40 protein-coding genes and 1 pseudogene (1 of these 41 only partly in view) are annotated in these 57,671 nt (G+C 73.6%); 14 read left to right on the top strand and 27 right to left on the bottom strand.

Annotated features, from left to right (window positions below; genetic code table 11):
• Window positions 1–153: 153 nt before the first annotated feature.
• The 6 genes and pseudogenes from ACH47X_RS03015 (at window position 154) to ACH47X_RS02990 (ending at window position 8,505) form a co-directional block, all read left to right on the top strand.
• Window positions 154–1,080: a carbohydrate ABC transporter permease gene (locus tag ACH47X_RS03015; RefSeq protein ID WP_397401245.1), complete on the top strand. Its 927-nt coding sequence runs from the start codon at window positions 154–156 to the stop codon at window positions 1,078–1,080.
• On the top strand, window positions 1,077–2,003 hold the full coding sequence (locus ACH47X_RS03010) for a carbohydrate ABC transporter permease (protein ID WP_397401243.1): 927 nt from the start codon (window positions 1,077–1,079) through the stop codon (window positions 2,001–2,003). The genes ACH47X_RS03015 and ACH47X_RS03010 overlap by 4 nt, the downstream gene beginning before the upstream one ends.
• A gap of 80 nt (window positions 2,004–2,083) precedes the next feature.
• Window positions 2,084–3,400 carry an extracellular solute-binding protein gene (locus ACH47X_RS03005; protein WP_397401241.1) on the top strand — a complete coding sequence of 439 codons (1,317 nt, stop codon included), beginning with the start codon at window positions 2,084–2,086 and terminating at the stop codon, window positions 3,398–3,400.
• Window positions 3,400–5,247: a BNR-4 repeat-containing protein gene (locus ACH47X_RS03000; protein WP_397401239.1), complete on the top strand. Its 1,848-nt coding sequence runs from the start codon at window positions 3,400–3,402 to the stop codon at window positions 5,245–5,247. The genes ACH47X_RS03005 and ACH47X_RS03000 overlap by 1 nt, the downstream gene beginning before the upstream one ends.
• Before the next feature lie 52 nt (window positions 5,248–5,299).
• Window positions 5,300–7,591, top strand: a pseudogene (locus tag ACH47X_RS02995) (FAD-dependent oxidoreductase); the annotation flags it as partial.
• 59 nt (window positions 7,592–7,650) lie between these two features.
• Window positions 7,651–8,505, top strand: coding sequence for a LacI family DNA-binding transcriptional regulator (locus tag ACH47X_RS02990; protein ID WP_397401237.1), 855 nt, complete (start codon window positions 7,651–7,653; stop codon window positions 8,503–8,505).
• Between the two features lie 14 nt (window positions 8,506–8,519).
• Here ACH47X_RS02990 and ACH47X_RS02985 read toward each other — a convergent pair whose 3' ends face one another.
• The gene (locus ACH47X_RS02985) at window positions 8,520–9,311 is read right to left on the bottom strand and encodes a DeoR/GlpR family DNA-binding transcription regulator (RefSeq protein ID WP_397401235.1); all 792 of its coding nucleotides are present in this window, start codon (window positions 9,309–9,311) and stop codon (window positions 8,520–8,522) included.
• A gap of 83 nt (window positions 9,312–9,394) precedes the next feature.
• On the opposite strand from ACH47X_RS02985, the gene ACH47X_RS02980 reads away from it, so the two are divergent.
• Window positions 9,395–10,459: an acetylesterase gene (locus tag ACH47X_RS02980; RefSeq protein WP_397401233.1), complete on the top strand. Its 1,065-nt coding sequence runs from the start codon at window positions 9,395–9,397 to the stop codon at window positions 10,457–10,459.
• Here ACH47X_RS02980 and map read toward each other — a convergent pair.
• A complete protein-coding gene (gene map, locus ACH47X_RS02975) occupies window positions 10,443–11,219 on the bottom strand; it encodes a type I methionyl aminopeptidase (RefSeq protein WP_397401231.1) in 777 nt (258 codons plus the stop codon). The genes ACH47X_RS02980 and map overlap by 17 nt on opposite strands.
• A 67-nt stretch (window positions 11,220–11,286) precedes the next feature.
• Between map and ACH47X_RS02970 the strand changes: the two genes are divergently transcribed.
• On the top strand, window positions 11,287–11,559 hold the full coding sequence (locus ACH47X_RS02970; protein WP_020016723.1) for a helix-turn-helix domain-containing protein: 273 nt from the start codon (window positions 11,287–11,289) through the stop codon (window positions 11,557–11,559).
• A gap of 24 nt (window positions 11,560–11,583) precedes the next feature.
• Here ACH47X_RS02970 and ACH47X_RS02965 read toward each other — a convergent pair whose 3' ends face one another.
• From ACH47X_RS02965 to ACH47X_RS02940, 6 genes are all read right to left on the bottom strand, one after another.
• A complete protein-coding gene (locus ACH47X_RS02965) occupies window positions 11,584–13,395 on the bottom strand; it encodes an HNH endonuclease (protein ID WP_397401509.1) in 1,812 nt (603 codons plus the stop codon).
• A 425-nt stretch (window positions 13,396–13,820) separates the two neighbouring features.
• Window positions 13,821–14,921, bottom strand: a complete 1,101-nt coding sequence (locus tag ACH47X_RS02960) for a WxL protein peptidoglycan domain-containing protein (RefSeq protein WP_397401229.1) — start codon at window positions 14,919–14,921, stop codon at window positions 13,821–13,823.
• 90 nt (window positions 14,922–15,011) lie between these two features.
• Window positions 15,012–15,647 (bottom strand): hypothetical protein, encoded by a 636-nt coding sequence (locus tag ACH47X_RS02955; protein WP_397401227.1) that lies wholly within the window; start codon window positions 15,645–15,647, stop codon window positions 15,012–15,014.
• Between the two features lie 36 nt (window positions 15,648–15,683).
• A complete protein-coding gene (locus ACH47X_RS02950; RefSeq protein WP_397401225.1) occupies window positions 15,684–17,615 on the bottom strand; it encodes an Ig-like domain-containing protein in 1,932 nt (643 codons plus the stop codon).
• Window positions 17,612–19,891 (bottom strand): glycoside hydrolase family 127 protein, encoded by a 2,280-nt coding sequence (locus tag ACH47X_RS02945; RefSeq protein WP_397401223.1) that lies wholly within the window; start codon window positions 19,889–19,891, stop codon window positions 17,612–17,614. The genes ACH47X_RS02950 and ACH47X_RS02945 overlap by 4 nt, the downstream gene beginning before the upstream one ends.
• Before the next feature lie 14 nt (window positions 19,892–19,905).
• A complete protein-coding gene (locus tag ACH47X_RS02940) occupies window positions 19,906–24,648 on the bottom strand; it encodes an Ig-like domain-containing protein (RefSeq protein ID WP_397401221.1) in 4,743 nt (1,580 codons plus the stop codon).
• A 336-nt stretch (window positions 24,649–24,984) separates the two neighbouring features.
• On the opposite strand from ACH47X_RS02940, the gene ACH47X_RS02935 reads away from it, so the two are divergent.
• Window positions 24,985–28,140 (top strand): family 43 glycosylhydrolase, encoded by a 3,156-nt coding sequence (locus ACH47X_RS02935; protein WP_397401219.1) that lies wholly within the window; start codon window positions 24,985–24,987, stop codon window positions 28,138–28,140.
• 329 nt (window positions 28,141–28,469) lie between these two features.
• On the opposite strand, the gene ACH47X_RS02930 is transcribed toward ACH47X_RS02935, so the two are convergent.
• The 4 genes from ACH47X_RS02930 to ACH47X_RS02915 form a co-directional block, all read right to left on the bottom strand.
• Window positions 28,470–30,452 carry a glycoside hydrolase family 127 protein gene (locus tag ACH47X_RS02930; protein WP_397401217.1) on the bottom strand — a complete coding sequence of 661 codons (1,983 nt, stop codon included), beginning with the start codon at window positions 30,450–30,452 and terminating at the stop codon, window positions 28,470–28,472.
• Window positions 30,453–30,501: 49 nt separating this feature from the next.
• A complete protein-coding gene (locus tag ACH47X_RS02925) occupies window positions 30,502–31,395 on the bottom strand; it encodes a carbohydrate ABC transporter permease (protein ID WP_220454686.1) in 894 nt (297 codons plus the stop codon).
• A 1-nt stretch (window position 31,396) separates the two neighbouring features.
• Window positions 31,397–32,326: a carbohydrate ABC transporter permease gene (locus ACH47X_RS02920; protein WP_397401214.1), complete on the bottom strand. Its 930-nt coding sequence runs from the start codon at window positions 32,324–32,326 to the stop codon at window positions 31,397–31,399.
• Window positions 32,327–32,421: 95 nt separating this feature from the next.
• Entirely contained in the window at window positions 32,422–33,729 is a 1,308-nt protein-coding gene (locus ACH47X_RS02915) for an ABC transporter substrate-binding protein (RefSeq protein ID WP_397401212.1), read from the bottom strand.
• A 186-nt stretch (window positions 33,730–33,915) separates the two neighbouring features.
• Between ACH47X_RS02915 and ACH47X_RS02910 the strand changes: the two genes are divergently transcribed.
• Together ACH47X_RS02910 and ACH47X_RS02905 are read left to right on the top strand one after the other, a co-directional pair.
• Entirely contained in the window at window positions 33,916–34,938 is a 1,023-nt protein-coding gene (locus tag ACH47X_RS02910) for a LacI family DNA-binding transcriptional regulator (RefSeq protein WP_142033793.1), read from the top strand.
• A 27-nt stretch (window positions 34,939–34,965) separates the two neighbouring features.
• Window positions 34,966–35,604, top strand: a complete 639-nt coding sequence (locus tag ACH47X_RS02905; protein ID WP_397401210.1) for a trimeric intracellular cation channel family protein — start codon at window positions 34,966–34,968, stop codon at window positions 35,602–35,604.
• Window positions 35,605–35,621: 17 nt separating this feature from the next.
• Here ACH47X_RS02905 and ACH47X_RS02900 read toward each other — a convergent pair whose 3' ends face one another.
• Window positions 35,622–36,770 (bottom strand): serine hydrolase domain-containing protein, encoded by a 1,149-nt coding sequence (locus ACH47X_RS02900; protein ID WP_397401208.1) that lies wholly within the window; start codon window positions 36,768–36,770, stop codon window positions 35,622–35,624.
• 142 nt (window positions 36,771–36,912) lie between these two features.
• Here ACH47X_RS02900 and ACH47X_RS02895 point away from each other — a divergent pair, with 142 nt between their 5' ends.
• Window positions 36,913–37,968, top strand: a complete 1,056-nt coding sequence (locus ACH47X_RS02895) for a hypothetical protein (RefSeq protein ID WP_397401206.1) — start codon at window positions 36,913–36,915, stop codon at window positions 37,966–37,968.
• An 18-nt stretch (window positions 37,969–37,986) separates the two neighbouring features.
• Here ACH47X_RS02895 and ggt read toward each other — a convergent pair whose 3' ends face one another.
• Both ggt and ACH47X_RS02885 read right to left on the bottom strand, forming a co-directional pair.
• Window positions 37,987–39,810: a gamma-glutamyltransferase gene (gene ggt, locus ACH47X_RS02890; protein ID WP_397401204.1), complete on the bottom strand. Its 1,824-nt coding sequence runs from the start codon at window positions 39,808–39,810 to the stop codon at window positions 37,987–37,989.
• 107 nt (window positions 39,811–39,917) lie between these two features.
• Window positions 39,918–40,784 (bottom strand): HAD family hydrolase, encoded by an 867-nt coding sequence (locus tag ACH47X_RS02885; RefSeq protein ID WP_397401202.1) that lies wholly within the window; start codon window positions 40,782–40,784, stop codon window positions 39,918–39,920.
• Between the two features lie 69 nt (window positions 40,785–40,853).
• Here ACH47X_RS02885 and ACH47X_RS02880 point away from each other — a divergent pair, with 69 nt between their 5' ends.
• Together ACH47X_RS02880 and ACH47X_RS02875 are read left to right on the top strand one after the other, a co-directional pair.
• Window positions 40,854–41,267, top strand: a complete 414-nt coding sequence (locus tag ACH47X_RS02880) for a hypothetical protein (RefSeq protein WP_397401200.1) — start codon at window positions 40,854–40,856, stop codon at window positions 41,265–41,267.
• Window positions 41,268–41,518: 251 nt separating this feature from the next.
• Window positions 41,519–42,169, top strand: coding sequence for a PAS and ANTAR domain-containing protein (locus tag ACH47X_RS02875; protein ID WP_397401198.1), 651 nt, complete (start codon window positions 41,519–41,521; stop codon window positions 42,167–42,169).
• A 21-nt stretch (window positions 42,170–42,190) separates the two neighbouring features.
• Here the strand turns inward: ACH47X_RS02875 and ACH47X_RS02870 are convergent, their stop codons facing one another.
• From ACH47X_RS02870 to ACH47X_RS02815, 12 genes are all read right to left on the bottom strand, one after another.
• A complete protein-coding gene (locus ACH47X_RS02870; RefSeq protein WP_397401196.1) occupies window positions 42,191–42,844 on the bottom strand; it encodes a PAS and ANTAR domain-containing protein in 654 nt (217 codons plus the stop codon).
• Between the two features lie 125 nt (window positions 42,845–42,969).
• Window positions 42,970–44,160, bottom strand: a complete 1,191-nt coding sequence (locus tag ACH47X_RS02865; RefSeq protein WP_397401194.1) for an MFS transporter — start codon at window positions 44,158–44,160, stop codon at window positions 42,970–42,972.
• Complete coding sequence (locus tag ACH47X_RS02860; protein ID WP_397401192.1) at window positions 44,157–45,137, bottom strand: acetylxylan esterase; 981 nt, start codon at window positions 45,135–45,137, stop codon at window positions 44,157–44,159. The genes ACH47X_RS02865 and ACH47X_RS02860 overlap by 4 nt, the downstream gene beginning before the upstream one ends.
• Window positions 45,138–45,227: 90 nt before the next feature.
• Window positions 45,228–46,754, bottom strand: coding sequence for a polysaccharide lyase 6 family protein (locus ACH47X_RS02855; RefSeq protein ID WP_397401190.1), 1,527 nt, complete (start codon window positions 46,752–46,754; stop codon window positions 45,228–45,230).
• A gap of 39 nt (window positions 46,755–46,793) precedes the next feature.
• Window positions 46,794–49,262: a polysaccharide lyase 8 family protein gene (locus ACH47X_RS02850; RefSeq protein WP_397401188.1), complete on the bottom strand. Its 2,469-nt coding sequence runs from the start codon at window positions 49,260–49,262 to the stop codon at window positions 46,794–46,796.
• A 65-nt stretch (window positions 49,263–49,327) separates the two neighbouring features.
• Entirely contained in the window at window positions 49,328–50,656 is a 1,329-nt protein-coding gene (locus ACH47X_RS02845) for a GDSL-type esterase/lipase family protein (RefSeq protein WP_397401186.1), read from the bottom strand.
• Window positions 50,653–51,315, bottom strand: a complete 663-nt coding sequence (locus ACH47X_RS02840) for a hypothetical protein (RefSeq protein WP_397401184.1) — start codon at window positions 51,313–51,315, stop codon at window positions 50,653–50,655. The genes ACH47X_RS02845 and ACH47X_RS02840 overlap by 4 nt, the downstream gene beginning before the upstream one ends.
• The gene (locus tag ACH47X_RS02835) at window positions 51,312–53,420 is read right to left on the bottom strand and encodes a DUF4962 domain-containing protein (RefSeq protein WP_397401182.1); all 2,109 of its coding nucleotides are present in this window, start codon (window positions 53,418–53,420) and stop codon (window positions 51,312–51,314) included. Before ACH47X_RS02835 ends, ACH47X_RS02840 begins: the two co-directional genes overlap by 4 nt.
• Complete coding sequence (locus ACH47X_RS02830; RefSeq protein WP_397401180.1) at window positions 53,413–55,326, bottom strand: heparinase II/III domain-containing protein; 1,914 nt, start codon at window positions 55,324–55,326, stop codon at window positions 53,413–53,415. The genes ACH47X_RS02835 and ACH47X_RS02830 overlap by 8 nt, the downstream gene beginning before the upstream one ends.
• Window positions 55,323–56,087, bottom strand: a complete 765-nt coding sequence (locus ACH47X_RS02825) for an SDR family NAD(P)-dependent oxidoreductase (protein WP_397401178.1) — start codon at window positions 56,085–56,087, stop codon at window positions 55,323–55,325. The genes ACH47X_RS02830 and ACH47X_RS02825 overlap by 4 nt, the downstream gene beginning before the upstream one ends.
• A 58-nt stretch (window positions 56,088–56,145) precedes the next feature.
• A complete protein-coding gene (locus tag ACH47X_RS02820) occupies window positions 56,146–57,072 on the bottom strand; it encodes a carbohydrate ABC transporter permease (RefSeq protein WP_397401176.1) in 927 nt (308 codons plus the stop codon).
• Window positions 57,059–57,671: the 3' portion of a carbohydrate ABC transporter permease gene (locus ACH47X_RS02815; protein WP_397401174.1), read on the bottom strand. It continues 338 nt past the right edge of the window; only the last 613 of its 951 coding nucleotides appear in the window; the start codon falls outside the window, past its right edge — the gene reads right to left on this strand; it ends in the stop codon at window positions 57,059–57,061. The genes ACH47X_RS02820 and ACH47X_RS02815 overlap by 14 nt, the downstream gene beginning before the upstream one ends.

The following is a 57,671-nucleotide window of genomic DNA, read 5'->3' as shown; positions in this document are numbered from 1 at the left end:
GCGCTCATTTCATGATTCATTGTGTGATCTTCTGTTAACCCTGCCCGCTCGACACGTGACACACTCCGGACCCCTGATTGACAGAACCGCACAGCATCGGCCATTGTTGCGGTCGCACCAGCCGCCCGCCCTCGACGACGAGGAACATCAGCGATGTCAGCTTCACATTTTGAAACTCTTCAGCACACTAATTCACATTCGCCACCGCGGCGGCTCACCGACGGTCAGTTCGCCCTGCTCCTGCTCCTGCCCGGTGGCGCCCTGCTGCTCGGCGTGGTGCTCTACCCGCTCGTCGCGGCGCTCGTGACGGCGTTCTTCGAGCAGAGCCTGGTCGTCCCGGGCCGCACGTTCGTGGGCCTGGCGAACATCGTCGACGTCCTGACCGGCGACTTCCCCCGGCTGCTGGGGCAGACCCTGGTCTTCACGGTCGGCACGACGGTCTTCCCGTTCGTCATCGGCTTCGCCCTGGCCCTCGCCCTGAACACCCGCATCCGCGGCGCCAAGGTGCTGCGCGGCCTCATGCTCATCCCCTGGCTCGTGCCCGGCGTCGTCGTCTCGTTCCTGTGGATGTGGATCTTCAACGCCAACTACGGCGTGCTGAACGCGCTCCTGGAGACGCTCGGCCTGATCGACGGGCCCGTGGCCTGGCTCGCGCAGCCCGGCACCGCCATGACGGCGGTCGTGGTGGCCAAGACCTGGCAGTCCTTCCCCTGGATGATGGTCATGCTCCTGGCCGGCCTGCAGACGGTGCCCCGCGAGCTGCACGAGGCCGCGGAGATGGACGGCGCCGGCACGGTCCGCCGTTTCTTCTCGATCACGCTGCCCCAGGTCAAGGGCATCGTCGGCCTGGTGCTGCTGCTGGAGCTCATCTGGAACTTCCAGCACTTCGACATCATCTACGTCCTCACCGGGGGCGGCCCGGCCGGCGCCACGCAGACGTTCGCGACCGCCGTCTACGAGACCGCCTTCCACGGGTTCGACCTCGGGCGCGCCGGTGCGCTCGGCCTGCTCTGGATGGTCCTCCTGATGGGCCTCGTCGTCGTGTACATCCGCTTCTCCGAGAAGGGAGAGGGCAAGTGAGCGCACTGACGCCGACCCGCACGCCCGCCCACCGTCCGCCGGCCTTGCCGGACTCCCCCGCCCCGGTCCGCAGGGTGCGCCGTGGCGCGCTGCGCTCCGAGCGCCGCGGGGTGCGGATCTCCGCCTGGGCCGCCGTGGTGGTCTGCGGCGGGTTCGCCCTGCTGCCGGTCTACTGGCTGCTCGCCACCGCGCTCACGCCGCGCGAGCAGGTCTTCGCCTACCCGCCCCGGCTGTTCCCCGCCGCGCCGACGCTCGACGCGTTCGCCGCCCTGGCCGGCAACGAGCAGCTGTTCGTCTACCTGCGCAACAGCCTGCTGGTCTCGGTGCTCACCGCCGTGCTGTCCGTGCTGGTCTCGGCGTACATGGGCTACTCGTTCTCCAAGTTCCGCTACCGCGGGCGCCGGTCGCTCATGTACTTCGTGCTGGCCTCGCAGATGTTCCCGCAGGCGCTCCTGCTGGTGACGCTGTACTCGCTGTTCAGCGCGTACGGCCTGCTGAACACCTACACCGCGCTGGTGCTGAGCTTCACCACGTTCACGCTGCCGCTGTGCGTGTGGATGCTCAAGGGGTTCTTCGACACTATCCCCGACGAGCTCATCGAGGCGGCTCGCGTGGACGGTGCCTCGCGGCTGCGGATCATCCACGCGATCGTGCTGCCGCTGTCGGCCCCGGGCCTCATCGCCGCCGGGCTGTTCGCCTTCGTGCGCGGCTGGAACGACTTCATCTTCGCCCTCACGCTCGCCGGCCCCGAGAAGCAGACCCTGCCGCCCGGCCTCGTGAACACGTTCGTGGGCGAGGCGTCCACCGCCTGGCCCGAGCTCATGGCCGCCTCGCTGGTGGTCTCGCTCCCGGTGGCCATCGCCTTCATCGCCCTGCAGAAGTACCTGGTCGGCGGCCTCACCGCCGGCGCCGTCAAGGGCTGACGGCGCGGGGCGGCCACCCGCCGCCACCCGCCGCACCCCCGCAGTCCCCGTAAGCCCGACCCTCATCGTGGAGGATTCCCATGCCTGCCTTCCCCGCCCTCGACACCACCCCCCTGTCCCGCCGTCGCCTGCTGCAGCTGCTCGGCCTCGGCGCCGGCACGCTCACGCTGGCTGCCTGTGTGCCCGAGGCCGGCCCCGCCGCGCCGCAGGCCGCGAGCACCGCGGCCGCCGGGGCCAGGACCGACTTCAGCTTCGCGTCCTGGTCGCTGACCGAGGAGACGGCCGCCCCGGCGATCCGTGAGTTGCTCGGCCAGTACGCGGACGCCAACGACGTCAAGGTCCGGGAGGTGTCCTACCCGTACAACGAGTACATCAGCCAGCTCACGCTGCAGGTCAAGGGCGGCCAGGTCACGGGCGCCGTGCACGTGGACGTCGCGTGGCTCGGCTCGCTGGCCGCGCTGGGCAAGCTGCAGGACCTCGGCCCGCTCGCGCAGGGCGCGGACTACACGCAGGCGGGGCTCACGGCGTCGCAGTTCGACGGCGTGCAGTACGGGCTGCCGTGGAACATCGGCGCGATCGGCCTCATCGCCAACTCGGGCCTGCTGGAGCAGGCCGGGATCGGCGACGCGCCCGCGACGATCGACGAGTTCGAGGCCGCGCTCAAGGACCTCAAAAAGCTCGGCGGCGGCGTGGTGCCGTACGCGGCGTCCACCAAGGCGGCGCAGCTCAAGGACGTGCTGATCTGGATGGAGACCTTCGGCAGCCCGCTGCTCGACGGCGGCAAGGTCACCATCGGCGACGACGCGAGCGTCGAGGCCGTCACCTGGTACAAGTCGCTCTACGACCAGGGCCTCATCGCGGCCGACGTCGACCGGTTCGACGCGCGGTCGCTGTTCGCGCAGGGCCGCGCCGCGATCTACGACGACGCGATCGTCGGCCGCGACGCCGTCGTGAGCGAGTCGCCCGACAAGAAGCTGGCGGACAAGCTCACGGCGTGGTCCCGCCCCGTGCTCGCGGCCGGCGACATGCCCCGCGCCCTGGTCTGGGGCGGCGCCCTCGCGGTCGTCCAGGGGGACGGCGCGGAGACAGCCGCCGACTTCGCGAAGTGGATGACGTCGGACGTCGAGGTCGCCAAGCAGTACTTCGCGGCGCGCGGCCTGCCGCCGGCCACCGAGTCGGCGCTGGCGCTGCCGGAGGTGGCGGACGACGCGTTCGGCGCACAGTTCGCCGAGCGGATCACCGCCACGGCCACCACCAACCCGTTCTGGGTCTACCCGCAGTACGCCCAGATCGAGACCGTCATCGCCGAGCAGGTCCAGGCGGTGCTGGTGGGCAGCGCGGAGCCGAAGGCCGCCATGGAGAAGGCCGGCGCGGCAGCACAGAAGCTGGTCGACTGATGCGCCGGCCCCACAACCCCGGCTCCCGCGCCGTCACGGCCGCCCTCGCGGCGGCAGTGACCATCGGCGCCGCCCTGCCCGTGTCGGCCGCCGCGGCGCCCGCGGCCCGGAACGCCGCGCAGGTCGACCAGCTGCCCTTCACCGTCGACTCGTCCAACCAGGCGGGCTGGTGGAAGCCGCTCGACGTCGTCGGCGGCGTCACCTATGTCGCCTACAACGCGCCCGGCCCCACGGCCGCGACGCACGAGGTGCACGTGGCCGCACGCGGGGCGGACGGCGACTGGACCGACGGCTGCCTGCGGTTCGCCGACGGCTCGTGCGCCACGTTCGCGGACGACAACGGCCACAACCAGCCCTCGATCGTGGTGGACGGCGCCGGCCACGTGCACGCCTTCGTCTCCATGCACCACGAGCAGTGGAACTACTTCCGCACCACCACGCCGGGCGACGTCACCTCGCTCGTGGACGTCTCGGCGCAGATGCCCGACCAGGACCTCGCCATCACCTACCCCGTGACCGCCCGCGGCACGGACGGCGACGTCTACGTCATGGCCCGCGCCGGCGCGGACCAGCGCCAGGCCCGGACGGGCAACCTGTACCGCTTCGACACCTCGGCCGGCAGGTGGTCGCGCGTCGCGGTGGTCGCCGACGCGCCTGCGCACTCCTTCTACCCGGACGACCTCAAGGTCGGCACGGACGGGCGCGTGCACGTGCTGTGGGAGTGGGGGCCCTGGCCCGCCGACCCGTCGCGGCACCTGGGCTCGTACGCCGTGTACGACCCGGCCGACGGCTCGTTCCGGGACGTGACGGGCTCCGCGCTCGCGACCCCGATCACGCCGTCGACGCCGGGCGCGGTGATCTACCAGCCGTACACCGCGGGCGAGGAGATCGGCTCGTACTGGCCCGCGCTGCAGACCGCGAAGCTCGCCGTGCACGGTGACACGCTGGACGGCATCGCCTACCGGTTCCGCACCGAGGGCGTCACGGCGTTCGACGGCTACGACGTCCGGTACGCCCGCTGGGACGGAGCCGCCTGGCAGCGCGAGACCGTGCTCGACCTGGCCGGCCTCGGCCCGGGCGTCGAGACGTCGGCGGCCATCGAGACGACGTCGGCCGGTGCCACCACGCGGGTGTACGCGGTGGTGGAGACCACCTCCTGCGTGACGGGCCAGCAGAGCGCCGTCGTGCGGGCCGAGCGGGTGCGCGGCGAGAGCACGTGGCGGTTCGGCACCGTGGGCGAGCCGCGGGCGGGCGCCCAGCGGCTGAGCGCGGTGACGGCGCCGACCGGCACGGACCAGCTCTACGTCACGGTGCCGAGCGCCGGGCAGCTCTTCCACGCCGCGCTCCCCCGCACGGGCGGTACACCGGACGGCACCACCGCGGCCCAGCTCGTGGCGGACCTGCGCGGCGAGGCCACGAGGATCAACGTGGCCCGGGGCGCGGACGTCACCGTGTCCTCGACGCTGCGCGCCGACACCGGCGGCGAGCTCGCGGTCGACGGCTCCTGCACGGACGCCAGCCGCTGGATCTCCGCCCTGGACGACGCCCAGCCGGTGCTCACGGCCGACTGGGGCACGCCCACCGCCGTCGACACGGTCCGCGTGCGCAGCGGCTACAGCAAGGCCACCGGCACGGCCGACGTGCTGCGCGCCTTCTCCGTCGAGCTGCACACGGCCGACGGCTGGGTCCCGGTGGGCCAGGTCAGCGGCAACACGCAGGGCACGGTCACGCTCACGTTCCCCGCCGCCACGGCCGACCAGGTGCGGCTGCTGGTCACCGACCCGTCGGCGTCGGCCACCGACGTCGCGCGGGTCTACGAGGTCGAGGCCCTCGCCGTCGACGGCTAGTCCCGCTCCGCCCCGCACGCCCGCCCCGCACACCCACCAGCACCAAGGAAACAAGGAGAACATGCGCACCCAGACGGTAGAAGCCGACATCGTCGTCGTCGGAGGGGGCCTCGCCGGCGTCTGTGCCGCCGTCGCGGCCGCCCGGATGGGCCGGCAGGTCGTGCTGATCAACAACCGGCCGGTGCTCGGCGGCAACTCGTCGTCCGAGGTGCGGGTGTGGGTGTGCGGGGCGACCGCGCACGGCAACCAGCGGTGGGCCCGGGAGACCGGGATCATCGGCGAGATGTACGTGGAGAACCAGTACCGCAACCCCGAGGGCAACCCGGTCTACTGGGACGACGTCGTGCTGGACACCGTGCGCCGCGAGCAGAACATCCGGCTCTTCCTGAACACCGACGTCCGCGAGGTGCGCGCCACGGGGCCCGACGACGCCCGGCGCATCGAGTCGGTGACCGGCTGGACCATGGCGTCGGAGATCCTGACCACGTTCACCGCGCCGGTCTTCCTGGACTGCACCGGCGACGGGCTCGTGGGCCACCTCGCCGGGGCGCGGTACCGGCTGGGCAAGGAGAGCCACGCCGAGTTCGGCGAGGAGTGGGCGCCGCCGGAGGCGGTGCGCGAGTTCCTGGGCTCGACGCTGCTGTTCTACACGAAGGACCTGGGGCACCCCGTGAAGTACGTGGCGCCCGAGAGCGCCATCGACATCTCGGGCACCCCCATCCCCGAGCACCGCATCATCCGCAGCGGCGACTCCGGCGCGCACTACTGGTGGATCGAGTGGGGCGGCGAGCTCGACACGGTCGACGACAACGAACGGATCCGCGACGAGCTGCGCGGCGTCATCCTCGGCATCTGGGACCACATCAAGAACTCCGGCACGTTCGACGCCGACAACCTGACCCTGGAGTGGATCGGCAACGTGCCCGGCAAGCGCGAGTACCGCCGGTTCGTCGGCGACTACACGCTGCACCAGGGCGACATCGTGGGCCAGACCGAGTTCGCCGACGGCGTCGCGTTCGGCGGCTGGTCCATCGACCTGCACCCCGCGCAGGGCATGTACGCCACCGGGGCCGGGGCCCTGCAGCGCTTCTCCGACGGCGTCTTCGAGATCCCCTACCGGTCCCTGTACTCCGTCAACGTGGAGAACATGCTGTTCGCAGGCCGCGACGTCTCGGCCACGCACATCGCGTTCGGCGCGGCGCGCGTCATGGCCACGTGCGGCGCCATGGGCCAGGCCGCGGGCACCGCGGCGGCACTGTGCGTCGAGCACGGCACCACCCCGCGCGGCGTGTACACCGACCACCTGGACGAGCTGCGCCAGACGCTCCTCGCCTGGGACGCTCCCCTGGTCGGCGTCGCGAACACCGACGAGCGCGACCTGGCCCGCCGGGCCCGCGTCACCGCGTCCAGCACCGCGACCACCGTCGCGGCCCCCGTGGCCGCCGCGACCGGCGACCCCTACGACGACTTCGACGTGCACGACCTCGACGTCGACCTCGGCATCGCGCTGCCCGTCCACCCGCGGCTGGACAGCGTGGACCTGCTGGTCTCCGCCCGGAGCGACACGACACTGCGCGTGGAGGTGTACTCCACCGGCAAGAAGCAGAACGTGGTGCCCGCACACCTGGAGGCCGCGACCGACGTCGTCGTGCCCGCCGGCGACCACCGCTGGGTCACGGCCCACGTGCCGTTCGCCCCGGACACACCGCAGAACGCCTTGGTGGTGCTGCGCGCCAACCCCGACCTCGCCGTGCACACCACCGCCGCCCTCCCGCCCGGGGTGCTCACCCTGGTGCACCGTGTCGACAGCGACGACCAGAACGTGCAGATCAGCACCGACGAGCTGCTCGTGCAGTGGCCCACCAAGCCGCTGCGCGGCCGGTCGGTCGTCTTCCGGTCCGCGCCGGAGACCCGCGCCCTGGCGCCCGAACGCGCCACCGGCGGGTACCACCGCAACCACGGCGGGCCGAACATGTGGGCCTCGGCGCCGCTGACCCCCGGGCGCGACGAGTGGCTGCGCCTCGACTGGGACGAGCCCGTCACCCCCGGCGAGGTGCGGGTCGTGCTCGACGACGACCTCGACGTCGAGCTGAACACGCTGCACCACCACCGCACCCCGCACGAGGTGCTGCCCACGCTGGTCCGGGACTACCGGGTCGAGGTGCTGCCGGTCGGCGACCAGGAGTGGGTCACCGTCGCGGCCGTCACCGACAACCGGCAGCGGCTGCGCGTGCACCCGCTGCCCGACGACGTGGGCGCCGTCCGCTCCGCGCGTCTCGTGGTGGCCGCCACCAACGGCGCCGAGCAGGCCCGCGTGGTCGCGTTCCGGGTCCAGGAGCGATGATGCCGCCCGTCGTGTCGTCGGCCCCCCGCCGCCGGGCGGGCACCACTACGCTGTCGGTCGTGCACAGGAAAGAGCGCACCGGGATCGTGGCGCTCGCCGTGCCGGACCTGGAGGAGCCGTACTTCGCCGAGCTGACGGCGCTGCTGGTGCGGCGCGCGGACCAGCGCGGCCTGTCCGTGCTCATCCAGCAGACCGCCGGCGACCACGAGCGCGAGGTGAACGTCGCCAACGGCATCGGCCTGCCCCCGACGGACGGGCTGATCCACATCCCGCGCGCGCTGTCGGTGGCTGACCTGACGCGGCGCGCCACGCCCGGGCCGCTCGTGCTGCTGGGCGAGCACATCCTGGTCAGCCCGTTCACGCACGTCACCATCGACAACCGGGCCGCGTCGTACGCCGCGACGGAGCACCTGGCCCAGGTCGGCTGCGCCCGGGTGGCGTACGTCGGCACCCGGGACGCGCGCCCGTCCGACGCCGCCGACCGGCGGTACACCGGCTACCGGGACGCCGTGGCGGCCCTGGGGCTCACCCAGGACCCGGACCTGGTGGCGCAGGTCGACGCGTTCACGCCCGACGAGGGCCTGCGCGCGGTCGCGGACCTGGTGCGGCGCGGGGTCGCGTTCGACGGCCTGGTCTGCGCGAACGACTCGGTGGCGTTCGGCGCGCTGGTCGCGCTGCAGGCCGGCGGGCGGCGTGTGCCCGACGACGTGGCCGTGGTGGGCATCGACGACGTGCGCGGCGCACGGTTCACGGTGCCCGCTCTGACCTCGGTCGCCCCGGACAAGGAGGCCCTGGTCGAGCGCGCGCTGAGCGAGCTGGAGCGGCAGATCGCCACCCCGCCCGGCGGCAACCTGCCCGTGGAGCACGTGGTGGTCGGGGCGCGCGTGGTGCCCCGGGCCAGCACGGCCCGGTGAGTCCGGCCCTCGGGTCAGTCCTCCGGCACGACGACGAGCTCGCCGACCTGGTCCGCCAGGGTCGCGCGCGCCGCCGCGTCCAGGCCGTCGTCGACCACCAGCCGCTCCACGTCGCGCAGGTCCACCACGGTGGTCAGCCCGACGACGCCCCACTTGGAGTGGTCGGCGAGCACGACCGCCCGGCCGCCGGCGGCGAGCAGGGCGCGGTCGGTCTCGGCCTCCAGGAGGTTCGGCGTGGTCAGGCCGGCCTGCAGGTCGATGCCGTGGGCGCCGAGGAACGCGATGTCCAGGTGCAGGTGCTCCAGCGAGCGCACCGCGACGGGGCCCACCAGGGAGTCGGACGGCGTCCGGACGCCGCCGGTCAGCACCACGGACTGGGTGTACGGCTCGTCGGACCGGTCGGGGCGGCGGAACACCTCGGCGACCGGCAGGGAGTTGGTCACCACGGTGAGCTCCGGCACGTCCCGCAGCTCCTGGGCCAGCACCCACGCCGTCGTGCCGCCGGACAGGCCCACCGCCATGCCGGGCTCGACCCAGGCCGCGGCGTGCCGCGCGATCGCGCGCTTCTGCTCGACCTGGTGGTGCATGCGCGTCACGAAGGTGCGGTCCTGCCGCGTCGTCTCGCCCTGCCGTGCCGTGGCGCCGCCGCGCACCTTGTCGAGCTTGCCGTGGTCGGCGAGCACGTCGATGTCGCGGCGCACCGTCATGGCGCTCACCCCGAGCTCGTCGGCGAGTTCCGCGATGCTCGCGGCGCCGCGCCGGGCGACCTCCTCGACGATCCGCGCCCTGCGCTCGGCGACCAGCACACCTACCCCTTTCGACGACCGGCTCAGTGTGCCACGAGCCACGCGCCGCGCCGTCGAACCGCGCCCTGCCCGAGGAGTTCGACGTGACCCCCACCGCGCCCGCCGGCCTGCCGAGCCCGTACGACCGCTGGTTCCCCGGCAGCCTGATCGACGGCACCTACGGGTACGACCGGGACGCCCTGCTCGGCGTGGAGCCGGCCGCCGAGCCGGACGGCTTCGCCGACCTGTGGCGCTCCTGGCACGCGGCGGCGCGCGACGTCGCACCCGCCGTGGTGGCCGGGCCCGCCGTGCGCCAGGGCGCGCACGACGTCTCCGTCGTCACGTTCACGGCCGACGGCGGCCTGCGGCTGCGCGCCTGGGTGGCGCTGCCCGTCGGCGTCGAGCCGCGGGTAGGAGTGGTGCACAGCCACGGGTACGGCGGCCGGGACGCGCCGAGCTTCGAGCGGGTGCCGCGCGACGCCGCCGTCGTCTTCCCCGTGGCGCGGGGGCTCGGGACGCTCAACGCGGGCGTGGGCGCCCCGGACACGAGCGCGCGGCACGTGCTGCACGGCCTCGGGTCGGTCGAGACCTACACCGTGGGCCGCAGCGCCGTGGACCTGTGGCACGCGGCATCCGCCCTCCTGGACGTGCTGGCCCGGCGCGACGCCGCCCTCGGCAGCCTGCCCCTGTACTTCGTGGGCACGAGCTTCGGCGGCGGCATCGGCGCGCTGGCCGTGCCGTGGGACGACCGGTTCGTCGGCGCCACGCTGGAGGTGCCGACGTTCGGGCAGCACGACCTCCGCCTGCGCATGCCGTGCACCGGGAGCGGCGAGGCGGTGCGTCACCACGTGGCCGAGCACCCCGAGGCCCGCGCGGTGCTCGCGTTCCACGACGCGTCGGTGGCGGCCACGCACCTGCGGGTCCCGACCCGCGTCGAGTGCGCCGCCTGGGACGTGCACGTGCCGCCGCCGGGCCAGTTCGCGGTCGCGGCCGGGGTGTCGCGGGCGTCGTCGGCGGGCTCGGGTGCCCGCCTGGAGCTCGCGGTGCACTCCGCCGGGCACGCGGAGTACCCGGGGATGGCCCGCGAGCTGGCGACGGCGTTCGCGGCGACGCGGGCGCACATCGGGGCCTGTGTCGCCGCGGCAGCCGCCCCTACCTCGGCAGGGTGAGGATCTCGGCCCCGTCGTCCGTGACGGCGATGGTGTGCTCGCTGTGCGCGGTGCGGCAGCCGGTCGCGCTGCGCAGCGTCCAGCCGTCGGCGTCGACGACGAGCTCGTCGGTGTCGGTCATGACCCACGGTTCGAGTGCCAGCAGCAGCCCGGGGCGTAGCCGGTAGCCCCGGCCCGGCCGCCCCGTGTTCGAGACGTGCGGGTCCTGGTGCATGGTCGAGCCGATGCCGTGCCCGCCGAACTCGGTGTTGATCGGGTACCCCGCCGCGCCGAGCACGGAGCCGATGGCGTGCGAGAGGTCGCCGATGCGAGCCCCGGGGCCGGCGGCGGCGATCCCGGCGGCGAGCGCGCGCTCGGTCGCCTCGATCAGTGCATGGCTCTCGGCGGCCTCGGGCCCGGGATCGCCCACGACGAAGCTGACCGCGGAGTCGGCGGCGATCCCGTCCAGGGAGACGGCGAGGTCGAGGGTGAGCAGGTCGCCGTCGGCCAGGGTGTAGTCGTAGGGCCTGCCGTGGAGCACGGCGTCGTTCACCGCGGTGCAGACGTAGTGCCCGAACGGCCCCCGGCCGAACGACGGCGCGTAGTCGACGTAGCAGGACTGCGCCCCGGCGTCGGCTATCAGGTCCCGGGTCCAGCGGTCGATGTCCAGGAGATTGGTGCCCACCGTGGCGCGGTCGCGCAGCGTCCGCAGGAAGCCGCCGACGAGGGCTCCCGTCTCCCTGGCGCGGGCCAGCTCGGTGGGGTTCAGGATCTCGATCATGGGGTGCCCTTCGTACGCCTACCAATAACTATCCCGGCAATGTTATACCGGTATTAGAATCGGCGTCATGGTCAGGCTGCCGCTCACCCCCGCCGACGTCGAGCGCGGACAGCGCCTCGGCGCCCTCCTGCGCCGCGCGCGCGGGGACCGTTCGATGCTGGAGACCGCGCTCGACGCCCGCGTCTCCCCCGAGACCCTGCGCAAGATCGAGTCGGGTCGCGTGGCCACGCCCGCGTTCTCGACGATCGCGGCGATCGCAGGGGTGCTGGGCCTGTCCCTCGACGAGGTGTGGGCCGAGATCAGCCGGCCCGAGGGCGCACGGGACCGGCTGGTCTCCTAGCTGGTCGACCCCGCCCGCGGTGCGTCAGAGGGGGTGCACCCAGGAGAGGTCGGGTCGACGCACCCGGGCGCGGGCTCTACCAGGTGGCCGACCGGCCGGCGGGTGTTCCGTGTGTGGTTGGCGGGGCGGTGGGCTCGGCCGGTACGGGATCGGGCCGTGGGCCGGTGCGGTCTGGCAGCCGATCGAGTAGCGGCTGCGTGGGATGCGACCGGGCGTGGGGCCGGTCATGCCGACGGCCGGGGTCCAGGTTGGGGTCGCGGTCCGGTCGCGGGTTGGCGAGGCGTCCGGAACGTGGTCGGGCCCGCCTGTCGCTGGCGCGAGAGCTGCCGTTGCGGGGGTCTCGGCCTGGTCGGGGTCGAGGGCCGGTCCCGATACTGCGGTCGCGGGCGCGTCACCGGGCGTCTCGGCATCTGCGACGGGTGCCGGCCGGTCTGCCGACGCGTTGCCGAGCCCGTCAGTGCCCGTGATCGGTGCTACCTCACGCGCTGAGGCAGTGGCACGCACCGAGGGCGCGCCAGGAAGGGCGGACGCGTCACGCGCGGGTGCCGTGTCCCGGCCCGGTGTCGTGCCGCTGGTCCTTGCTGGGGCCGGTGGTGTGGGCGCGACCGAGACATAGGTGTGCCCTGTGGGGGTGACCGTCTCGACCGCATGCCGACCATCGAGCTGGGTGGTCTTCTGCGACCAGCCCGGGGCCTGCTTTGCGTGATTGCACCTGGCACAGAGGCCCTGGCCGTTGTCGAGGCTGGTCGGGCCGCCCTCGGCGTGTGGGGTGATGTGGTCGGTGTGCCGGATCGGCGCGTCACACCAGACGGTGGCGCAGATCCCTTGTTCGCGGGCCCGCAGCAGGCTCGCCAACCCCGGTGGGTGGAACCGGGACGTGGACGTCGTGGCCAGTAGCCGGCCGTGGGGGTTGACGTAGATCGACCGCAGCCACGCGGTGTCGGTGTCGATCGCGTGCGCGGCAAGGTTGCGGGCCACCGGTGCCGGGACCACGCCCACACCGGCCGGGGCACCCTCGACCACGATGGCCGGTTGGCCACCAGCGGCCAGGAGGGTGTCGTCGGAGACCAGCAGGTTGATCGTCACCGGCACATCATTTGCCTGCCCGGGTTCACGGGTGGTGACACGTTCGATGAGGGTGTCGGCCATGATCTGACCCACCCCACGCCCGTCACCCATGGCCTTCGCAGCCTCCGCGGTTGTCTTGAGCTGGGCGTAGGCCTGCACTCCTTGGGCCATCGGCACCAGCGCGGTGAGGTAGACCATCAGGTCGGGTGCCGGGCGGATCGAGACCCGCCGCTCCGTCACGGCCTTGGCGTTGCGGTTCACGCAGGCGTGCACGTCGAGCCGGGCGGCCAACTCCTTGATCCGGGCGACCAGGCGTCGGGTGCTCATCCGGGACAGCTCGGCTACGTGGGTGGGTCCGCAGATCTCCTCGTCGATCAGCGCCCGGTGCTCCACGGACAGGTGGGACGTCTCCCGCACCAACAGGGTGGCCCGCCATTGGGACAGCACCCCGGTCTGCAACGCGGTAAAGGTGTGGCGCATCTGGGTGACCCAGACGCGGGACGTGGAAACGAACCCGGCCCCGGCGTGCGGACTGACCCGTAGCGCCGCGCCGATCTGGTTGGGCACACCACGGCCACGCCGCTCGGCGCGGATGCTCTGCCGGGCCTCCTCGGCGCGGGTCGCCTCGTCCAGGGCGACCGCCAGCCGGGCCTGGGTCGCGGTGACCGCGTTCTTCACGGCCTCGAGTTCACCGAGCAGGTCCACCCACTGCGCCTGCACCACTCCGGGCACGCTGGCAGGAGTGTCAGTGGCACCCGGCAGGATCATCTCTGCCAGGGCCCGCCGCACGGCCCGCACCGCCGCGATATCGACGGCCCCGCCAGTCGCGGCCGCACCGGACGTCGCGGCACGACTGGGCAGCACCGACCCATCAGGCAGTCCCGACTCGTTCCCGGGCAGCAACCCGGACGGCAGTCTCGACCCTGTCCCGGGCAGCACCGATCGAGCAGCCTCCCCGCCTGCTCGATCTGGCACCTCACCGGTTCGCGTCATACCACCAACATATGGCACACACGTTCGTACCGCTCGCCGAACCGGCCCCGTCTGCCGATAGCAGAATCCGGCCGCGCACCCTGTGGACGAGCAGCGGCCACGACCCGCATGTGCTTGCCGGTCCGCAGGGCTACGCCCGACAGGACACGCCCGATGCTCGTCGTAGGGACGGGAACCCCTGGAACGCCGGGGCGGCGCCCTCAGCCTCGCCCGGCGAGCACTTCCGCCCGCCCCTCCGCACGGGCCCGCTCGATGAGCCGGTCCAGTCGCGCCCGGCGCGCGCGCAGCGCCCGGCGCGCCGCCCAGCCCGCCAGCACCAGCGCGAGCAGCACCAGGACGTGCAGCAGCGGCAGCGCCCACGCCGTGTCAGTGAGCGTGACGTCGGCGGGCGCAGGCACATCGTCGGCCTCACCAGCCTCACCAGCCCCACCGGCCCCACCAGCCAGCCTCCCAGCCCCGTCGACCACGACCGCACTGATCACCGCCTCCACGCCGAACGGCCCGAGCGGCCAGACCCCGGGCACCTCGACGCTGACCTCACGCCGCCCACCGGGCAGCACCTCCAGCGCCTCCCCCTGCGGCGCGGACGCATCCGGCCCGCCGAACCTGCTGTGCGCGCCGACCCGCGCGGTGGTGTCCAGCGCGACGCTCCCGCCGTTGACGACGGCGTACCGCATCACGAGCGACCCCGGCTCGAAAAGGCTCGGCCCGTGCGTGAACGACACCCCGAGCAGCTCGGCGTCCAGAGCGGCGACCACTTCCCCCGGGACCCGCAGGTTCATGCGGACACCGACCCGCGACTCCACCTGCATCTCGCCGCCCGAGCGCACCGACGCCGCGACACCGGCCGGGTGGTCGCCGGGCAGGGCGCCCTCGGGCACTGCCACCTCGACGGGCACCACCTCGGTCTCCCCCGGCCCCACCACCACCTCGTCGGGAACCGTGATCCACGCGCCGCCGTCGACGGGTTCGACGGCGGAGGGCCGCATGTCGAAGCTGCCGCGCTCGGTCAGGTAGCCGTCGTTGGCCGACAGGGCGAACGTCACCTCGTCGGCCGAGTGGTTGGTCACCGCCACGTGCTCGGTCGCGCGCTCGCCGGGGGCGAGCTCCAGGTCGACGACGCGGCGCCCGTCCGGCCCCGCGGCGTCGGCCGGAACGACGGACCAGGTGACCCGGCTGTCGTGGTCGGCGGCGAGGGCGGGCCCGGCGAGGGCGGGCCCCGCGAGGGCAGGCGCCGACCAGACGGCCGGCGCGAGGACGGCGAGGGTGAGGATCGCCGCGGCCTTGGTGGGGATGCGCATGCACGGATCTTCCTGGGTCGGTCGCTTCAGAAGACGTGTCGGACGCTCAGATCACCCGGGTGACCTGAGCGTCCGACACCGCGGACGGGATCAGCCCTCGAAGAGGGAGAGGGTCAGCACCGAGCTGTAGTCGCCCGGGGCCACGTCCGCGGGGGTGCGCAGCGTGAGGTCCGCGTTCACGTCCCACGGCCCGGCCTCGGACCCGGCGGCCCATGTGGACAGGAGCAGCTCCTGCCCCTCCAGGCCGACGGCGGCGCCGCCCGACCCGTCGGGCAGGACGCTGGAGACCGGCTCGCCCGCAGCCACGTCGCCCGACGGCGACGGGGTCAGCAGGCGCGGCGCCCAGCCCAGGTACTCGGGCCCGATCGGCTCGCGGCCCTCGGCCGTGAACTCGCTCGCCTGGCCGACGACGGCCCAGTATGCGCCCTCGGGGATCTCCTCGGCGTCCCGGGTGTCGGCCACGGTGACCGTGGGCAGGGTGCCGACGAACTGGCGCGCCTCGGCGTCGGAGCCGTCCTCGGTAAGGACGACGCCGTCGTTCGGCGCCACGGACATCGTCAGGGCGCCCGGGGTGTTGTCCTCGATGCTGACGGACAGGTCGACACCGGACTCGTCGCCGTCGGCGGCCGTGGCCGTGGTCGCGGTGACCGCGAGCGCCCCGACCGTCGCGACGGCCAGGCCCGCGGCGGCCGCGGCGATCCGCTGGGTGGTGCGGTGGTTGTTCATGTCGTCTCTTCTCTTTCGGGGTGGTTCTCGGTCTGGTCAGGAGCAGGACAGGGCCGGGACCGTGAGGTCGTGGCGCACGGTGACCTCCTCGCCGTCGACCGTGGCCGTGGCGGTCACGGAGGCGGAGCCCTCGGGCACCGACGCTGCACGGGTGGCGAACGACTGGTAAGCAGCGCCGCCGGGTGCGACGTCGTCCACCGAGCGCGTCCCGTGCTCGGTGGTCAGCACGACGTCGACCGGGACGTCCGCGCCGTTGACGGCACGGACCGCGACGTGCGCCCTGCCCGCCACGCAGCGCGTGGAAGCCTCCGCCGTCACGGGCAGGTGCGCCCCGGCTGCCGGCAGGGTCAGCGACCGGCGCTCCTCGGCGTTGCCCGCCGTGTCGGTGGCCGCGAACTCGATGACCTGCTCGGTCTCCGTGAGCGCGCGGGTGAACGGCCCGGTGTAGGTGCCCCAGAACGTGCCAGGTCCCTCCCACTGGATCCGGTCCACGCCGGAGCCGTCGCCGTCGGTCGCTTCCAGGGTGATCTCGACGCTCGCCCCGAGGTTCTCGACGTCCGCCGTGGTCACGGGCGCGGCCGAGTCGACGCGCAGCTCGCGCTCCGCCTCGCCGGTGTTGCCCGCCGCGTCGGTGGCCACCACCCGCACGGTGTGCGTGCCGTCGGCCAGCGTGAACGGCCCCTCGTACGGGACGGGCGCGCCGCCGTCGAGCGACACCTCGACCCACGGGTCCGGGTCGCGGTTGTCGGTCGCTCGCACCGTGACCGTGACGGGCTCCAGGTACCAGCCCGACGGCGCGGCGGCCGGCGTCGTGGTCACGGTGATCGACGGCGGCGCGGTGTCCTCGGCGTCGTCCGGCTCCAGCACGAACACCACGGCCTCGGCCGGGACGTCCGTGCCCTCGACCTCGCCCGCCACCAGGAACAGCCCGCCTGCCTCCGCGTAGTCGGCGGGGTCGACGTCGGCCCAGGTCACCGGGATGCGACTGTCCCGCGACCCGTCCGCGTACTCGGCGGTGACGGCGGGCGGCAGCACGGGCGCGGTGCCCGCGAGGGTGACCACGGCGACGTTGTCGACCCCGACGACGTCGCCGGGCGCGCCGTCGCGCACGTACACGGTGCCGGTCACGGGCTCCACGAGGTCGGGCGAGGTGCCCGTGACCGCGAACGAGCCGGGCTCGGCGACGTCGTCGGCCGTGACCTCCGCCCAGGTCACCGCGACCCGGACCACACGGCCGTCCTCGTAGACGGCGTCGATCCGGTCCGGCAGGTCGGGGAGCGAGCGCACCTGCGTGGGGATGTGCACGGGCGTGTGGTCGATCGGGCCGAACGGGTCCTCCAGCTCGGGGTCGACCACGCCGCCGGTGCCCCAGACCTCCCACTCGGAGACGCCGACGGCGGAGTACGTGTTCTCGGCCCCGCCCGCGAGCGCCTGGAAGGTGGCCCGCAGGCGGGTGGTCTCCACGGGCTCGAAGGTGGTCTCGTTGACGCCGAGCCGGTCGGTCGGGAAGCCGCTGGGGGCGGGCAGGTCCGCGAACTCCCCCGCGTCGGCGTCCCAGTACTGGATGGTCCAGGACGTGGGGACGCGCACGTTGTCGCCGTTGGCGTCCGTGCCGTCGGACCAGAACCGCAGGGCCGACCGGTCGACGCGGACCGGCGCCTCCCAGGTGTACTCGAGCCACTGGCTCGCCGGGCGTGGATCCTCGCCCCAGGTGGCCCAGGTGGCGTCGTGCGCACCGCCCGTGCTGACGCCGGCGCCGTCGTTCACGGCGGTGACGCGGTTCCAGGACGCGGTGTAGCTGGCCGTGGGCTCGGCCAGCGGGGCGACGTTGGTGGGCCCGGCGTCGGACGGCTCGGCCGCCGCCGGGGTCAGACCCGCCAGGGCCAGGACGAGCGCCCCGATGACGGCCGCGGCGCGGCGCCCCCGTGCCTGCCGCCGAAAAGCCCTGGGTGCGGTGGTCGTCGTCATGCCATGTCCGCCTTTCCCGCGGTGAGCAGGACGCGCTGGGCGTCCCGCCGGCTGAGCAGGCCGTCGGCCGTGAACCGCTCCGTGGTGCGCTGCACCTGGGCGAGGAAGTCCGCCCGGGTGGCGAACCCGCCGTCGGCCCAGACCGCGTCGAGCAGCGTGGTGCCGTCGGGGCGGGCCGCGTTGGCGACGCCGCTGTCGAGGCCGGCGAACACGACGCGCGGCTCCGCCCGGCGCACGTACATGTGGTAGGTCGTGTGGTCGCCGGACCACGCGGGTTCGAGCACGCGGTCCCCGAGCCGGAAGTAGCCGTCGCCGGTGGGCTCGAAGGCGCTGTCGAGGGTGCCGTCCAGGCCCATGTGCCCGTACAGGGAGATGTCGAGGTAGCTGGTCGACGGGTCCCGGACGAGCAGCACCGTGGGGCCCCACTCGATGCTCTGCACCGCGGGGTCGTCGATGGTCGGCACGGCCCGCACGCTGAACGGCATGTCGACGTCGACCACGTCGCCGGACGCCCAGGTGCGGTCGATGCTCACGTACTCGCCGGGGACGGCGGCGATGTCCTGGGCCACGCCGTTGACGCGCACCGTGAAGCCCTTGCGCACCCAGCCCGGCACCCGCAGGCGCAGGTCGAGCTCGCCCGAGCCCTCGATCGTCAGCCGCGCGGACCCGGCCTTCGGGTACTGCGTCTCCTGGACCACGCGCAGCCCGCGTTCGGGCCAGTCCAGGGTGGAGGCGAGGTAGAGGTTGACGTGCAGCGCGGCGCCGTCGGCCGAGCGCAGGTACACGGTGTCGGCGTACTTCACGTGGTTCTCCAGCCCGGTGCCGCCGCAGCACGTGCCGGTGTTCCCGTACTCGCGGCGGGTGCCGGGGTTCACGCCGTACATGTAGGTGACGTCAGGGCTGGTGTCGGACTGCGTGTTCCGCTTGGAGCCCACGACGTGGTTGAGCAGGCCCCGCTCGTAGAACTCCATGTACTTGGGGTCGAGCGTGTGCAGGTACAGCAGCCGCGAGAGCTTGAGCATGTTGTACGTGCCGCACGTCTCGGCGTTGCGCGCCCCGATGTCGCCCGCCACGGTGCCGGGCGGGCCGAACAGCTCGCCCTCCCCGTGCCCGCCGTGCGCGTAGGTGCGGCCGGGTACGACCATGCCCCAGAACCCGGTGACGGCGTCCAGGTACCGCTCCTCGCCGGTGTGCTCGTAGGCCTTGAGGTAGCCGGGGAACTGCGGGATGTGCTGGTTGGCGTGCTTGCCGTTGAGGGTGTCGCGCCCCTCGGCGCAGGCGTCGACCAGCGGGTCCAGGTCGAACTTCCGCGCCGTGGCGAGGTACTTGTCCTCGCCCGTGATCGACGCGAGGTCGCACAGCACCTCGTTCATGCCGCCGTACTCGCCGGCGATGTAGATGCCCCACATGCGGGTGAGCTGGTCGGCGGGCAGCGGGTCGAGGCGGCCGGAGACCCAGTCCGCCATGGGCGCCCAGATCTCCAGGGCCTGGTCGCTGTCGGCGAGCTGGTAGGCGTCGCGCAGCCCCGCCATGATCTTGTGGCAGGTGTAGTACGGCGCCCAGATCTCGCCGTACGGCGCGTAGCCCTCCAGCCGGCTGAACTGCCACTCCCCGTAGGCGGCGAGGAAGCCCGGGTGGCTGAACCGGCCCATGGCGGCGAGCGTCGCCTGCACCTCGCCCAGCCCGGAGACGATCTGGTCCACCTTGTCCTTGAACGTCTGCTCCCCGGTGGACGCCCACGCGAGCGAGAGGGCGGACAGGAAATGGCCGCCGTAGTGGCCGCGCAGCAGGTTGGCGGTCTGCACGTCGGCCCGGCCCGGGTAGTCGTCGGGACCCCAGGGCTGCTCGTTGGCGTGGCCGAAGCCCTCCCAGCCGCCCGGCGGGTTGGCGCCTCGGGTGTCGAGGCCCGCGTTGCGGCGGAAGACCGCCAGCACCCGGTCGACGGGGTAGACCCGCAGCAGGTGCAGCAGCTGGTCCTGCGACCGCGTGGCGACGCTCGGCGCGAGGCTCACGTCGGCGAGCGGGAACGGGGTGGCGAGCCAGCGGTCGGACGCCGGGGTCCGGTCCAGCAGGCGCAGGTACCGGCGGGGCAGGCGGGCGACCGCCGCCGCGGCCTGTACGGCCGCGGCGGGGGCGGCCCCCAGCGGGGCGGCCGAGGCCGCCCCGCCGGTGAGCCCGAGGGCGGCGACGCCCCCGGCGAGGCCGGCCGCTCCGAGGCGGAGCAGGGACCGGCGGGAGACTTCCGTGTGCTGCGTGCTCGGGATGTCGCGGTGCATGGTGCTCCCTTCCGTCAGCCGCACGTGAGTGCGGGGTACTCGACGCTGATCTGCGTGGTGCCGCGGGCGGCGTCGGACGCCGTGACCGTGACGGTGCCCGTCGTGACCGACGCCGCGCGCGTGGCGAACGACTGGTAGGCCGCGTCGCCCGGGGCGACGCCCGTGAACGACTTGTCGCCGAACGGGCTGGCGAACGCGATGTCCAGCGGCCCGTCCTCGTCGTTCACGACGCGGACGGCGAGGGTGGCGCGGCCCGCCAGGCAGCGCGGCTCCGCCGTGGCGGTGACCACCGGCCCTTCGGCCGGGTCGCCGAGCACCGTGAGCGTGAGCGTGGTCTGCGTGGTGCCGGCCTCGCTCACGTAGTCGGGCAGGATCAGCCGCCCGGTGACCACGTGCACGCCCGGCGTCTGGACCACGGACTCGTCGAAGTCCCACTCGACGCCGATCGCCTGGTTGTCGCGCGACCCGTCGTTGTACGACACGGCCACGCGGGTGGGCAGGTGCGGCAGCTCGCCGACGTTGACCTCCCGCTCGAACTGCTCGGCGCCCTGGATGGCGATGCCGTCCTGCGCCGTCTCGGGCCGCACGTACACCTGGGCCTGGGCGATCAGCCCGTGCTCGCCGTTGGTGCCGTAGACCGTGAACGGCTCGACGTTGGTCTCGGCGACCATGGCCGGCGTGATCTCCTGCCAGGTGAACGGCAGGGTCCCCCGGGTGCCGCCCGAGTAGACGACGTCCAGCGCGGCAGGCAGCTCGGGCACGACGCCGACCGTGGTGCGCATGACCACCGGGCTCGCGACCGTGTCCACCGTGTCGCCGCCCGCCCGCCAGCGCAGCACGCCGGTGCCCGCGCCGCCGGACTGCACGCCCCAGATCCGGACCCGCAGCGCGCTGGCCTCCACCGGCTCGAACTCGAGCTTGTTGTAGGCGTTCCGGGCCAGCGCCCCGGCGTAGGTCGAGCCGTCCGTCAGCGTGACCGGCGTCCACGTGGTGCCGTCGGTCGTGTACTCGACCACGTACGTGTCGGCCCGCGGGGTGCGGGTGCCGCCGTTGTCGTCGTACCAGTAGATGTCCGTCGAGCTGAGCAGCACCGGCGCGCCCCACGAGTAGCGGATCCACGCGGCCTGCGCCGCGCTGGTGCCGTTCTGCGTCTGACCCCAGGTGCCCCAGCCGTTGCCCGCGCCGGGGTTCGAGCTGGCCGGTGTGCTCTCCGCGTTGACCCGGGCCGGGTTCTCCCACGACGCCGAGCCGCTCGTCGTGATGGTGGCCAGCCGCCCGAACTCGGCGGTGGTCTCGCGTTCGGCCAGCGTCACCGTGACGTCGCGGGAGGTGCTCAGCACCCCGTCGGTCGCGGTGAGGCGGAACACGTACTCACCCTCGACGGTGCCGGTCACCCGGGTGGTCAGGGCCGCGTCGTCGGCGAAGATCACGCCCGCGCCCTCGGGCGCCGACACCGTCTCCCAGCCGTAGGTGAGCTCGCCGTCCTCCGGCACGCCGTCGTCGGTGGCGGTGGCCACCAGCACGGTGGACAGGTTGCCGTTCGCGGTGTCGTCCGACGTCGCGGTGACCGTGGGCGGGTCGTTCTCCACCGGCGGCACGGGCCGCCCGGAGTCGAACACCTGGATCTCGGAGATCGCCGTCCACCGGCCCGGAGCGTTGGTGAACGAGACCCGCAGCCTGTCGGTGGTCGCCTCGGGGAACAGCGCCTCGTTCGCCTTGGGGCCGGGCACCTTGGGCGCCTTGGCCTGCTCGGGCACCGCAGCCCAGCCGCCGTCGCCGTCCGGCACCTGGATCGAGTACCGGCGCGGCGGGGCGTAGCCGCCCGCCTGCCGGTCGTCGACGAACCAGACCTTGACGTTGTCGACCGGCACGGCCTCGCCCAGGTCGAGCTCCACGTACCCGGTGTCGCCGTCGGTGCCGTAGTTGCCCCAGTACGGCTCGTTGACCGTGACGCCGTCGGTGACCGCGTCGAGCGAGACGGGCCGCTCGGTGGTCGCGATGGCGCCCGGCGTGTAGTTCATCGAGCTGGTCGAGAACCCAGGCGTGTGGAAGTTGCGCCACGCCGCCGGACGGGCGCCGTCCTGCGTCGCGGACGAGCTCAGGGTCGCGCCCTGGGCGAGGTTCTCCGCGTCCTGCGTGAGGTCGATGCCCGCGGTCCTCAGGTACGAGACCACGCGCTGGTCCTCGATCGGCGTGTCGACGGCGGCGGGCAGGTCTGCGCCGTCGTCGGCCACGACCGTGACGTCCAGGCCGTCGTCGGACCCGACGACCTCGTTCGCGGCCGGGTCGTAGACGAACCCGCCGATGCGGTCCGCGCTCACCTTGCGGTCGCCGTCGACGAACAGGGAGTAGCCGGCGCCGAGCCCGTAGTGCGTGCCGTCCGGGTCCCAGACGATCGTCAGGTCGTGCCCGTGGTAGCGCAGGTTGTTCACCATGAAGTGCTCGTAGCCGAGGTCGATCGGGTCGAGCTCGAGCAGGTCGTCGGACCGGGGCTGGATGCCGCCCATGTCCTCGACGAAGATGTAGCTCATGTTGCCGAGCATCACGTGGTTCGGGTTGTTGCGGTTGAAGGTCTGGTCGGCCGCGTTCCAGCCCGAGTAGTACTCGGCCTGGTTGGCCACCCGCGCGTCACCGTTCGGGTAGATGCTCCACGCCATCCAGTCGAGCAGCTTGGCCGCGTACTCCGGCGTGATGTATCGCTGCTCCGGGTCGTAGTCCCGCAGTGCGGCGCGCACCCCGCGGTACTGGACCGTGAAGTTGATGTTCGAGAAGTTGTTGGACCCGCCGATCGAGAACTTCGACCGGTCGTACTGGTTGGCCGTGTAGAACGGGAAGACCGGGAAGTTGTCCCCGTAGCGCAGGAACCGGAACCCGTCGACGTACTGCTCCCAGTCGTCCGCGGGGATCAGGTTCTCCGCGTAGACGTCATACAGGTTGGACTCCTTGGCCGGGATCAGGTCCCGCTCGTCCGCCGGCAGCGGGTTGGCGCTGCCGCCCGACGACGCCGCCGACGTCGCCCCGTGCGACGTACCCGCGAGGAACATCTGCGTCTCCTCGCTCCAGAGCCGGTCGAGCACGGCCGCCTGGATGCGGTCGGCCTCGGCCGCCGTGCTGGTGACGCGCTCGGGGTCGGCGCCGGCGATCTCGTAGAGCTTGCTGGCGGCGTCGAACGCGCCCCAGACGTAGGCCGACTCGGGCCGCTCGATGGTGCGTGCGCCCGGCGCCCCGCCGTTGGAGCGCGGGTAGCCGAAGCTGATCGCGTCGGCGTCGTTGCCGGGCATGTAGTTGGTGTCGTAGGCGATCAGGCCGTCGTCGTTGCCGTCGTAGTGCTCGAGCTGGCCCACGCCGTCCTGCTCGAAGTAGTACGCGAACCGCTCGGCGACGTCGGCGCCGCCGCCGTGCACGTTGTACGCCTCCAGGCCGGCCGTACCGAGGTACTGCGAGTAGTGGTTGTTCCAGCTCGTGTGGCCCGGGCTGTCCAGGAACGCCGACGAGCCGGACAGCTCGCCGACGTTCAGCACCTGCCCGTAGGCGAGGTACGGGTTGCGGATCCACTTGGTGTCCTGCAGGTGCATCGGCTGCGTCAGCACCACCGAGTTCTGGTAGAGGTTCACGCCCTCGATGGTGGTCGGGTACTGGTACACATAGCCGGGCTCGTTCGCGTCCAGGCTGTTGTAGCGCTCGCCCCACCAGCGGTAGACGATCGCCTTCTCGATGGCGGGGTCCGGCACGTCGATGTACGGGATGTCCTGCGCCCAGCGCTCGTTGAACGCGGTCACGCCGGTGCGGAACGCGTCGTCCGGGGTCAGGGCCGCGTACTCGCGGAGCTGCTCCTGCCCCGCGGGCAGGGCGGCCGAGTACAGGGAGCCGACGACGGACAGGTCCACCGTGCCGCCGGCCGGCACCGTGACCTCACGGTCCAGGTCGGTGCCGCTGCGCGTGAAGCCGTCGGCCTTCAGGCCCACGGTGACCGACGACCACGGGGTGTCGACCAGGCCGTTGTTGGCGCCGCTGGTCAGGGTGCGGGTGCCGGTCAGCTCGTCGTCGGCGTCAGCGGCGCCGCGGGCGATCGGGGAGGCGGCGCGCACGGTGAAGGTGACGTCCGCGGCGCCCGGGTTGGTGAACGTCAGGGCGGACAGCGCGGTGTTGTCGTAGGTGATCAGCTTGCGCAGGTCCGCTGTCACGCCCGTCGAGCCGATCGTGTAGCGGGCCTTGGCGTGGCTCGGCGCGTTGAACCGGGCGCTGCCCACCTCGCTGACCGTCTGCCCGGGCACGGTGATCGTGTAGAACGCGCCCAGGTCGTTGGGGCCGCCCGCGAAGGCGTTGCCGCCGAAGCCCATGGTGCTCCAGCTCGCACCGCCCGCGCCGCGCAGGTACAGGGTGCGGCCGCGGGTCTGCAGCACGTTGTTGCCGGAGGCCCCGGTGACGCCGAGCACCCGGTCCAGGTAGAAGTCGGTGCCCCCGGCGGCGACGTCGGCGTCGAAGATCGAGCGGTACATGCTGTCCGCGGTGTACGGGACACCGGGTTCCAGCGCGTCCTCGACCGTGTCCAGGTTGCGGTAGACCGGGTCGCCGATGTCGAGGGAGTCCGTCAGGCCGTCGGTGTAGACGCCGACGTCGTCCTCGTTGCCGGGCAGCACCGCCGCGCGTACCGCGGGTGCCGCGTGGGCCGCGGGCAGCACCGCCGCGCCCCCGCAGACGGCCATCGCGGCCGCGGCGAACGCCGCCACCGCGCCTCTTCGTGTTCGTGCCGACATCACATGTCCTCTCCGTCGACGGCCAGGCACTCGGACGGACGAGGTGTGCCGCACGGGCGGAGGCGGCGCATCCCTGCGCACCCCACCCTGGCTCGCGACGTTGTCCGCCAGGTGGTGGTTCCCGCCGGCCCGCTCACCATCGAGGGGCCCGGCGCGGACCAGTGAAGCATCACCCCTCCGGGTCCGGCAATGGTTTTCGGTGTTTTCGGTATGAGATCACCCCGTGCGGCCACATCCGTACCGAAAAGTGCCGAAACCCATTGTTGGCGGCACGGCCGTGTGCCAGGGTCGGCCCGTCAGTGCGCCACGAAGAAGTGCCACGACAGGAGGACAGGGATGAGACAGGTCCGAGCAGGACGGCCGGCCGCGGCCGGCACGCTGGCGGTGGTGCTCGCCACCGGGCTGGGCGCCGGGGTCGCCGCACCGGCGGCGCAGGCAGCCGACGCGTACGACTTCACGAGCACGCAGAACCCGATCCTGGCCGACGGGAGCTACTACTCGGCCGACCCCGCCCCGCTGGTGGTCCCCGCGGGGGCACCGGGCAACGACACCGGGGCCGACCAGCTGTACGTCTACACGGGCCACGACGAGGCCGGCGAGACGCGCAACGACTTCGTCATGAACGAGTGGGGCGCCTTCGTGACGGCCGACCCCGACGCGGGCGAGTGGACGCACCACCCGTCGCTGATGCGCCCGGAGGACGTGTTCGACTGGGCGACGCCGGGCCGCGCGTACGCGGGCGAGGTGCAGGAAGGCCTGGACGGCCGCTACTACTGGTACGGCCCCGTGCACGAGGTGGCCAGCCCCGCGAGCGACAAGTTCGGCATCGGCGTGGCCGTGTCCGACTCCCCCACCGGCCCCTGGACCGACCATGCGGGCGGACCGATCGTCTCGCAACGGCTGCCCGCGCCCAACACGATCCACAACATCGACCCGACCGTGCTGGTGGACGGCACCGGCGACGACGCCCGCGTGTTCATGTACTGGGGCAGCTTCGGCAACCTGCGCCGGGTCGAGCTGGCACAGGACATGCGGACCACCGTGGGCGACGTCCGGACCGTGACGGGCCTGACCGGGTTCTTCGAGGCGCCCTGGCTCTTCGAGCGGAACGGCACCTACTACCTGGCCTACGCCGGCAACAACGCGGGCCCGACCAGCGCCTGCACCCCGGCGAACTACCACGCGTGCATCGCGTACGCGACGGCGCCGTCGGCGGAGGGGCCCTGGACGTACCGCGGCACGGTGCTGCCCCCGGTCTCGTCCACGACCAGCCACCCGGGCATCGTCGAGCTGGACGGCCAGTGGTGGATCGCCTATCACACGGCCGACGCCGTCGGAGGCAACCACTTCCGCCGGTCGGTCGCGCTCGACAAGGTCGAGTGGGACGACACGCAGGACCCGCCCCGGATGCGCCCGGTCACGGTCACGCCGGAGCGGCAGCCGGACCGCGCACCGCGCGCGAACATCGCGCAGGAGGCGCGGGTCACGGTCTCCAACGACCCCGTGCCCACGCAGTACTGGGTCAAGGCGCTGAACGACGAGATCGTGCGGCCCAACCCGCTGCCCCCGGACATGTGGGGCACGTGGACGGGCAACAACCCGCCGCAGCAGTGGGTGCAGTACACGTGGGACCAGCCGGTGCGCGTGGCCGGGTCGCAGATCGAGTTCTGGAACGACCAGCCCCGCGGCTCGGGGGTGGGCGTGGCCGCGCCGGACTCCTGGCGCATCCAGTACTGGGACGCCGACGTCGGCGCCTGGGCGGACGTGCCCGGCGCCTCCGGGTATCCCACCGGCACCGCGGGCTTCCAGTCCACGTCGTTCGACGCGGTGACGACCACGCAGCTGCGCGCGGTGTTCGACGCGTCGACCAACGGGTCCACGTACTCGGGCGTCGCCGTCGAGGAGTGGAAGGTGCTGGCCGAGCAGGCCGCTTCGGTGGCGCCGGGCCGCATGACCGTGGAGGTGGGCGAGACCGACCTGCCCGGGACGGTGCGCGCCGACTATCCGGGCGGTGTGTCCCTGCAGGTGCCGGCGTACTGGGACGCCCTGTTCGCCGACGACGTCGCGTCGCCCGGGGAGCTGACGGTGCAGGGGTCGGTGCTCGGGTACGCCGCAGGGCGCGTGCAGGCGACGGTGACCGTCCTCGACCCGTCGGAGACCTCGGGCGACGAGACGCCGCCCGAGGTGACCATCACCCCGAGCGGCAGCGCCGGCACGGGCGGCTGGTTCCGCTCCGCGGTCCGCGCCCGCGTCGCGGGAACGGACGACGGCGGCGGCCGGGTCACGCTCTCGACGTCGGTCGACGACGCCGCGCCCGTCGTCACCGAGTCCGTCCGCTACACCGACGTGGAGGTGACGGGCGACGGCGAGCACACGGTCACCGCCACGGCTACCGACCGGGCCGGCAACGTCTCGGCGCAGGCGGCGCTGGACGTGCGGATCGACGCGTCGGCACCGCGCAGCACGGCGACCGTGGACGAGGACGCGCGCTCCGTGGCGGTGACCGCCGCCGACGCGACGTCCGGCGTCGCACGCATCGAGGTGGCGGTGGACGGCGGCGGGTTCGAGCCGTACTCCGGCGCCGTGTCCGCGCCCGACGGCGACCGGCACGACGTGCGCTACCGCGCCGTCGACCGGGCCGGCAACGCCGAGACGGCCCGGACCGTGACGATCCCCGCCGACCTCAGCGGGCCGCTGACCGGCGACGTCGCGCCACTGGCGGCGCCGACGGCGTCGTACACGGCGGGCTGGAACTCGGTGCTCGCGCTGAACGACGGGCTCGACCCCGCGAGCCCGGCGCAGGCGCAGCTCTGGGGCACGTGGTCGGGCAACCACCCGGCGACGCAGTGGGTGCAGTACACGTGGCCCCGGCCGATCCGGCTGACGGCGGCGGAGATCAAGTTCTGGAACGACCAGCCGCAGGGCACCGGGGCGGGCGTGGCCCGGCCGGACTCCTGGGAGCTGTCGTACTGGGACCAGGACGCACAGGCCTGGGCCCCGGTGCCCGATCCCTCGCCGGCCGGCACGAGCGCCACGGAGTTCAACCGCATGACGTTCGGGCAGGTCACGACGTCGCGCCTGCGGGCGACGATCCATGCGAACGGGAACGGCAGCCAGTACGCAGCCGTGGCCGCGACCGAGTGGCGGGTCATCGCGGACGACCCGGGGACGGGGCCGGTTGGACCCGCCGTGACCGTTACCGCTGACGCGCGCTGCGTGGGCGGCAGCGCCGCCCTGGCCGTGCGGGCCGTGAACGACCACGACGGGCCGGTGGACATCACGCTCACCACGCCGTACGGGACGCGTTCGTTCAGTGGCGTGGCGTCGGGCGCGGCCGCATACCAGTCGTTCGCGGTGCGGTCGGCGTCGGCCGAGGCGGGGGCGGTGACGGTACGGGCGACGGTGGCTGGTGGGGCCGGGGCTGATGGTGGTGTCGCGGCACCGTCGAACGAGGTCACGGTCGAGTACGAGGCGGTGAACTGCCGCCCATGACCCGCTGACGGAAGATCCGCCGCGGACTTTCCGACGTGCTCGGCACGGCTCGACCGGGCGGGCGCGGCGAGGCCAGGCGGGACGGGGGCGGGGCGGGGCGGACGTAGGTCCCGCGCGCGAAGGTTGTCCCCGGCACGTGTCGGGGACAACCGAACGCCGAGCTGGCCTGGCGTCCGACGCGATCTGCCCGACGCCGTCGGTCGCGTCGGGGCAGCCACGCAGAAGTGCGCTTCTACCCAGTCATGAGGCCCGGAAAATCGCACGTTTTCGGGCCTGATCACTGGGTAGAAGCGCACTTCCGTGGCGGGGCCGGTCAGGTCAGGTCAGGGTCAGAGGGTCGGGAGCCAGACGCGCATCGTGGCCGGGCCCCGGTTGGCCCAGTCGTGGTACGGGACCAGCGGCACGTCGTGGAGCTCGGGGCGCGGCGCCGGGTCGAGGTCGGCCGCCGTCGCGTACGGCCAGCCGGCGACATCGGTGTCATCGCTGTCACCAGCACCAGCAGCACCCCGGCGCCCCGCGCGGACGTACACCGCGCCGTCCACCTCCCACGGCGGCACGGAGGCATCGACCACGATGTCGTCCACCCCGCCGTCCGCGCCACCGCCGTCAGACCCGGGCCCCATCGCCGCCAGGTCCACCGACTCCAGGCAGTACACCTCCGGGCCGCGCTGCACCGCGACGCAGCCGCGGACGGCGTCGATGTGCGGATCGGGCACCACGAACCGCGGAGCGGTGTCGAGGTCGAGCACGACCACGCCGTCAGCCCGCGGTCCGGCCACCTCGACCAGCCCCGGGCCCACCTCGCGGACAGCCCCGTCGTCCACCCGAACCCTCGCAGAAGAAGACCAGGCCGGCACCCGCAGCGTGAGCGTCCAGTCTCCCGCGGGCGCGGCGACGACGCGCACCTCGACGCGCCCGTCGGCCGGGTAGTCCGTGACGACGTCGAGCCCCACGTGCTCCCCCGACGGCAGCTCGGCCCGGATCTCGGCGGGAGCATACTGGTGGAGCTGCACACCGCCGTCGTCCACGGTGGCGACGTACGCCGCGAGGCTCGCGAAGGTGCGCGCCACGTTGGGCGGGCAGCACGAGACCTCGAACCACGGGGCGCGCAGCGACGCCTCGGCGCGCTTGCTCACCACGTCGGTGTCGACATGCTCGGCGGGAACGCGCTGGTGCAGGGTGTTCGCGTAGAAGAACGACCGCCCGTCGTGCGCGGGCGAGGTCGCGACCACGTTGGTCAGGGCGCGCTCGATCGCGTCGGCGTGCTCGGCGCCGCCCCGGGCCAGCAGGAGCCGCCACGACACCATGACCGAGCCGACGCTCGCGCACGTCTCGGAGTACGCGCGGTCCGGGGGCAGCACCCAGTCGTCGCCGAACGCCTCGTCCTGGTGGTGCGAGCCCTGCCCACCGGTCACATAGGTGCGCCGGGCCTGGGCGCGCGCCCACTGTCCGGCGACGGCGTCGAGCAGCGCGGTGTCGCCGGTCTCGACGGCAACGTCGACTGCGCCCGCGGCCAGGTAGTTGGCGCGCACGGCGTGCCCGTGCAGCACCTCGGCATCGCGCACGGGCACGTCGTCCTGGTAGTAGGAGCGGCCGAACTCGATGTCGGCGAGCACGCCGTGCCCGCGCCGCTCGACGAACAGCGCGGCCTGCGCGAGGTAGCGCGGCTCGCCCAGCGCCCGGCCGAGCTCGGCCAGGCCCACCTCGACCTCCGCGTGCCCGCAGATCCCCTGGTTGCCGTCCGGGCCGAAGGTCGCGCACACGTGCTCGGCGCTGCGCCGGGCGACCTCGACCAGGCGGTCGTCGGTGCCGCCCGTCCGGGCCCGCGCCGCCGCCGCCTGGAACAGGTGGCCCTGGCAGTAGAGCTCGTGCCCCCACTCCAGGTCGGTGTAGCGCGGCTCCTGGCCGGGGCGGCCGAACCGGGTGCCGATGTACCCGTCCGGCTCCTGGGCCGCGGCCACCCGGGCGACGATCGCGTCGAACCGGCCGCGCAGGCCGTCGTCGGGCCGGCGGCCGAGCTCCCAGGCCATGGCCTCCAGCAGCTTGTACACCTCCGAGTCGCTGAACTCCCGGCCGCGCCGGCCCTCGGCCAGGCCGCCCGAGACGGCCAGGTCGAAGTTGGCGAGCCAGCCCTCACGCTCGAGCCATTGCTCGATGTGCGCCAGGGTCGCGGTGGCGTTCACCTCCTGGCGGCGGGCCCAGGGACCACCGGTGATGCGCACCTGGTCGAGGCCGAGGGGCCGCAGGCGGCCGGTCGACGGCGCGACGGGCGTGGGCGTGGCGGCGCCACGGTGTCCGGTCGGGAAGAGCATGCGGGGACCTCCGGGAAGAGATGGACGGGCTGGACGGGGCACGGGGCGGTCAGCCCTTGAGCGCGCCGGACATGAACCCGCGGACGTAGTGCCGCTGGAGCAGGAGGAACAGGACGACGCACGGCAGCGCCATGACGACGACGCCGGCCTCGGTGGCGCCGTAGTCGACGATCCCCATGACCTGCGCCCGGAGGTTCGCCACGGCGAGCGGGAGCGGGATCTTGGTGGAGTCGGAGATGAGGATGAGCGGCGCGACGAAGTCGTTCCACGCCGCGAGGAAGGCGAACAGGCCGACCGTGATGATCCCGGGCTTGACCGCCGGGAGCAGCACGGTGCGCAGTGCCCGGAACGAGGAGCAGCCGTCCACGAGGGCCGCCTCGTCCAGCTCGCGCGGGACGGCGTCGAACGAGATGCGCATCATGAACGTCGCGAACGGGAGCTGGAACACCGTGAGCACGAGCGCCAGGCCGACCAGCGTGTTCTGGAGCCCGATCGCGTTGAGCATCACGTACAGCGGGATGAGCAGCGTGGCGTACGGGACCATGAGGATCGCGAGCGTGAGCAGGAACAGCACGTTGCGGCCCGGAAACTTGAAGCGGGAGAACGCGTACCCGCCCAGCACCGAGGCCACCAGGGTGAAGAGCACCGTCATGGTCGAGACCAGCGTGGAGTTGAGCAGGTACTGGGGCAGCCCGGCCTGGTACTCCATGAGGGTGGCGTAGTTGCCCAGCCCCCAGCCATCGACCTGGCTGCTGCCGGGCTGGGGCGCCACGGAGGCGACGCCGGCCCAGATCAGCGGGAAGACGAAGACGAGGGCCAGCCCGCCGGTCAGCACCCAGTACGGCGTGCGCAGGGCGATCCCGGCGAGGCGGGCCCGGGGCGCGCGTGGACGGCGTCGCAGCTGGGGCCGGGCCGGGCTGGCGGGGAGTGCGGTCGTGGTCATGTCAGTCCTCCTGGCCTGCGCGCATGGCACGCATCTGGGCCACGTTCACGACGACGAGCACGACCAGGACGACGATCGACAGCGCGGCCGCGATGCCGAGGTCGTTCTGCCCCTGGAAGGCCACGTTGTAGATGAGCTGGACGACCGTGAGCGTGCTGTTGTCCGGCCCGCCCTTGGTCAGGATGTAGAACTGGTCGAACGCCAGCAGCGAGCCGGTGACGCAGAGCACCGTGCACAGCGCGAGCGACGGGCGCAGCAGGGGCAGCGTCACGTGGACGAAGCTCTGCCACCGGTTGGCACCGTCCATCCGGGCGGCCTCGATCACCTCGTGCGGGATACCCTGCAGCCCCACCATGAGGAGCAGCATGTAGAACCCGGCGAACCGCCAGACCACGAGGAAGACGGTGGACCACAGCGCGCTCTCGGGGGTGCCGAGGAAGGACACCGGCCCGTCGGCCAGCCCGAGCCGCTGCAGCAGCGGCGACAGCGGACCGACCTGCGGCGAGTACAGCGCGTAGAACAGCAGCGACGCCGACGCCAGGCCGAGCGCGCTGGGCACCAGGATGGACGTGCGCAGCACCGCGGACCAGCGGCTCGACTCCTGCACCAGCAGCGCGAGGCCCAGGCCGAGGCCGATGAGCAGCACGGTGGCGATCAGCGTGTACTTCAGCGTGAAGGCGACCGAGTCCCAGAAGAACCGGTGCGTGAGGGCGTCGACGTAGTTCTCGGGCGCGTTGAGCCCCTGGTTGCCGGCCAGGAGCGGCCAGTCGGACAGCGACATCTGGCCCACCAGCAGCACGGGCAGGACGAACAGGCCCACCACGAGCAGGGCGGTCGGCGCGGCGTAGGCCCAGCCGTGCAGGGCACGACGGCGCGCGACGGCGACGACGGCCGGCCGGGTGGGCGCGGGGGCGGATGGGGTGACGGGCACGGGGCTGCTCCTCGTCGGCAGGGCGAGTAGACGGGGCGCGTGGTCCCGCCGCGACGGAGCGACGGCGGGACCACGCAGGAGGGGCTGCGGCGGGGCTACTGCCCCAGGACCGCGGTGATCTCCTCGTTGTCCGGCTCCACGGTGCCGCCGTCGCCGAACACCTCGTTGCGGATCATGGTCATCCACGGGCTGCCGGGGGCGTTGAACGCCTGCTGGAAGTTGATCGCCAGCGGGGTGCGGCCCTGGGCGGCCACCTCGTTGACGGCCAGCACGCGCGGGTCCTTGGACGAGTACTCGTTGTCGGCCAGGTCGCCGCGCGAGACGACGTCGCCGTTCTTGGCCAGCACCTCGACCTGGGCCTCCTCCGACATCAGCCAGGACATGAAGTTCCAGGCCTGGTCGGCGTTCTCGGAGTCCTTGGAGATGCCGATGCCGTCGCCGCCCACGAAGGTGGATGCGCCGCCGTCAGGCCCGGGGATGGGCGCGACGCCCACCTCGCCGAGCGCCTCGTCCGCCGTGGCGAGCATGGTCGCCGGGAACGGCATGACGCCCACCTCGCCCTCCAGGAACGGGCCGGTCCAGGTGGCGCCGGTCTCCTCCTTGGAGCCCTCGCCCACGGCGTCGGACTCGACGAGGTCGCGCCAGACGCCGTACACCTCCTGGGCCGTGTCGCCCGCCAGGAGCGACTCGGTGCCGTCCTCGTTCATGACGTCCTCGCCGCCGGCCCAGATCTGCGGGAACCAGGTGAAGACGAGGCAGCCGCCGCAGTTGCCGCCGAAGTAGGTGCCGTTCACGTCGCCGCCGAGCTCGTCGACGGCCTTGGCCTGCTCGGAGAACTCCGCGAGCGTCGCCGGGCCCTGCTCGGGGTCCAGGCCCGCCTGCTCGTAGAGGTCCTTGTTGTAGAACATGACCGAGACGTCGAGCACGAACGGCAGCACGTGCTGCCGGCCGTCCAGCGTGCCGCCGGCCAGGTGGCCCTGGTTGATCTGGTCGGCGTGGTCGAGCTCCGCGATCGCGTCGGTCACGTCGGCGAACAGGCCCTGCTGCACCCAGTTGGGCACGTAGACGATGTCGGCCGCGAACAGGTCGGGCAGGCCGCCGCTGCCCGCGGCGGCGCCGACCTTCGCGACGTAGTCGTCGTTGGGCACGACGGTGAGCTCGACCTGGTTCTCGTGCGACGCGTTGTACGCCTCGACCAGCAGGTTCGCCTGCTGCTCCAGCGGGGCGCGGGTCCAGAGCGTCAGCTCGGTGCCGTCGTCGACACCCTCGGCCGAGACCTGCGCCTCCTGCGTGCCGCCGTCGGCGTCCGACGTGCCGCACGCGGCGAGCACCGAGCCCGCCAGACCGGCCGCGAGGAAGGAGGCCACGAGCCTCGCGCTCGCCCTGCGGTGGGTAACCATCATCAGTCTCCTTGACTTCGTCGTCACTCGGCCGGTGGATGAGCATGTGGGAGACCCGATGCCGAAACCGTCCGAAAAGGCTTTCTGTGACTGTAGGGTGGGCGTGCCACCGCGTCAAGGACGAACCTTCGTCACGTTTGTGTTACACCTTTTCGGTACTGTTCGACCTCGAACTCCCAGGAGGAAGCCATGGCCTCGGGCGAAACGCCGCGCAATGCCACCCTGACCGACGTCGCCCGCCTCGCGGGGGTCTCGATCGCCACCGCCTCGAAGGCCATCAACGGCCGCGCCCAGGTGCGCGCCGAGACCCGCACGCGGGTACTCGAGGCCGCCGAGCAGCTCTCGTTCGCGCCCAACGCGCTGGCGCGCGGGCTGCTCCAGGGCCGCACCGGGACGGTCGGCCTGCTCACGTCCGACCTGGAGGGCCGCTTCTCGATCCCGGTGCTGATGGGCGCCGAGGACGCCTTCGGCGCCGGCCAGGTCTCCGTGTTCCTGTGCGACGCCCGCGGCGACGCGATCCGCGAGCAGCACCACATCCGGGCGCTGCTGTCGCGCCGCGTCGAGGGGCTGATCGTCGTCGGGTCACGCACGGACCCGCGCCCGCCGCTGACCGGCGACCTCCCGGTGCCCGTGGTCTACGCGTACGCGCCGTCCGAGAACCCGGAGGACATCTCGATCACCGCCAACAACGTCGAGGCGGGCGGGCTCGCGATCGACCACCTGCTGGCCTGCGGACGACGCCGGATCGCGCACGTCACGGGCGACGCCTCCTACGCCGCGGCGCAGGACCGCAGCCGTGGCGCGCAGCGCGCCATGTCCGAGGCCGGGCTGGAGCTCGTGGGCGGCCGCACGTTCTTCGGGTCGTGGAGCGAGGGCTGGGGCCGCGGGGTGGCGAGCATGATCCTGGACCAGTACCCGGACGTCGACGGGTTCTTCTGCGGCAGCGACCAGATCGCCCGCGGCGTGCTGGACACGCTGCGCGAGAAGGGCCGCGACGTGCCGCGCGACATCTCCGTGATCGGGTTCGACAACTGGGCGGTGCTCACCACGAACACCCGCCCTCAGCTCACCAGCGTCGACATGAACCTGGAGCAGGTGGGCCGCGTCGCCGCGCGCCGGCTGTTCGAGGCCATCGAAGGACAGGCGGCCTCGGGCATCGAGGAGCTACCGTGCCGCATAGTCACCCGGGAGTCGTCGGTCCCGGTCCCGTGACCGTTCCCCCGGCGAAAGGAGGCTGACGTGGCGTGGGCGGAGCTCGTCTTCGACCTCCTGGGGGTCTTCTTCTTCGCCGTCTCGGGCTCGCTGCTGGCCGCCCAGCGGCAGTTCGACGTCGTGGGCTCGCTGCTGCTCGGCACCCTCGTGGGCCTGGGCGGCGGCATCCTGCGCGACGTGATCCTGGACGCCGGCGTGCCGCGCGCCTTCGACTCGCCGATCTACCTGGTCCCGCCCGTGGTCGCCGCGGTCGTCGTGTACTTCTTCGCGCACGTCGTGCACCGCTTCCACGACGTGCTGATCACGTTCGACGCCGCCGGCATGGCGCTGTTCTGCATCACCGGCACGCTGGTCTCGCTGGCCGCGGGCATGAACCCCGTGGCGTCCGCCATCCTCGGCCTGATGACCGCCGTGGGCGGTGGCGTCATCCGCGACGTCGTGGCCAACGACGTGCCGCAGATCTTCCGGGCCCGCGGCCTGTACGCGATCCCTGCGCTGCTCGGGGCGGCCCTCACCAGCCTGCTGGCCTCGGTGGGCTGGCTCAACCTCGGCACCGGCGCGGCGATCGCCGCCCTGGTGTTCGCGCTCCGGATGGTCTCGCTGCGGTACGGCTGGGAGGCGCCGCCCGCCGGCGAGCAGACCCATGAGCAGACCAGCGGCACCTGACCCTCGCCGCAGCGCGCTTAACCGGCCGAGGGGACCCCGCAGAGCTCGAGCGCGACGAGCGCGTAGGCCGCGTCCTCGGCAGCTCCGTCCTGCGTGAGCCCTTGGTTGACCACGACCGTGACCTGGCGCCCGCCGGCCGGGTCGGTGAAGCTGTAGGTGCCGTAGCCCGGAACACCGCCGACGTGGCCCCAGACCTCCTGACCGCACAGTTCGGTGCGCCCGAGCCCCAGGCCGTAGTCGAACCCGGGGAAGGCCGGAAGGGCCTGCTGCATCTCCCGCAGCAGCCGGTCCGGCAGGAGCCGGCCGCCGAGCAGCGCCGTGTAGAAGCGGTTCACGTCCGCGGTCGTGGACACGATGTCGCCGCTCGCCGGCGCGACCGACATGTTGTACACGGTCAGGTCGGTCAGCCGGGCCGGCGAGCCCACCGCCTCGTACCCGCGCATCGCCGGCCGAGGCAGCCCCGGCACGTGCCCGGAGACGTAGGTGTCCCGCAGGTCCGCCGGTCGCAGCACCCGCCGCTCCAGCTCGTCCGCGTAGTCGTGCCCGGTGACCCGCTCCACGAGCATGCCGAGCAGCACGTAGTCGGTGTTGGAGTAGCCGAACGCATCGCCGGGGGCCGGCGCGAGCGGCTCCCGGGTGGCGATCCCGACGAGCTCGGCCGGCTCGTGGTCCGTGAAGCGGGACCGCGCCACGAGCTCGGGGTCGGCCCACAGGACGGTCCCGTAGTCGAAGAGGCCGCTCCGGTGCTGGAGCAGCTCGCGCACGGAGATCAGCTCCGGGTAGGGCAGCACGCCGGGCAGGTAGCTCGTGACCGGGGCGTCGAGATCGACTCTGCCTTCGGCGACGAGGCTCAGCACCACCGTCGCCGTGAACGACTTGGTGACACTGCCGATCCGAAACCGCCCGTCGGCACGGGGCGCGCGGTTGGTACGGAGGTCGCCCGTCCCGGCGACGACGGTGCGCCGGCCGCGCTCGTCGCGGGTCTCGACAACGACGCCCGGCACGCCCGCCGCGACGATCCGCTCGGCCTGCTGGACCAGCGCCGCGGTCGACGGCGGCGGCGCGACCACGGCGGGACGGTCGGGTGCCGCGACGGCGGTCCCCATGGACGTCACGAGGCAGACGAGTGTGGCGACCGCGACAGCGCGGGGGTGCACGATGCTCATGCGGGCGACGCTATCGACGGGCCTGCACCGGCACAGCCGGGCTGGCCACCCTCATCGCGGTAGGGGTAGCCCCCGTGCGCCCGTCGTGCGGGAGGATGCACCCTGGGGGCGGTGGGAGCCGTCCCGGTCGAGGGGAGACGCTGTGACGGAGACGCGCAAGACCGGATCGAGCGGCCTGGCCCGCCGCGGGCACCTGCTGCGGCTCGGGGCGCCGCGCGACACCGCGGCGGTGCGGCACCTGGTGACGTTCCTCGTGGCGAGCGTCGTGACCGTGCTGGCCACGCGGGCCTACCTCGCCGCGACGGGCTACCCGCAGATCGGCGGGGGCGGGCTGCACCTGGCCCACGTGCTGTGGGGCGGGCTGCTGATGGCCCTGGCGATGATGCTCCTGCTGTCGTACGTCGGGCCGGTGCCGCGCTCGCTCGGCGCCCTGCTCGGCGGCGTCGGCTTCGGGCTGTTCATCGACGAGGTCGGTAAGTTCGTCACGTCCGACAACGACTACTTCTACGCCCCGACGGCCGCGATCATCTACTTCGTGACGGTGGTGCTGGTGCTCGTGGTCGAGGGGCTGCACGGCCGCCGTCCGCACCACCCGGCCGAGTACCTCGCCGTGGCGGCCGACCGGCTCGCCGCCGGCCTGGCCGGCGGGTTCACGGCGTCCGCACGCCAGGAGGCGCGCGAGCTCGCCGCCAGGGGCGCCGGCGAACCCGGCGCTCCCCTGGTCGCCGAGCTCGTGGACGCCGTGCCCGACGACGACGCCGACGTGCCCGACCCCGTGCGCACCGGGGTGCGGGGCGTGGTGCGGTGGCTCGACGGGCTCGTCGACCGCGCGTGGGCCGCGTGGCTGGTCATCGGCCTGCTCCTGCTCGTCGGCGCCGCGGAGGCGACCGTCGGCATGCGAGTCCTGGCCGGGCAGGTGACAGGGGTGCCGGCGTGGACGGGTGCCGCGATCCTCGCCGCGGTCGGGGTGTCCGTCGTGCTGCTCGTCGTCGGCGTCGTGGTCGGCCGGCGCAACCACCTCCAGGGCGCCGTCTGGGTGCGCCGCGCCGTGCTCGTGAGCCTGCTCTTCACCCAGCTCCTGGTGTTCCGGGCCGTGCGGTGGACGGCGGCGTTCGGCCTGGTCCTGGACGTGCTGGCGTTCGTGGCGCTGGAGGTTCTCCTGCGCGAGGAGCGTGGGGTGCGGGCCCGTACCACGTGACCCGCACCCCCGCTCAGGTCACTGCCCGGCCGGCCGCACCACGCGGGCCGAGCCGCCACCGAGCCGCGTCGGCTCCGCCACGGCGGTGAGCAGCCCGTCCGGGCCGATCTCGATGGCGGTCGCCGCCCCGATCGCGTTGGCGGTGGGCACGAGCGTGTGTCCGTACGCCGTCAGCGCGGTGCCGTAGGCGTCGACGTACGCCTGCTCGGCCGTCGTCCGCGTGCCGTTCTGCGGTGCCGCCCGGGGCGCGGCGATCGCCTCCTGGATCGTCATGCCGAGGTCGATCCGGTTGACCAGCATCTGGGAGACCGCCGAGATGATGTTCGACCCACCGGGCGACCCCAGCGCGAGCACCGGGCTCCCGTCCTGCAGGACGATCGTCGGCGCCATGGACGAGCGCGGCCGCTTGCCGGCCTCGATCCGGTTCGGGTCGTCGGCGTCGTACGCGATGCTGAAGTCGGTGAGCTCGTTGTTGAGCAGGAACCCGCGCCCGGGCACGACGATGCCCGACCCGCCGATCTGCTCGATCGTGAGGGTGTACTCGACCACGTCGCCCCACTTGTCCACGGCCGTCAGGTTCGTGGTGGACGTGCTCTCCGTGTCCTCGGGCACGGTGCCGGACGCGGGCGCACCGTCGCACACGCCGTCGTACGAGCGGGCGTCACCTGGCGCGACCGGCTTGGGCGCCGCGGCCTGCGGGTCGAGCAGGCAGACCCGCTCCTTGGCGAACGTGTCGTCCAGCAGCCCGTCCACCGGCACGTCCACGAAGTCGCCGTCCCCCAGGTAGGCGGCCCGGTCCGCGAACGCCAGCGCGCTCGCCTCGAAGAAGTGGTGCCGCGCGGCGGCGTCGTCCAGGGACTCCAGGTCGAACTGCTCCAGGATGTTCAGCGCCTCGCCCACGGTGGTCCCGCCCGAGGCCGGCGGTGCCATGCCGTAGACGTCGTACCCGCGGTAGGAGAAGACCGTCGGGTCGCGGTCCACGACCTCGTACGCCGCGAGGTCCGCGGGCGTCATCGAGCCGGCCGGAACCGGCAGCGAGGTACCGGCGGCGACCGGCGGTGCCTGCACGGCGTCGGCGATCTCGTGCGCCAGCTCGCCCTCGTAGAACGCCTCGACACCCCCGGCCGCGAGCGCCCGGTACGTCGCGGCGAGGTCCGGGTTACGGAACACCGAGCCGACGGCGGGGGCCTCGCCGTCCGGCAGGAACAGCTCGGTCGTGGAGGTGATCGCCTCGAACCGCGCCTGGTTGGCCAGGGTCTGGTCGTGGAAGAGCTGGTCGACGACGAAGCCCTGCTCCGCGACGGCCGTCGCCGGCCGCAGCGCCTGGCGCAGCGTCGTGGTGCCCCAGCGCTCCAGCGCACGGTCCCAGGTGGCCGGCGTGCCGGGGACGCCGACGCTGACGCCGCCGGTCACCAGGTCCGGGTAGAACGGGTACGGCCTGCCCGTCGCCGGGTCCACGAACGTGTCGGGCCCGGCGCCGGCCGGCGCCGTCTCACGCCCGTCGATCGTCTCGACCTCGCCGGTGGAGGCGTCGTAGTGCACGAAGAACCCGCCGCCGCCGATGCCCGCGCTGTACGGGTCGGTCACGCCGATCGCCGCGGCCATGGCGACCGCGGCGTCGGTGGCGTTGCCGCCCTGGCGCAGCACCCTCAGGCCCACCTCGGACACGACGGGGTCGAGGGAGCTGACCGCGCCGCCGTAGCCGACCGACGTAGGTACCCGGGGTGGTTGGTGCGAGCCGGCCGTGCTCGCGCCGGCCGGGCTCGCGGCGACCGATCCGGCCAGCACGAGCGCCAGCGCGCCCGCTGCCGCCGAGGAACGGACGACGAATCTCCTGCTCATAGGGCAAGTCCTCCTGGGTGTGTGCACTGCGTCCCGGTCGGGACGCCATGACTATGACGTGCGATTCACCCGAAAGGTTGTCTCCGTCCCCGGCGTGCCGGACCTGGTCACCGCAGGGTGCTCAGCACCGCGACCACCCCGTGCTCCTCGATCCGCCCCGTGACCTCGTCCGCGGCATCGATGACGGCGGCCGGCGCGTGCCCCATCGCGACGCCGCGCGCGGCCCAGGTGATCATCTCCAGGTCGTTGACCCCGTCCCCGACGGCGAGGGTCGCGCCCGGGTCCACGCCGACTCGCTCGCGGATCCGCTCGAGCGCCGTCGCCTTGCTCAGGGACAGCGGCGTGACGTCCACCCAGTCGGGCCCGGCCGGCGTGGCCGTGACACCCAGCTCGCGCAGGGGCGCCAGCAGGCTCAGCACCCCGTCACCGCGCAGGATCACGCGCGCGGCGGGGGCCTCCCAGAGCTCGGTGTCCGCGACGCGGCGCTGCTGCCCGTTGACCAGCCCCTGCTCGAAGACGCGGTCGACCCGGTACCCCCAGCCCACCTCCTCGACCCCGACCTGCACCGTGGGGAGCGCTGCGCGCGCGAGCCTGACCACGGGCTCGGTGTCGAACGAGTGCATCTTCTCGATCCGGTAGCCGCTCGGCAGGTCGGCGTCGACCCGGGCGACGACGGCGCCGTTGGACGCGACGGCCCAGCCCTGCTCGATGCCGAGCTGGCCGGCCACGGGGAGGATCCCCACGAGCGACCGGCCCGAGGCGAGCACGACGTGGTGGCCCGACCTGCGCACCTCCCGGACGGCCCCGACCGTCACGGCCGGCACGATCCCGTCGGCGCCCAGCAGTGTTCCGTCGATGTCGAGGGCGACCAGGGTGCGGGTCCTGACGCTTGCTCGGAGGGCGGCCAGAGGGGCCGTCCGCAGCTCGGTGGCGGTGGTGGAGGTCGACGTCACGGTGCCGGTCGTGTGTGTCATGCCTCTCAGACGCACACCCCACCGGGATGTCACAGCACTTTCCGGACGGATCACGGGCAGGGTGGGGGCATGACTGCGCGGAAGAAGCCCTCCCCCACCCTGACGACGCTCACCGTGGTCGTGCTGACCGTCGTGGCCTGGTGGATCTTCCTGGGCCGGGACGTCGTCCGGGAGGTCGATCCCGCGACCGGGAACGTCACCGGCCCGTACGACGCACCCCAGGTGATCGCGTGCGTGCTGGTGCTCGCCGCCCTGGTGGTGGTCGGCACGCTGTCCGCCCCGGCGTGGGCCGCGGTGCTCGCGGTGGCCGTGCCGTTCACGGCGGCGTGGACCATCCAGGCGCAGGCGACCGACGACTCGGGGCTCTGGGCCGTCGGCGCCCTGCTCGTGCTGCTGGGCACCCTCGCCGGGGGCGCGCTCATCGCCGTGGTCACCCGGGTGGTGGAGCGCCGCCGGGCGGCGCGGAGCACGACCGCGCCCTGACCGCCGACGAGGCCGGCGCCGGGTGAAGTTCGCCCGCGCCGTCGTGCGCCGTCCCGGGCGTCGGCATCGTGGCGGCCGAACGCCTGTCGCAGGCCATGGCCGTGCCGGGTACCCGCCGACAGGAGATGAGAGGCCTGCCGGACAGGCCGTGCGGCTTTCACCCGATGTGTCAGCAACGGTGCGTTCAGGCTAGGGTTATCGCCGGGTCAGGACGCGGCTCGTCGGCGCAGAGCGCACGAGGAGACCTGCTGTTGACCGCGGAACCCCTGGAAGTCGAGCGCGCCCTGACGCTCGGCGTGAACCACACCGTCGGCCGTTACCGATACCAGCTGGCGACCGAGGTGTGGTGGTGGTCGGACGAGACCTACCGGATCCACGGCTTCGAGCCGGGCGACGTGGTGCCGACCACGGCGCTGATGCTCGCGCACAAGCACCCTGAGGACCTGCCCTCCGCTCCTCAGGTCACCGCGTACGCCGCCGCGACCGGCAAACCGTTCAGCAGCGTGCACCGCATCATGGACGCCCGGGGGCAGGAGCGGACGCTCGCGGTGGTCGGCCAGGGCCGCCGCGACCCGCGCACCCGGCAGGTCGTCGAGCTCGTGGGTTACTTCATCGACGTCACGGCCGGGATCAAGGACCAGGCGAACCGCGAGGCGGACACGGCCATCCGGACGGCGGCCGCCGCTCGCGCCCCCATCGAGCAGGCCAAGGGCATCATCGCCTTCGCCCTGGGCATCGACTCGGCAGAGGCCTTCGAGCGGCTGCGCAGTGCTTCCAACGACCACAACGTGGCGGTGCGCGACGTCGCGCGCCGGATCGTGGAGCTGACCGGAGCGCGGAGCACCGCGGCCGACGTCATCGCCGTGCTGACCGCGCCCCGGCCGCCTCGGCCGCCGGTCTGACGTCGCCGGCCCCTGCCGGTCTCAGTCCCGGCCGGCCGAGCTCAGCGACCGCAGGAACTCGTCGACCACGGACCGTTCCGCCACGTTCACCAGCACGGACGACGAAGCGAGGTCCACCAGCGACCCGGCGATGTCGCGCACCGGGACGTTGGTCTCGTTGGACACCCGGCGCAGCAGCTCGAACGCCGTCGTGTGCTCCAGGGAGTAGGTCATCATCAGGATGCCCTTGGCCTGGTCGATCACCGCCCTCCGCTCCGACGAGGCCTGGATCGAGACCGAGGCGTCGCGTGCCGCGGCCGCCCGGTGCGAGCCCGTCACGTCGATGAAGTAGCCGGACAGCTCCGCAACCTCGCCGGTGTCGGGATCGCGGCGGGCCTCGCCGGTGATCACGAGGGTGCGGGTGCCACCCTGGGCGTCGAGGACTCGGTGCACGGAGCTGAAGGCCCTGCCGGACTCGGCCGCCTGCTTCAGCACCCCGTCGGTCTGCCCCAGGTCGTCCGGGTGCTTGTGCGCGAGCATGAGCGCGGTGGTGGGCACCACCTGGCCCGGCTCGAACCCGTGCATGCGGTAGACCTCGCTGGACCACGACCACGTCTCGGTCGCCAGATCGAGCCGGTAGCGCCCGAGAGGTGGCAGGTCACCGCCGTCGAGCACCTCCTCGACCTTGTCCTCCATCGGGAACTCCCCTCCGTCGCGGGATGCTGCGGCGAACACCAGCCTCATCACGGGACGCCGCCACTCGCACGTCAGGCGCGGACGCGGCGGACCGGACGATCGACGCCGCCCTCGCGCGGCGCCGGCTACCCGAGCCGCGTCCGGGCGTACCCCACGGCGAGCAGCACCCCCGCCGCCGCGAAGCCCGCCCACGGCCAGCCGGGGCCTGCGAGCGGCCCGGTCAGCAGCGCCCCGACCAGCGACGACCCGACGACGCCGCCGAGCGCGAGCGCCAGCCCGTTGACGCCGAACCGGGTGGCGACGGACGCGGCGGGCGCCCCGGCGGCCACGACCGCGCTCATGGCGGGCTGGAACACCATCTGACCGAGCGTGAACACGGCCATCCCGGCCACGAGGGACCCGAGGCCGGGGCCGCCGCCGAGCAGGGCGATGCCCGCGCCCATGGTGGCGGTTCCGAGGGCGAGCACCACGGGCAGCCGGAGCCGGTCCTGCAGCCGGCGGGTCACGGGCACGGTCGTGGTGAGCACGAGCACGGCCGCGGCCGCGTAGGTCGCGCCGACCCCCACGCTGCTGCCGAGCGCGCTCTCCAGGCGCAGGGGCACCACGAGCTGGAGCTGGGTGAAGATCGCCCACGCCCCCGCGTTGAGCAGCAGCAGGGCGGCCAGCCCCCGGCGCGCGTCGCGCCGGGCGGCTCCGGACGGGCGGCCGGTGGGGCGGGCGACGGGCGGGGTCGCCGCCCCCGGCTCGACCGCGCGGCCGAGCCCCCACCAGGTGAGTGGCGCGGCGGCGAGGAACAGCAGCGCCGCGACGCCGCACACGACGTCGAACCCGGCGGTGACGAGCAGCCCGCCGAGCAGCGGCCCGACGACGAACCCGGCGTTGCTCAGGGCCTCGCGCCGCGCGAAGACGTCGGGCCGCGCGCTGCCGAGCCGCGCGTACGCCGCGTAGCTCGCCGGGTGGAACAGCGCGCCCCCGAGCCCGATGGCGAGCCCGGCGGCACCGACCGCGACCGGCGTCGTCGCGAGGGCCAGCGCGCCGAAGCCCGCTGCTCGCACGAGCACGCCGGCCACGATGGTGCGGCGCACGCCCCACCGGTCGGCGAGCACCCCGGCGGGGAGCTGGAGCCCTTGCTGGGCGGCGGCCCGGAGGCCCGCGAGCAGGCCCACCAGGGCCAGCCCGAAGCCGAGTCGCTCCGAGAGGTGCACGGCGAGCAGCGGGACCAGCAGGTAGAAGCCCGTGGCCATGACGAACGTGTTGACGTAGAGGGCGGTCATCACGGCCGGCCGGGGCGACGGCGTACCGTCCGATGAGGTCACCGGGGACCGAGCACCTCCGCGAGCGCCGCGAGCTTGCGGGGGGTGTCGTACGCGCCGCCGCCCTCGTGCTCGTTGTACGGGAACACCTCGATCTGCGCCGGCCCGCCGTACCGGTGGTAGGCGGCGAAGACGGTCGACGGCGGGCAGATCTTGTCCATCAGCGCCACGGAGAACCAGGCGGGGCAGGTGGCACGGGCCGCGAAGTTGGTGGCATCGAAGTAGGAGAGCGTGTGCATGGCCGTCTCGATCTCGTACCGGTGTCCCTTGAGCCAGCGGGCGATCTCGGCATAGGGGCCGGCGTCGGTGATCTGGGAGGCGCGCCGGTAGTGGCTGAGGAACGGCACGTCGGCGATGACGCCGGCGAGGTCGTCGCGCAGCCCGGCGACGGCGAGTGCGAGGCCGCCGCCCTGGCTGCCGCCCAGCACGGCGACGCGTCCGGGGTCGACGCCGGGGAGCTGCCCCACGGCGTCCACGGCGCGGACGGCGTCGGTGATCAGGCGGCGGTAGAAGTGCTTGGCGGGGTCCTCGATGCCGCGGGTGAGGAACCCGGGCGACGAGGAGCCGTGCCCCTCGGGGGCGACGTCGGGGGTGTCGGCCGTGGTCTTGCCGCCCCCGCCCTGCCCTCGGTTGTCCATGACCAGGTGGGCGTAGCCGGCGGCGCTCCAGGTGAGCCACTCCCAGGGCACGCCGCGCCCGCCGTTGTACCCGATGTACTGCACGACGGCGGGCAGCGGCCCGGTGCGGTGGCGCGGCAGCAGCAGCCATGCCTTGACGGGCTGGCCCGCCCACCCCGAGAAGGTCACGTCGTGGACCTCGACGGTCGCCAGCCCGGCGTCGGACGGCACGGCGACGGGCTCGGCCGCCGCGGCCGCGGCGGTGTCGAGCGTCTGCTTCCAGAACGCGTCGAAGTCCGCCGGCTCCTCGGGCTCGGGGCGGTAGGCGCGCAGCTCGTCGAGCGGTTTGTCGAAGAGGGCCATGGATCTCCTCCGGGTGGGTGGGTGGGTGGGTGGGTGGGTGGGTGGGTGGGTGGGTGGGTGGGTGGGTGGGTGGGTGGAGCGGTCGGGTGGTCAGAGGTCCGAGAGCGGCCCGACGTCGGCCGGGTCCAGCGGGTGCCGCAGCACGGGCGCGGTGGACACCTCGTCGGCGCCGACGTCGGGGTGCTGGTCGCGCGGCTGCCCGTCCATGTCGTCGACGACGAACGGGTAGGTGCCCACGGCGGCGTCGACGGCGGGTCCCTGGCGCAGCCGCCAGAGCCCGCCCGTGCGGACGAGCTGCGGGTCGACGACCCGGATCTGGCCCGGCTGGGCGGTGATGCCGAGCGTCGCGCTGCCCTGCGGGAGGGCGATGTTGCCGGCGAGGGTCAGGCCGTCGGTCGGCTTGTGCTCGGCGAACAGGCGGCCGGTGGAACCGACCACGACGTTGTTCGCGACCGTGACGTCGGCCGGCGGGTAGACGTAGTTGGCGCCGAGCTCGACGTTCGACACGTTGTCGACGAACGTGTTGTGCACGATCGTCGCGCGGTGCACGCGCCAGTGCGCGGAGGTGGAGCCGGTCCCGTCGACGTCGCCGCCGTCGACCTGGAGGGCCGCCGTGTAGCCGGACCCGGCGAGGCTTTCGAAGTAGTTGTCGTGCACGCGCTGGTCGTCGCCGTACAGGCGCACGCCGCCGGTGCCGGCCTTGCCCCCGCCGAGGAACACGTTGCCGTGGATCTCGTTGCGGTCCCCACGCCTTGCGACGACGGAGCCTGCCGACGTGCGGAACGTGTTGTACCGGACGGTGTTGTCGTCGCTCTTCAGGGAGACGATCTCCGGGTCGGAGTCGCAGTTCTCGAAGAGGTTGTGCTCCACGACGGCGAACGAGCTGGAGTCCGAGATGGCGGACACACCGAGCCTGATGGCCTCGCCGCCGTTGACGGGCTGGGCGGGACTGTCGGAGAAGTAGTTGTGGTCGATCCGGTCGTGCTGCGAGATCTGGGTCGCGCCGCCGTAGACGGTGACGTAGTTGCCCAGCACGGTCTTGCCGGCGAACGCGTTGTGGTCCACCCGGTTGTACCCGCTCCCCTCGCCCGCGACCGACACCCAGTGCCGCGAGGAGGACGGGTCGGCCGGGGGCTCGAACGCCAGCCGGAAGTCGTTCCGGGTCAGCCGTACGTGCGTGGACGCCTCGATCTTGAGCGTGGCGGCGTTGCGCCAGGCCAGACCGCGGACGACGACGTGGTGCGACCGCGCGACCTCGAGCTGGCCGCCGGTGACGACGGCGCCGCCGAGCGTGGCGCCCTCGATGACGATCGGGTGCTCCTCGGTGCCGGCCTTGTCGGCCAGCTTGACCATGGAGTACTCGCCGTCGGCGAGCACGATGCGGTCGCCCGCGGCGGCAGCGGTGAAGGCGGCCGCCAGCTCCGCGCTGGTGCTCACCCGGACGGTGCGCAGCGGGTCCGCGGCGGCGCGGACGGCAACGGCGGCCGGGCCGGCGCCCGTGACCGGGCCGGCGCCCGCGGGCGCCGCGACGGCCGTGGACGCGAGCGCCAGGCCGAGGGCCGTGGTGACGGCGGCGCGGCGGGCCCACGAGCGGGATCGAACGGAGTGCAGGTTCATGGTGCTACCTCCTGGATCGATGGAGCGGACGTGATCGGGTCAGACGAACGCGGCGGTGACGGTGGCACCGCGCAGGGCGGCGCCGTCGGCGAGGAGCCGCCAGCCCGCGCCGCGGCGGGTCACGGTGACGCCCGCGTCGGCAGCGGCGAGGGTCAGCCCCGGGACCTCGAGGTCGACGACGACCTGGGCCCGGGCCTGGGTCGGGTCGCTCAGCGCGATGCGGGTGGGCCGCTGCCCGCGCGCGGCCGGGTCGGTGTGCAGCACGACCGACGCGGCGCCGTCGGCGACGAGGGCGCCGGAGTCGTCGGGCGCCCCGGCCGCGCACTCGGCCAGGGACACCCGCCCCGCGGCCCAGAAGTTCGCGGCGACGGTCCCGCCGAGCGTGACGGCGTGCACGGCCTGGTCGCGCGCGAGCACGCGCAGCCCCGCCGTCGTACCGCACGTCTCGGAGAAGGCGCGCGTCCCGGCCGGGCTCGCGCCGGGCAGCAGCACGTAGGCGTAGCCGGCGTCGGCGGGCGCGGCGCCGTGGTCGAGCCAGGCCGTCAGGTACGGGCGGGTGACGGGGGTGTCGGTGCCGTACTTGATGTTGATCTCGCGCCAGGTGTGGGTGCGGTCCTCGCGCAGGGCGTGCAGGCGCGCGCCGTCGGGGAAGACGTAGCCGGCGGTTCCTGCCAGGTGGCACCAGCGCACGCCGTCGGCGACGGCGGACCAGCCGGGCGTGACGCGCTGGTCCACGCCGTCGACCACGAAGGCCGCACCGTCGCGCACCTTGCGGTTCTCCACCACGGTCTCGACGCCCGCGGCGCCGGGCGCGGTGACGCCGGAACCGAGGCAGACCACGGCGTCGTCGATGAGGAACCAGCTCTTCAGCGCCCGCAGGTCCGAGCCCTGGGCGCGCAGGTCCTGCCCGTAGCTGCCCAGGGTGGTGCCGGGCAGGGCGGCGCCGCCCACCCAGGTCGCGTCGTTCGTGCTGCGATGCCCCTCGCCGTCCGCGCGGCGCGCCGTGTCCACGGTCGTGCCGGGCAGCCGGTAGGGGTCGACGGTGGGCCAGTAGTCCTCGCTGTAGTGCCCCAGGTCGTCCGTGTAGAGCAGCACCATGCCGTCCGAGAGGTGCCAGCCGTGCAGGTTCTCGTTCTGGATCGACTCGTAGTTGTACACGCGGGCCGAGTAGGCGCTGACGCTCACGGCGAAGCCGGGGCGGTGGTGCACCACCTTGTCCATGGCCGGGTACTGGCGGTGCGCCACGAGCGGCCCGCGCGGGGTGGGCCCGGCGGCCAGCAGCGCCTTGGCCGCGACGACGGAGGCGGGCGTCGTGCCCGCCAGGAAGTCGCGGTAGGTGTCCTCGGCGATCCACTGCGCCACCAGCGCCGTCAGGGTCGCCGCCTGGGCGGCCGGGGCCGACGGGATGAGCCGGAGCGTGCCCTCGACCACCGTCTGGGTGGAGGCGTGGCCCTGCTTGCTCGACCGCGCGATCTCGCGCCCGCAGACCGAGGCGACCATGTCGCCGCGCGCCATGAGGGGGTCGAACGCGTCGGTCACCCAGGCGTAGACGTTGTCCAGGGCCGGGTCGGTGACCTGCCACGGCGAGTCGCCCAGCAGGTGCAGCAGCGAGGACAGGGTGCCGAGCAGCTCCTTGCCGTAGCCGCCGTTGTACGGGTGCTTCCAGTGCTGCAGGAACGACCCGTCGCGGAAGAACCCCTCCCCCGTGCCCGCCGCGGCGGTGTCGTCCACGAAGGCGAGCACGCTGTTGGCACCACCGCCGTCGACGTCGCTCAGGGCGTCGCGGACCCGCAGCAGCGCGTCGCCGTCGCCGTCGAGCGCGGCGCGGACGGCGACCACCGTGGCAATCCACACGCGGTTGGCGCCCGTGGCGATCTGCCGGTCGGCGCGCCACAGGTTGGGGTCGGGCGTGTAGTGGTGGATCGCGGCCGTGGACCGGGCGAGGCCGGCGCCGAGGTGCTCGCGCAGCACCACGAGGGTGTCGGCCAGGGCCGAGGCGGAGCCGATCTCCCAGTCCCAGTCGTTGTCGAACCGCGCCAGGCCGGGACCGTAGATGTTCGTGTGCATCCAGTCGAGCCCGTCGGCCACGGCGTCGGCCACCGCGGCGTCGCCCGCGACCGAGGTGCCCGGTGTGGCCCACGCGACGGCGATCGAGCGCAGCCGCTTGAAGGCGGTCGTCACGTTGGTCGACCTGGTGCGGTCGGCGAGGTCGGCCCACAGGGCCGTGCGCCCCGCGGACCGGTCGAGCGTGGCCAGCACGGTGGTCGCCGCGCGGTCCACGCGGCGGACGGCCGCCGCGACGTGCGCGTCGGCCAGGTCGAGGCCGGGCCCGCCGGTCTGCAGCGCGGCCCAGCGCTCGACCAGCTCCGTGGTCGAGGACGCCGGGAGCGCCCGCGCGGGCAGGGTCAGGTACGGCGCCAGGGCGGCCATGCCCGCGAGCGTGCCCATGCCGAGCAGCACGGTGCGCCGGGACGGGCCAGGGGCCTCGTTCGTCAGGTCGTTCTCCATCACGGTCCCTCTCGTCGTCGAGGTGGTACGCAGTTGCGGCGGTACGTCGTACAGGTGGCCGTCGTTCAGCCCAGGAGCGTGCGGCGGCCGATCGCCGCGGCCATGGCGTCGGCGCCCGCGGGGCTGGGGTGCAGGCCGTCGCCGCTGTCGTACGCGGGCTGGAGGCGGGCGGGGTCGGCAGGGTCCGCGAGCGCGGAGGCGACGTCGGCCACGGCGTCGAACACGCCGGGCCGGCCGCTGCCCGCGTCGGCGAGCAGGGCGGCGTTGACGTACCGCCGCTCCCCCTCCAGGGCCGGCGTCCAGCGCTGCCAGCCGCCGAACGGCGTGATCGTGGTGCCGACCACGCGCAGTCCCTGGTCGCGGGCGCGCAGGACGAGCTGCCGGTAGCCCGCGAGGATGATCTCGGGGTCCGTCTGGCTCGGGGGCTGCTGCAGGTCGTTCACGCCGAGCACCACGAGCAGCGTGCCGGTGCCGGGCAGCGCGAGGGCGTCCCGGTCCAGGCGCGCCTGGCCGCTGGGGCCGAACCGCTCGTCGTCGAGCAGCACGCGGTTGCCGCTGATGCCGAGGTTGGCGACACCCACGGGCCCGCCGCGCCGGGCGAGCCGCCGGGCGAGGTGGTCGGTGAGGCGCTGGTCGGCGTCGTCGGGGGTGCCGACGCCCTCGGTGATCGAGTCGCCCAGCACGGCCACGCCAGGGGCGCCGGGGCGCTCCACGTCGACGCCGCACAGCAGCACGGCCGAGCGGGTCACTGCGGCATCGCCGGTGGTGAAGCCGTCGCCGGCGTCGGAGGTGCGGTCCCCCGCGGCGACGTAGCCGGTCGCGTGCAGGTTGCGGTGAATGCTCAGGGGCCCGGTCGGCCCGGGCAGGTGCAGGCTGACCACGAGGTCGCCGCCGTCGGGCACGGAGAACGGCACGGGGTCGCTGACGAGCGTCGCGCCGGCGGCGAGCAGGCCGCCGCTCTGGCCGCCGAAGGTCACGGGGGTCACGGTCCCGGGCGCGACACCGGGTCCGGCACCGCTCAGACCCGGAGCGCGGCGGGCCACGGTCACGGCGCCCACGAGCACGGGCTGCGCCGAGAACGTCCCGGCGAGGCGGACGCGCAGGCGGCCCCGCCCGCCAGGGGTCGTCCCGGCGCTGAGGCGGAGCACGTGCCGGACGGTCCGGTCGGTCACGCCGGTGGCGACCAGCGGGTCGGCCGCCGTCGGGCGGGTGTGGGCGGTGGCCCAGGACGGCACCCAGGTGACGGGACGGCGGGCGGCGGACGTCGGGGCGACATCGGCGACGGTGTCCGCGATCGTTCGGGCAGCGGCGCCTGGGCCGACCAGGAGCGCCCCGGTCGAGGCCAGGGCCCCGGTCAGCAGCGTGCGGCGGGCGAGCGGTGCGGTGCCGGTCATGCGTCCTCCGTCTGGTCGGGGGTGGTCGGGTCGGGCGACACGGTCTGGTCGAGGATCACGAGGCCCACCAGCACGGGCACGCTCGCCGACAGCAGCAGGGGCCCGGCGGGGATCACGAGCGAGAACACCGGCGTGGCGACGACGGCGCCCAGCAGCGCCGTCCCGCGGCTGACCGAGCCGAAGGCGAACCACAGCGCCTCACGTACCCAGGCGCGCGGCGTGCCCGCGGGGTACGTCCCCGCCACGACGGCGAGGGCGACGTGGTACGGCACGGCCACGAGCAGCAGGCCCAGCGCAAGCAGCACCAGCACCAGCGCGACGCCGCCGGTGCGCCCCACGAGGAAGGCGATGTCGGCCACCAGCAGGGCCAGGCCCGCCGTCGAGGCGAGCGCGTGCGGCAGCAGGGGCCGCGCGTAGGTGCCGAACTCGCGGAACACGCCCGTGAACGTGCGGGTCTCGTCGTCGGCGCGCCACGCCCGCAGCACGTGCGCGGTGGCCGCGAGCGCCGGGAGCCAGGTGACGACCCCCAGGCTCAGCACGGCGAACGCCGCGCCCGCGAGCACCGGGTGGGCGAACCACTCCAGCCAGCCCATGAGCGCGCGGGACCACTGGCGGGAGCCGTCGGGGCGGACCGCCGCGCGCGGGGCGGCGGCGGTCACGTGCCGGCTCCGAGCACGCGCGTGACGTCGTCGTCGGACCCGTCGGGCGGGCTCGCGAGCACCTCTCGCCCGTCGAGCCGGACGTGCCGCGCCCCCACGACGGCGACCCGGCGGTCGCCACCCTCGCCCGCGACCAGTACGGCACGGGCCTGCGCCGTCACGCCGTCGACGTCGATCACGCCGGCCGGGCCGGCGAGGTACGCGACCTCCCCCGCGCCGAGGTCGACTGCGACACCGGCGCGTGCGGGCAGGAGCCGGGCCGCCGGGTTGGCCGCGGCGTCCGTGTGAAAGGCGTCGAACGGCTCGATCACGGTCACGGCCAGCAAGTCGCGGGCGGGCGGCGGCGTCACCCGCAGGGTGTGCAGGCGCCGCGTGACCACGAGGTCGGGCGTGCTGGAGGTGGGGTTGGCCTCGACCTCGGTCACGACCCGCTCGGACCCGGCGCCCGGCGCGTACGTGGTGAGCCACGCCCCCGCCCGCCCGTTGCGGAGCTCGTTCGAGACGGCGCCCGGCTCCGGCGGCGTCGCCTCCCGCGCCGGGTGGTCGGCGTGGAACAGCAGCGTCCACGCCCGCGGCTGCGTGGCCCGTCCCCGGTCCACGACGACGGTGCGGCCCGACGGCAGCACCGCGATCGTCCGTTCCAGGGTCTCGACGCCGAGCTCCTCGGGATACATCCGCCCGGTGCGCGCGCGGCCGTGCAGGAACCCGCCCTCGGCCAGGACGTCGGCCATGTCGGCGGTCCGGGTCGGCGGGGCGTCCGCGTACACGTGGTAGCGGCCCTCCCCCGCGAAACCCTGGCCGTCCACCAGCACGAGGTTGTGGTGCCCGGCGCGCTTGCGGTTCGAGTAGCCCTCGTCGACCAGGAGCCACGCGCCGCGCGAGGCCAGCACGAACGAGCCGGCGTCGGGGTGGTGGTGGCCGGCGCTCAGGGTGTCCCAGCCGCGCTCCGCGTCGAGGCGGCGCGAGGTCTCCCAGGCGGTGTGCCCGCCGCCGGGCGAGGACTTGAACGACAGCAGCGTCGCGTCGTCGTCCCACGAGGTGCGGTGCACCAGCAGGCCGAGGTCGTCGAACGCGGCCTGCGTGGGTACCGACCCTGCCGGGTCGACGGGCGCGACGGCGGCGTCGTACCAGAGCAGCTCGGCCCACGCCTCGGGCAGCACGCCCGGGCGGACGCCGCTCTCGTACGCCTCGCGCCAGAAGAAGCGGTCCGCGACGGTGTCGGCGAGCCATTGCGCCTCGCCGAGGCCGTACCGCGCGGCGAGGATCCGGTACAGCGCGACGCTGTGCCCGCTGCGCCGGTCGTGGCAGTCGCCGTGGTCCACGATCTCCTCGTAGCCGGGCGCCGCCTGGTGCAGCCGGTACCAGAACGTGTTCGCGAGGAACCCGCAGCGGTCCCACCAGTCGACGCCCTCGGTGTGCTGGAGCAGGTCGAGGTACGTCGCGAGCCACGGCACGCCGTAGCGCCAGTACACGACGCCCTCCATGTCGGAGCCGTCCGCCGGCAGCACGTCCACCACGGTCGAGAACGCGGCCTTGGCCCGCTCGGTCCAGGCCCGCTCACCGAGCGCGTAGCCCACGGTCGCCAGCCCCGTGTGGCAGATCCAGTGGTGGTTCTGCCAGAACGAGCTGCTCCACCACGAGCCCTCGCTCGCCACGGCGAAGTCGTACAGCCGCTCGCCCTGGAGCGCGAGCTTGGCGCGCAGCAGCTCGGCGCGCTCCGGCCCCAGGTCGTCGCCCAGCCAGGTGTAGGCCAGCGACAGCCCGTGCAGGATCCACCCGGCGTCGAGGTCGTGGTCGGGCATGTGCGCCCGGCCCCAGTGCTCGAACGAGAGCGCCGCCGAGATCCAGCGCCACGCCTCCTCCAGGTAGTGCTCCTGCCCCGTCAGGCGGTAGGCGAGCGCGAGGTTCGCGGCCGCCGGGCCCAGGTAGGTGATGCTCGCCAGCGGGTGCTCCGCGGGCGGCGCGGTGCGCCGGTAGAGGTCGCACTGTTCGGCGAGGCGGCGCCACTGCGGTGCGAGGTCGCCGGCCAGGCGCGAGCGGAGGTCCGCCAGGCGCGCGTCGTCGAGCAGGAGCATCCGGGGCGCCGGCCGTAGCGCGTCAGCCATGGGCCACCTCGGCCGGCAGTGGGTGGACGTCGACGCGGCCGTCGGCGCGCCGCACCCGGACCTCGGCCGTGTCCAGGCCGAGCAGCTCGGCACCCGCACCGGGGCCGGTGCGGAACACCGACACCCACAGGGCCGCCGTCGCGTCGTGCGCCGTCCAGTCGACGTGAGCGCGCTCACGCTGCGGGTCGTCGGCCGGTCCCGGCCCCGGGACCACCACGGGGCGCACCGGCACCGGGCCGTCCGCGCCCGTGGCGCGGGCGGCGTGGGTACCGTCGAGCCGCTCCGCGCCGTCCCACGCGGTGCGCGCCACGTCTCCGTCCAGACGCACCTGGAGCGGCACGTCGGGGCGCAGCCCGAGCGTGAGCCGCCGCGGCCGGTCGGCCGTGGCGGCGACGACGTCGAGCAGGTAGCCGTCGCCGACGACGACGTGCCGCACCGCCCGCACGCCGTCGTACCAGGACGTCGCGTCGCCGCGGACCTCGACGGTCAGCGAGCGTTCGTCCCGGGCGAGCAGGATGCCGGCCGCCTCGGCAGGGTCGCCGTCGTCCACCCGCACGCACGGGTGCGCGACGGCGGACGCGTAGTGGTCACGCCAGGCCGGATGGCCGTAGGGCACCTGCCCGGGATCGGGCTGCCACGGGGTCCGCCGCCCGTAGAGGTAGAGCGCGAGCTTGTCGTGGTGCCCGTGCCCCGCACCGTGCGGGCCGTGGTCGAGCACGGCGTGGATGTCCCCGGCGCGCACCACGGAGATGCCCACCTCCTCGTCGACGCGCACCGCGGCGCCGGCCGGGCGGGCGACCGCCAGCGGCGGGCCCGCGAACCAGCCGCCGGGCAGGGCCCGCAACTCGTCCTCCAGCGTGTCGCCGTCCCCCGCCTCGCGGCGGGCCCGGGCCGCGACGGCACCGAGGCCGGCGTCCCCGACGAACCCGTCGGCGAGCGCGCACAGCTCCGTCCACTCCAGGGCGAGCGGGGCGCGCAGGTAGGGGCCGTCGTGCACCGCGGGCAGGATGCCGTCGGCGGTGGCCAGGCCCGCGAGCACGTCGATCATCGCCACGACCCGGTCGCGCGCCCGCTCCGGCAGGTCCGCCGGGTCGGTGCCGCGCAGGGACAGCAGGTAGGCCCGCAGCACGAAGCCGTGGTAGTACGTGCTGGCCTCCCACTCCCAGCCGCCGCGCGTGGTCGCGGCGAGCGCGTGGGCGAGCTGCCCGTGCTCGCCGGCCAGCCACTCGTCGTCGGCCACGGACACCGCCGGGGCGCCGTCGGCTCCCCCGCGGACGAGCGCGGCCGCACGGGCGCAGACCCGGCCGGAAGCATTCAGCCACGCGGTGTAGTTCGAGGTGAACCGACCCTCGGCCACGAGGCTGTCGCGGGCCGCACGGGCCGCCTCGGCGGTCGCGTCGAGCACGGGCAGCACCGGGCGCAGGGCCTCGGCCAGCTCCGGGGCCGACTCGGCGAGCGACCACACCGCGTGCCCGATCGAGACCGACCAGATCGCGTCGGTCAGCGCCTGGTGGAACAGCCGGCCGCGCAGCATCCAGTCCTGCGCGCGCTCGTTCTCACCGCCGCCGGTCACCTCGGCGTAGACCGCGGCGTACGCCGCGAGCAGCGAGACCGCCTCGGCCCGGTCGGCGGCGGAGCCGGTGCGGGCGGCCCGGTGCGCGAGCGCCCGGATGCGTCGCGCCCACGCCTGGTGGCTGAGCACCAGCCAGGCGCCGCGCACCGGCTCCGAGTCGACGCGGCAACCGTGCGGGCACCGCACGCCGTCCGCCGGCGGCACGGGTCCGGGGATGCCCTCGTGGGAGAGCTCGGTGCCGTGTGCCGGGCAGACGAACTGGTGCCACCAGCCGCCGCGCTCGCGCGACAGGCCGGACGCCACGGCCGCGTGCCCCGGAACGAGGGAGGTCATCGGGGCCAGGTCCCGCCGTCGACGTCGAGCGTGGTGCCCGTGATGTACGACGCCTCACGCGAGGCGAGGTACAGGACCGCCGCGGCGACGTCGTCCACGGTGCCGGGGCGGCCGACCGGCGTACCCGCGACCATCTTCCGCTGCGCCTCGGCGCTGCTGAACGTGCCGTGGAACGCGGTGTCCGCGATGTACCCGGGGGCCACGGCGTTCACCGTGACGCCCTGCGGCCCGAGCTCCTTGGCCAGGCCCTTGACGAACCCGCGCACGGCCGCCTTGGCCGCCGCGTAGACGACCGAACCCGGCCCGCCGCCGTTGTGCGCCGCGAGCGACGACATGGCCACGATCCGCGGGCGGTCCGACTCCAGCAGGTGCGGGATCGCGGCCCGGCAGGTGCGGAACGTCGCGCCGAGGTTCACGTCCACCACGGACGCGTAGTGCTCGTCGCTCATCTCGGCGACCGGCACACGGCCGATCAGGTGCCCCGCGTTGCAGACCACCACGTCGAGCCCGCCCAGGAACGCCACGGACTCCGCGACCAGCCGGTCCACGTCCTCGGTCACCGTCACGTCGGCGCGCACGGCGACGGCCTTGCGGCCGAGCGCCTCGACGTCCGCCACGGTCTGCGCGGCGGCGTCGGCCGAGCTCCCGTAGTGCACGACGACGTCGGCCCCCGCGGCGGCCAGGCCCAGCGCGATCCCCCGGCCGATGCCGTGCCCCGCGCCCGTGACCAGTACCCGTGCGCCCGTCATGTCCATCGCCATCGTCAGTCCTCTCGTTCGGCACGCGGCGCCCTGCCGCGTGTCAGCTGTTGCCCGCGTGTCACTTGATGCCCGCGTTGGCGAACCCACGCACGAAGTACTTCTGGCCGAGGAGGAACAGCACCACCATCGGCACGGTCGCCAGGGTCGTCCCCGCCATGAGGAAGGCCCACTGCGTGTCGTTCTCGGTGCGGAACACCGACAGGCCCACCTGGATCACGCGCATCGAGTCGGTGCGCGTGACGAGCAGCGGCCACAGGAAGTTGTTCCAGGAGCTCTCGAAGGTCAGCAGCGCCACGGTGATGAACGCCGGCTTGACCAGTGGCGTCATGATCCGGGCCCAGATGCCCAGCTCGCTGACGCCGTCGAGGCGGGCCGCCTCCTCGAGCTCCACCGGCAGGTCCAGGTAGAACTGCCGGAACAGGAACACCGCGAACGGCGTCACCGCGCCGGGGACGATCAGCGCCCACCAGGTGTCGAGCCAGCCCGTACCGCCCTGCCCCAGGATGTCGTTGCCCCCGAACAGCGGCATGAACCGCACGATCAGGAACTCCGGGATGATCTTCGTGTAGGTCGGGATCATCAGCGCCGCGACGAAGCCGATGAACACCAGCTCTGACCCGCGGAAGCGCAGCCGGGCCAGTGCGTAGCCCGCCATCGACGCGACCACGAGGTTGATGGCCGTGTGGCTCACCGCGATGATCAGGCTGTTGCGGGCGTAGGTCAGGAACGGCGCCGCCGCGAGCGCCTCGGCGTAGTTGCCCCACGCCCACTGCGCGGGCAGGAACGACGGCGGGGTCGCCGCGAGGTCCTGGGGCGTCTTGAGCGAGGTGAGGATCATCCACACGAAGGGCACGATCATCACCACGGCGATGACGGTCAGCACCAGGTAGAGGGCGCCGCGTTCGAGCCGGCGGCGGGCCGCCGGGGTGCGGGCGGAGCCCGGGGTCGTGCGCGGCGGGGCCGCCGCGAGGTCAGTGCCTGCCACTGTCGCCTCCGTTGAGCCGTCGGTTCGCGAGGGTCAGGATCAGCAGGAACACGAACAGCACGATGGACTGGGCGCACGCGTAGCCGACGCGGAACTCCCGGAACGCGGACTTGTAGATCTCGTAGGTCATCATCGTGGTCGTGTTCGCCGGCCCACCGTCGGTGAGGATGTAGATGAGGTCGAACGCCTGGAAGGCGGAGATGACCGAGGTGACGAAGACGAAGAAGGTGGCCGGGCGCAGCAGCGGCAGCGTGAGGCTGAAGAACTGGCGCGTCCGGGAGGCGCCGTCCACCGACGCCGCCTCGTAGACGTCCTTCGGCAGCGACTGGAGCGCGGCCAGGTAGATGAGCATCTTGAGGCCGATGCCCTGCCAGATGCCGACGGTGATGACAGCGGGCATCGCCCAGGTGGTCGACGACAGCCAGTTCTGCGCGGGCAGCCCGAAGAAACCGAGCGCCATGTTGAGCAGGCCGTTGCGCGGGTCGTAGATCCACAGCCAGACCAGCGCGACGGCGATGGTGGCCGTGACCTGCGGGATGAACACCGCGGTGCGGAACAGTGCTCTGGCCCGCAGCTGCGTGTCGAGCATGAGCGCTATG

The organism is Promicromonospora kroppenstedtii (genome assembly GCF_044389675.1).
GTDB classification, from domain to species: domain Bacteria; phylum Actinomycetota; class Actinomycetes; order Actinomycetales; family Cellulomonadaceae; genus Promicromonospora; species Promicromonospora kroppenstedtii.
The sequence above is the reverse complement of the archived record's forward strand: the minus strand, read 5'-3'. Positions and strand labels throughout refer to the sequence as shown.

Bases quoted from the DNA above. Each gene is read 5' to 3' on its own strand.
- ACH47X_RS03015 (WP_397401245.1), top strand. From the start codon at position 154: ATGTCAGCTTCACATTTTGAAACTCTTCAGCACACTAATTCACATTCG.
- ACH47X_RS03005 (WP_397401241.1), top strand. From the start codon at position 2,084: ATGCCTGCCTTCCCCGCCCTCGACACCACCCCCCTGTCCCGCCGTCGC.
- ACH47X_RS03000 (WP_397401239.1), top strand. From the start codon at position 3,400: ATGCGCCGGCCCCACAACCCCGGCTCCCGCGCCGTCACGGCCGCCCTC.
- map (WP_397401231.1), bottom strand. From the start codon at position 11,219: ATGATCGAGATCCTGAACCCCACCGAGCTGGCCCGCGCCAGGGAGACG.
- ACH47X_RS02970 (WP_020016723.1), top strand. From the start codon at position 11,287: ATGGTCAGGCTGCCGCTCACCCCCGCCGACGTCGAGCGCGGACAGCGC.
- ACH47X_RS02965 (WP_397401509.1), bottom strand. From the start codon at position 13,395: ATGATCCTGCCGGGTGCCACTGACACTCCTGCCAGCGTGCCCGGAGTG.
- ACH47X_RS02960 (WP_397401229.1), bottom strand. From the start codon at position 14,921: ATGCGCATCCCCACCAAGGCCGCGGCGATCCTCACCCTCGCCGTCCTC.
- ACH47X_RS02955 (WP_397401227.1), bottom strand. From the start codon at position 15,647: ATGAACAACCACCGCACCACCCAGCGGATCGCCGCGGCCGCCGCGGGC.
- ACH47X_RS02950 (WP_397401225.1), bottom strand. From the start codon at position 17,615: ATGACGACGACCACCGCACCCAGGGCTTTTCGGCGGCAGGCACGGGGG.
- ACH47X_RS02945 (WP_397401223.1), bottom strand. From the start codon at position 19,891: ATGCACCGCGACATCCCGAGCACGCAGCACACGGAAGTCTCCCGCCGG.
- ACH47X_RS02940 (WP_397401221.1), bottom strand. From the start codon at position 24,648: ATGTCGGCACGAACACGAAGAGGCGCGGTGGCGGCGTTCGCCGCGGCC.
- ACH47X_RS02935 (WP_397401219.1), top strand. From the start codon at position 24,985: ATGAGACAGGTCCGAGCAGGACGGCCGGCCGCGGCCGGCACGCTGGCG.
- ACH47X_RS02930 (WP_397401217.1), bottom strand. From the start codon at position 30,452: ATGCTCTTCCCGACCGGACACCGTGGCGCCGCCACGCCCACGCCCGTC.
- ACH47X_RS02925 (WP_220454686.1), bottom strand. From the start codon at position 31,395: ATGACCACGACCGCACTCCCCGCCAGCCCGGCCCGGCCCCAGCTGCGA.
- ACH47X_RS02915 (WP_397401212.1), bottom strand. From the start codon at position 33,729: ATGATGGTTACCCACCGCAGGGCGAGCGCGAGGCTCGTGGCCTCCTTC.
- ACH47X_RS02910 (WP_142033793.1), top strand. From the start codon at position 33,916: ATGGCCTCGGGCGAAACGCCGCGCAATGCCACCCTGACCGACGTCGCC.
- ACH47X_RS02900 (WP_397401208.1), bottom strand. From the start codon at position 36,770: ATGAGCATCGTGCACCCCCGCGCTGTCGCGGTCGCCACACTCGTCTGC.
- ggt (WP_397401204.1), bottom strand. From the start codon at position 39,810: ATGAGCAGGAGATTCGTCGTCCGTTCCTCGGCGGCAGCGGGCGCGCTG.
- ACH47X_RS02885 (WP_397401202.1), bottom strand. From the start codon at position 40,784: ATGACACACACGACCGGCACCGTGACGTCGACCTCCACCACCGCCACC.
- ACH47X_RS02880 (WP_397401200.1), top strand. From the start codon at position 40,854: ATGACTGCGCGGAAGAAGCCCTCCCCCACCCTGACGACGCTCACCGTG.
- ACH47X_RS02870 (WP_397401196.1), bottom strand. From the start codon at position 42,844: ATGGAGGACAAGGTCGAGGAGGTGCTCGACGGCGGTGACCTGCCACCT.
- ACH47X_RS02860 (WP_397401192.1), bottom strand. From the start codon at position 45,137: ATGGCCCTCTTCGACAAACCGCTCGACGAGCTGCGCGCCTACCGCCCC.
- ACH47X_RS02855 (WP_397401190.1), bottom strand. From the start codon at position 46,754: ATGAACCTGCACTCCGTTCGATCCCGCTCGTGGGCCCGCCGCGCCGCC.
- ACH47X_RS02850 (WP_397401188.1), bottom strand. From the start codon at position 49,262: ATGGAGAACGACCTGACGAACGAGGCCCCTGGCCCGTCCCGGCGCACC.
- ACH47X_RS02845 (WP_397401186.1), bottom strand. From the start codon at position 50,656: ATGACCGGCACCGCACCGCTCGCCCGCCGCACGCTGCTGACCGGGGCC.
- ACH47X_RS02835 (WP_397401182.1), bottom strand. From the start codon at position 53,420: ATGGCTGACGCGCTACGGCCGGCGCCCCGGATGCTCCTGCTCGACGAC.
- ACH47X_RS02830 (WP_397401180.1), bottom strand. From the start codon at position 55,326: ATGACCTCCCTCGTTCCGGGGCACGCGGCCGTGGCGTCCGGCCTGTCG.
- ACH47X_RS02825 (WP_397401178.1), bottom strand. From the start codon at position 56,087: ATGGCGATGGACATGACGGGCGCACGGGTACTGGTCACGGGCGCGGGG.